Genomic DNA, 46,594 nt, shown 5'->3' with positions numbered 1-46,594 from the left:
TACCCAGCGCCCCCACGACAACCAAAGAACTCAACCCATAAAAAAATGTGTAGATACCTATGCTGCGATAGCATCACCCAGGTCTGCCTGATAGACCGAGGTACCTGCATCGCAAGCCAGCCAGCTCCGACATTTGATTTGGGTTGCCTTGAATTACTTCTTCTGCTTCGGAACCCGCACCAACTGCGTATCCGAATAAATGTCATGCCAACTGCGTTTCTGCTTATCAAACAACGACCAGATAAACCCCAACCCCACGCACAGCCACGACGCAATCGACACCACAAAGCGTAACAGCGCCTGCCACAGACTGATCCGCGAGCCGTCGGCGTTCTGTACGCGCACGCCCCACACCTGCATGCCCAGCGTCTGCCCGGAATGGGTCCAGAACTTCGCGAAAAAACCAAACAACACAAAAAACAAAATCGTCGACAGCAACGGGTCACCGTCCAGCGCGCCGGATTCGGTGAGCGTGCGCATCTTGGCTTCGCCGATAAACGCCATCCACACCAGCTTGTAGACAAACGCGGTGACGATCAGCAAGGCGGTGCACAACAGAAAGTCATAAAACATCGCTGCCAGACGACGGCCCAGGCCAACGGCGGGGAATTCGCCTTGGGGGCTCAGCAGGGGTTTGGACATGGCAGTCTCTCTAGAGAAAAAAGCCATTTTACGAGCAAACGCACATAAAAAAGCCCCTGATGTCACCATCAGGGGCTTTTTGTCGCAGTAAGGATCAACCGTCTGCTTGTACTTCGTCAGCCTGCATACCTTTTTGGCCTTGCACGGCGATGAAGCTCACTTTTTGGCCTTCTTTCAGGCTCTTGAAGCCGTTGCCCTGAATAGCGCGGAAATGGACGAACAGATCCGGACCGCTTTCTGGAGTGATAAAACCAAACCCTTTCTCGTCGTTAAACCACTTGACGGTACCGCTCTGACGTTCAGCCATTTTCTTATTTCCTTGACGCTAAAAATTAATGACAGCCCCTTTCGCATGAAAGAGTACTGGGCTGGGTTGCAGGAAAGTAAGAGACGTCGAACGGGTTGTAGCGCAACTACTTCAGCTACTGCCCAGGTCCAGGTTCCAAGCGACCCATGCAAACACAGTGAAGAAACTCTACGCCAACTAATAGAGAAAAAACAAGCCCCGTCAAAAGCCCAGGTTTTGCTTGGCTTCATGGCTGTTTGATCAACAATGTGGATCCCATTTATTCGATAGAGTTGATCACTTGTTATAGGTTAAGTATTAGTGCATTGACTATCGTCAATGCACTGTTTTATGGCGGTTGCGTTACAGTTTAGTGCGCGTTAACGCAACCGCGTTACTTATAGAAACAGTCAATCAGCCACGGTAGTAACGTTGTGGCACGAATGGCATTTTACTTACACGCAGTGGTACCTTTTTCCCACGTACCAACGCAGACACTTCGGTATCCAAGGCGATGAATGCGCTGTCCAAGTAACCCATGGCCAGTGGGCCGCCCAAGGTCGGGCCAAAGCCGCCGCTGCACACGCTGCCGATCACGGTGCCGTGCTCATCGACGATTTCTGCGCCTTCGCGCACCGGGGTACGTTCCTGTGGCAGCAGGCCGACACGCTTACGGCTTACACCGGCTTGTTGCTGGGTGAAGATCCGGTCGGCGCCGGGGAAGCCACCAGCACGTGCGCCGTCGGCACGCCGGGCCTTGGAGATCGCCCACAGCAGGCCGGCTTCAATCGGTGTGGTGTCGGTGTTCATGTCATGGCCGTACAGGCACAGGCCGGCTTCCAGGCGCAGCGAGTCACGCGCGCCCAGGCCGATGGCCTGCACTTCGGTCTCGGCCAGCAGGCTACGCGCCATCGCTTCTGCGTTGCTGGAAGGTACGGAGATTTCAAAACCGTCTTCACCCGTGTAGCCGGAGCGGCTGACGTAGCAGTCCACGCCCAGCAGGCGCAGGGTGGCGAACTGCATAAAGGTCATCTTGGTCACTTCCGGTGCCAGGCGCGCAAGTACCTTCACCGCCGCCGGGCCTTGCAGGGCCAGCAGGGCGCGTTCTTCGAACAGCGGTTCGATGCTGCACTGCTCGCCAATGTGTTTGCGCAGGTGCGCCAGGTCCTGGTCCTTACAGGCGGCGTTGACCACCAGGAACAGCTCGTCGTTACCCAGGTTGGCCACCATCAGGTCGTCAAGAATGCCACCTTGGTCATTGGTGAACATTGCGTAGCGCTGCATGCCGACCGGCAGGTCGATAATGTCGACGGGCACCAGGGTTTCCAGGGCTTTGGCGGCATTCGGGCCGGTCAGGCGGATCTGGCCCATGTGCGACACGTCGAACAACCCGGCGTGTTCACGGGTGTGCAGGTGCTCCTTCATCACGCCCAGCGGGTATTGCACCGGCATGTCGTAGCCGGCGAAGGGCACCATGCGCGCGCCCAGCTCAAGGTGCAGCGCATGCAGTGGGGTTTTCAACAGGGTTTCGGTGGACATATTCAGCTCCTGAAAAACGTGCGGACGCGTGTGTAAGCGTCAGCACTCGATAATGTTGACCGCCAAACCGCCACGGGCGGTTTCCTTGTATTTGCTTTTCATGTCGGCGCCGGTCTGGCGCATGGTGCGGATGACCTTGTCGAGGGAGACAAAGTGCTGCCCATCGCCGCGCAAGGCCATGCGCACTGCATTGATCGCCTTGACCGAGCCCATCGCATTGCGCTCGATGCACGGCACTTGTACCAAGCCGCCAATCGGGTCGCAGGTCAGGCCGAGGTTGTGTTCCATACCGATCTCGGCGGCGTTTTCCACTTGGGACACGCTGCCACCCAACACTTCACACAGTGCACCTGCGGCCATCGAACAGGCCACGCCGACCTCGCCCTGGCAGCCGACTTCGGCACCGGAGATCGAGGCGTTTTCCTTGTACAAAATCCCGATGGCGGCGGCGGTGAGCAGAAAGCGCACCACGCCGTCTTCGTTCGCGCCCGGAATAAAGCGCATGTAGTAATGCAACACCGCCGGCACAATCCCGGCCGCGCCGTTGGTGGGCGCCGTGACCACACGCCCGCCGTTGGCGTTTTCTTCGTTGACCGCCAGCGCATACAGGTTGACCCAATCGAGCACCGACAACGGGTCGCGTAGCGCCGATTCGGGGTTCTTGCACAGCTGGCGATGCAGCGCGGCGGCGCGGCGCTTGACCTTCAAACCACCGGGCAGAATCCCTTCGTTGCGGCAGCCGGCGTCTACGCAGTCTTGCATCACCTGCCAGATTTTCAGCAAACCGGCACGGGTTTCCGCTTCCGGGCGCCAGGCGCCTTCATTGGTCAGCATCACCTGGCTGATCGACAGCCCATAGGTGGCGCAATGGCCAAGCAAGTCCTTGGCGTGCTTGAAGGGAAAGGTCAGGGGCGTGGTGTCTTCGACAATCCGGTCAGCGCCGGCGGCGTCTTCATCCACCACAAAACCGCCGCCGACCGAGTAGTACTCGCGGCTGCGAACCTGGATGCCGGCGGCGTCAAACGCACGAAAGATCATGCCGTTAGGATGGTAGGCGAGGGGTTTGCGAATCATCGCCAGGTGTTCTTTCTCGTTGAACGCAATGCTGTGTTCACCGAGCAGGTTCAAGCGACCGTCGCTGCGCATCTGCGCCAGGCGTGCGGCGACAGTTTCGGTATTCACGGTGTCCGGGTGCTCACCTTCCAGGCCCAGCAGCACGGCCTTGTCGCTGCCGTGGCCTTTGCCAGTGGCGCCAAGCGAGCCATAGAGTTCCACCTTGATGCCGGAGGTGGTGCTTAGCAGGTTGTCGCGCTTAAGGCCCTCGACAAATCGGGCGGCGGCGCGCATCGGGCCAACGGTGTGGGAGCTGGAGGGGCCGATGCCAATCTTGAACAGGTCGAACACGCTAAGGGACATGGTTGTTCTCCGGTTTCTTATTATTTTTCAGGCGTACTCGGTCAAATGGTGGAGGAGGACTGTGTGGGCGCCGGGCTTGCCCGCGATGCAGGCACCTCGGTCTATCAGGTAGACCGAGGTGATGCTATCGCAGGCAAGCCAGCTCCCACACAAGCCAGCTTCTGCATTAAATCGGGTACAACCTCAGGTTACGCGTAGCTCTCGATCGACGGGCACGCACACACCAAATTGCGATCGCCAAACACGTTGTCGACCCGGCCAACCGGCGGCCAGTACTTGCCTTCGATCAACGACGCAACCGGGTACACCGCTTGTTCACGGCTGTACGGGTGGCTCCATTCACCGACGATTTCAGCAGCCGTGTGCGGCGCGTTTTTCAGTGGGTTGTCGTCCTTGTCCAACGTGCCGTTTTCCACCGCGCGGATCTCTTCGCGGATGGCAATCATCGCGTCACAGAAGCGGTCCAGTTCTTCCTTGGATTCGCTTTCGGTCGGCTCGATCATCAAGGTGCCCGCCACCGGGAACGACATGGTCGGCGCGTGGAAGCCGAAGTCGATCAGGCGCTTGGCCACGTCGTCGACGCTGATGCCGCTGCTGTCTTTCAAGGGACGCAGGTCGAGGATGCATTCGTGCGCCACCAGGCCATTGCTGCCGGTGTAGAGCACTGGGTAATGCTCTTCGAGGCGACGGGAAATGTAGTTGGCATTCAGGATCGCCAGTTGGGACGCGCGCTTGAGGCCCGCGCCGCCCATCATGCTGATGTACATCCAGGTGATCGGCAGGATGCTCGCGCTGCCGAATGGCGCCGCGCACACCGCGCCTTCCTTGCGTTCCATGGCCGCGTGGCCGGGCAGGAACGGCGTGAGGTGGGATTTGACGCCAATTGGGCCAACGCCCGGGCCGCCACCGCCGTGCGGGATGCAGAAGGTCTTGTGCAGGTTCAGGTGGGACACGTCGCCACCGAACTTGCCCGGTGCGCACAGGCCGACCATCGCGTTCATGTTGGCGCCGTCGATGTACACCTGGCCGCCGTTGTCGTGAATGATGCCGCAGATTTCGCGGATGCCTTCTTCGAACACGCCGTGGGTGGACGGGTAGGTGATCATCAGCGCGGCGAGGTGTTCGCGGTGCTCGATGGCCTTGGCGCGCAGGTCTTCGATGTCGACGTTGCCACGTGCATCGCAGGCGGTGACCACCACGCGCATACCGGCCATGTTGGCGGTAGCAGGGTTAGTACCGTGGGCCGACGATGGGATCAGGCAGATGTCGCGACGCTCTTCGCCACGGCTCTGGTGATAGGCGCGGATGGCGAGCAGGCCTGCGTATTCACCCTGGGAACCGGCGTTAGGTTGCAGCGAGATGGCGTCATAGCCGGTGGCCGCGCAGAGCATGGCTTCCAACTCGGAAGTCAGCTGCAGGTAGCCGGCGCTTTGTGCGGCCGGGGCGAACGGGTGCAGGGCACCGAACTCGGCCCAGGTCACCGGGATCATTTCGCTGGCGGCGTTGAGCTTCATGGTGCACGAGCCCAGCGGGATCATGGTGCGGTCCAGCGCCAGGTCCTTGTCGGCCAGCTTGCGCAGGTAGCGCATCAGCTCGGTTTCGGAGTGGTAACGGTTGAACACCGGGTGGCTGAGGATCGGCGACTGGCGCAGCAGCGCGGCGGGCAGGGTGCTTTCGGTGTTGGTGAAAGCGGGCAGTGCCTTGCCGTCGGCGAAGATCGACCACAGGGCTTCGATGTCGGCTTGGCTGGTGGTTTCGTCGACCGACAGGCCCAGACGCTCAGCATCGACCACACGCAGGTTGATGCGCTGTGCGTGCGCCTTGTCGTGCAGGGCAGCGGTGTTGGCGCCCGTGTTGAGGGTCAGGGTGTCGAAGAAGTGTGCCTGCTCGACCTTCAAGCCCAAGGCGGTCAAGCCCTTGGCCAGGATCGCGGTCAGCTGGTGAATGCGTTGGGCAATCTGGGTCAGGCCTTTGGGGCCGTGATACACGGCGTACATGCTGGCGATGTTGGCCAGCAGCACTTGGGCGGTGCAGATGTTACTGGTGGCCTTCTCGCGACGGATATGTTGCTCGCGGGTTTGCATGGCCAGGCGCAGGGCCGGCTTGCCGAAACGGTCGACAGACACACCGACCAGACGGCCCGGCATGTCGCGCTTGAACGCATCCTTGGTAGAGAAGTACGCCGCGTGCGGGCCACCAAAGCCCAGCGGCACGCCAAAGCGTTGCGCGCTGCCGATGGCCACGTCGGCACCGAACTCACCCGGTGGGGTCAGCAGGGTCAGGGCCAGCAGGTCGGCGGCCACCGCGACCAAGGCGTTGGCGGCGTGGAAGCGCTCGGTCAGTGCGCGGTAATCAAACACGTCACCGTTGCTGGCCGGGTATTGCAGCAGGGCGCCGAAGAACGCGCTGACGTCGGTCAGTTCACGCTCGTCGCCCACGACCACGTCGATACCCAGCGGCTCGGCACGGGTGCGCAGCACGTCGAGGGTTTGCGGGTGGCTGTGGATCGAGGCGAAGAAGGCGTTGCTGCTCTTGTTCTTGCTCAGGCGCTTACAGAAGGTCATGGCTTCGGCAGCGGCGGTGGCTTCGTCGAGCAGCGAGGCGTTGGCGATCGGCAGGCCGGTGAGGTCGCTGATCAGGGTCTGGAAATTCAGCAGTGCTTCCAGGCGGCCTTGGGAAATCTCTGGCTGATACGGCGTGTAAGCGGTGTACCAGGCCGGGTTTTCCAGCAGGTTGCGCAGGATCGGCGACGGCGTGTGGCAGTTGTAGTAACCCTGGCCGATGTAGGTCTTGAACAGTTGGTTCTTGCCGGCGATGGCCTTGATCTTGGCCAGGGCCTCGGCTTCGCTCAGGCCGTCTTCCAGGCCGAGCACGCTGGTGCCCTTGATGCTTTCCGGGATCACGCTGGCGCTCAAGGCTTCCAGGGAGTCAAAGCCCAGGCTGGTGAGCATTTTTTGCTCATCTTCCTGGCGCGGGCCGATATGACGGGCGATGAATTCGTTAGCGGTGCTGAGATTGATAGTCATGGCGCGCTCCTCAGGCTTCGGCGTTGGCTTTGATCAGGCGGTCGTACGCATCCTGATCCAACAGCTTAGCCACTGCATCGGCATCGGCGGGTTTAAAGCGGAAGAACCAACCTTCGCCCATCGGGTCTTCGTTGACCAGTTCCGGGCTGCCATCGAGTTTGTCGTTGACTTCGAGGACTTCGCCGTCCAGCGGCATGTACACGCCGCTCGCGGCCTTGACCGATTCCACGGTGGAGGCTTCGGCGCCCTTGTCGTAGGCCTGCAACTCCGGCAGTTGCACGAAAACCACATCACCCAGCGCGTTCTGCGCGAAAGCGGTGATACCCACGGTGACGCTGCCATCGGCTTCGGCGCGCAGCCATTCGTGATCTTCAGTGAAACGCAACTCGCTCATGGAAACTCCTCAGGGCCAGATTCGTCTGGTGGACGGGATTGGAATAATGAGGAGTTACTTAGCAATATCGCGGCCAATGTCATTAAGTTGTTGTAAATCAACAAGTTAATAAAATTGGTTATGGCGTTAGACGTTTTGGCTGTAGCGATTTCGCTACAGTCGGGCTTGTGAAAAAAAGCCTATGTGGATCAAAGCCTTGCATGGCGCGCAAAAAACAGGGTTGTAGCGATATCGTTACGCTGTAGCGCTTTCAGTACAGTCGATGTCGTTCTCAGACCCAATTTTGTGTGGAATGCGATCACTGTGGGAGCAGGCGAGCCAGCTCTCACATTTGGACTGCGTTTATTCAGTCAGGGTTTGCTGGGGATGCCGTACTTGCGCAGGCGATGGGCGATGGCTGTGTGCGAGGTCTGCAAGCGGCTGGCCAGTTGGCGGGTCGAGGGGTAACTGGCGTAGAGCTTCTCCAGCAGGCTGCGCTCGAAATCTTCCACCGCCTGTTCCAGGCTGTCGACTTCGCCGTCGCTCTGGCGCGCCACCGAGGTGCCGGCGATGTCCAGGTCGCCGATGTCCACCAAACTGCTTTCGCAAATGGCGGCGGCGCGGAAGATCACGTTTTGCAGTTGCCGAACGTTGCCCGGCCAGCGGTTGCCCAGCAGCGCCGGGTAAGTGCCGGGCGCCAGGCGGCACACCGGGCGCTGGATCTGCGCGCAGGCCTGCTGCATGAAGTAGCGGGCGAGCAGCAGGATGTCTTGGCCGCGCTCACGCAGCGGCGGTACTTCGACGTTGAGCACGTTGAGGCGGTAGAACAGGTCTTCGCGAAACGTGCCCTCGCTGACCATCTTTTCCAGGTCGCGGTGGGTGGCGCTGAGGATGCGCACATTGACCTTCACTTCACGGTCGCCGCCCACCCTGCGGAAGCTGCCATCGTTGAGAAAACGCAGCAGCTTGGCCTGCAAATACGGTGACATCTCGCCGATTTCATCAAGAAAAACGGTGCCCTGGTTGGCCAACTCCATCAGCCCCGGCTTACCGCCGCGCTGCGCACCGGTAAAGGCGCCGGGGGCGTAACCGAACAGTTCACTCTCGGCGAGGTTTTCCGGCAACGCTGCGCAGTTCAAGGCCAAAAACGGCGCACTGTGGCGCGCGCTGATGGCGTGGCAGGCACGCGCCACCAGCTCTTTGCCGGTGCCGGTTTCGCCCTGGATCAATAACGGTGCATCCAGTGCGGCGACGCGCTGCGCACGGGCCTTGAGGGTGCGAATCGCTGGGGACTCGCCCAACAACGCATCAAACCCTTCGGCATGGTCATGGTGCAGTGCCGACAGCTGTTCGCCGATGCGGTTGGGCGGGTACAGGGTCAGCAGGGCGCCGGCGTCGGTGATTGGTGTGGCGTCCAGCAACAGGGTCTGGCCGTTCACACTGATTTCGCGCAGGGGCAGGCGAAAGCCGTGTTCCAGCAAGGTGCCCAGCAGCGCGGGGTCGTTGAACAGTTCGCTGATGCTTTCCCCGGCCGGCTCGCGGCCGTACAGGGCGATCAGCGCCGGGTTGGCCAGCAGGATCTTGCCGGCGCTGTCCAGGGCCAGCACCGGGTCGGTCATGGCCGCCAGCAAGGCGTCGAGCTGCAAGTGGCGGCGCTGGCCAGGGAGGATGTCGACCACGGTGACCGCCTGTACGCCGTGCACGCTGAACAGCGCGTCGCGCAGCTCTTCGAGCACCTCGGCGCTCAGTGTCGGGGCGTCGATGTAGACGTTGGGCGGCACCATCTCCACCGCATCCAGGTTGAGATTGCGCCCACCGAGCAAGGCCAGGACTTCCTGGGTAATGCCGACGCGGTCGATAAAGCTGACGTGGATACGCATGGGGCGGCTGACAATTCTGGGGAGCTTGAGGCGGCAAGTATGCCTGACAGGTGATAGAGATCAAAAATGTGGGGGCTGGCTTGCCTGCGATGGCGAACGATCAGTCAATATTTGCGGCGACTGATCCACCGCTATCGCAGGCAAGCCAGCCCCCACAGTTGATCTGTTTTGGCTGTGGGAGCGGGGTTATTCCAGGTGTTCGGGCTTGACCGGATCTCCCGACTTCACATCCAACTGATGCCGTACATCCTCAAACATCAGGTCGTACTGCTTGTGCATCTGCCCGTTAAGCGTCGCAATCTTCGGCATCCCATACTTCTGCGCGCGGTTCATCGCGTGCCGGGCGAAATCAAATGCCTGGTCCTTGGGCAGGAAGAACTCTTCCTTAAGGTCCTTGCCTTGCACCGATCCGTGCAGTTTGAAGAGCATTCCCTTGCCTTCCTTTGGATCCTGGATGACCTCGTAGTCGATGCACAGGTTGTAGCTGTAGTCATCCTTGTTGAGCGCGTGACGTTCGACGTGCAAGTGACCGGGTTCAAAGGTGGCCATAGGCGTTTCTCCTCTACTTCACAGGTAGGTGATGCCAGGTTTTGCCGTGCTGATGCGCGTGCCGGCGCTGCCCTGGACGATGGCTTCGATGTCCGAGAGTGAACCGATGACGGCAGTTTTGCCAGTCTGGCGGGCGAACTCGCAGGCGGCTTGCACCTTCGGGCCCATGGAGCCGGCGGCGAAGCCGAGTTTTTCCATTTCGTCGGGGTGGGCCTGGCCGATGGCCTTTTGGGTCGGCTTGCCGAAGTCGATAAACGCAGCGTTGACGTCGGTGGCGATCACCAGCAAATCGGCGTCCAGTTGCGCGGCCAGCAGCGATGAACACAGGTCCTTGTCGATCACCGCTTCAATGCCGCGCAGCTTGCCGTCTTCGCCATACAGGGTTGGAATCCCGCCGCCACCGGCGCAGATAACAATGGCGCTTTTTTCCAGCAACCACTTGATCGGGCGAATTTCAAAGATGCGTTTCGGGCGTGGGCTGGCAACCACGCGGCGATATTTATCGCCGTCCGGGGCGATGGCCCAGCCTTTTTCGGCGGCGAGTTTTTCGGCTTCGGCTTTGGAATACACCGGGCCGATGGGCTTGGTCGGGTTCTGGAAGGCCGGGTCCTTGGGGTCCACTTCTACCTGGGTCAGCAAGGTCGCGAACGGCACTTCGAAGTCCAGCAGGTTGCCCAGTTCCTGTTCGATGATGTAGCCGATCATGCCTTCGGTTTCGGCGCCCAGCACGTCAAGCGGGTAGGGCGACACGCTGGTGTAGGCCGCCGCCTGCAACGACAGCAGGCCGACTTGCGGGCCATTGCCGTGGGCGATCACCAGCTCGTTGCCGGGGTGGATCTTGGCGATCTGTTCGGTGGCGATTCGGATGTTGGTGCGTTGGTTGTCCGCAGTCATGGGTTCACCACGGCGGAGCAGGGCGTTACCGCCCAGTGCAACGACGATACGCATAATGCAATCCTTCTAGAATTTAGCTTTGTGACCACAGGACAAAATGTGGGAGCGGGCTTGTGTGGGAGCCGGGCTTGCCCGCGATGGCATCACCTCGGTACATCTGAACTACCTAGGCGTCTGCATCGCAGGCAAGCCAGCTCCCACATTGACCGTGTTCCAACAGTGGGAGCGGTGTTGAGTTAGATATCCGCGAGCGCCGACACCAGAATCGCCTTGATGGTATGCATGCGGTTTTCCGCCTGCTCAAACGCGATGTTGGCCGGCGACTCGAACACGTCTTCGGTCACTTCCACGCCATTGGCCAGGTTCGGATAACGCGCGGCGATGTCCTTGCCGACCTTGGTTTCGCTGTTATGAAACGCCGGCAGGCAGTGCATGAATTTCACTCGAGGGTTGCCCGAGGCTTTCATCATCTTGGCGTTGACCTGGTACGGCAGCAGTTGCTCGATTCGTTCGTCCCACGCTTCCACCGGCTCGCCCATCGACACCCAGATGTCGGTGTGGATGAAGTCCACGCCTTTCACCGCTTCTTTCGGGTCTTCGGTGATGGTGATGCGCGCGCCGCTTTCGATGGCAAACGCCTGGCACTGCTTGATGAAATCTTCATGCGGCCACAGCGCTTTTGGCGCGCCGATGCGCACGTCCATGCCCAGCTTGGCGCCGATCATCAACAGCGAGTTGCCCATGTTGTAGCGCGCGTCGCCCAGGTAGGCGTAGCTGATGTCGTGCAGCGGCTTGTCGCTGTGCTCGCGCATGGTCAGGGTGTCGGCGATCATTTGGGTTGGGTGGAATTCGGCGGTGAGGCCGTTGAACACCGGCACACCGGCGAACTTGGCCAGCTCTTCGACGATTTCCTGCTCAAAGCCACGGTATTCAATCGCATCGAACATGCGGCCGAGTACGCGGGCGGTGTCTTTCATGCTTTCTTTGTGGCCGATCTGCGACGACACCGGGTCGATGTAGGTGACGTGGGCGCCTTGGTCATGGGCCGCCACTTCGAACGCGCAACGGGTGCGGGTCGAGGTTTTTTCGAAGATCAGCGCGATGTTTTTGCCCTGCAGGTGCGGACGCTCGGTGCCGGTGTATTTGGCGCGCTTGAGGTCGCGGGACAGGTCCAGCAGGTAGTTCAGCTCGCGCGTGGTGTGGTGCATCAGCGAGAGCAGGCTGCGGTTGCGCATGTTAAAAGCCATGGTGGATCTCCTTCTGTTTAGGTTATCCCCTTGGCCGGCGCCTTGTGAGCGGCGGCCAAGGCCTGAAAGTTAGTAGTCGATTGGGTCGCGGATGATCGGGCAGGTCATGCAGTGGCCGCCGCCACGGCCGCGGCCGAGTTCACCGGCGCTGATGGTGATGACTTCCACACCGGCCTTGCGTAGCAAGGTGTTGGTGTAGGTGTTGCGGTCGTAGCCGATCACCACGCCTGGCTCCAGGGCGACCACGTTGTTGCCGTCGTCCCACTGCTCGCGTTCGGCGGCGAAGCTGTTGCCGCCGGTTTCGACGACACGCAGGGCCTTGAGGTTGAGTGCGGCGGCCACGGTTTCGAGGAAGTTGGTTTTCTCCCGTTGAATATCGATGCCGTGTGGCTTGCTTTCATCAGGGCGCAGAGTGAAGGGCACGATCTGGTTGACCACTTCGGGGAAGATGGTGACCAGGTCGCGGTCGCAGAAGCTGAACACGGTGTCCAGGTGCATCGCCGCGCGGGATTTCGGCAGGCCGGCAACGATCACGCGTTCCACGGCTTTGTTTTTGAACAGGTTACGCGCCAGTTGGCCAATGGCCTGGTGGGACGAGCGTTCACCCATGCCGATCAACACGACGCCATTGCCGATAGGCATCACGTCGCCGCCTTCCAGCGTGGCGGCACCGTGTTCCTGGTCGGGGTCGCCGTACCAGATCTGGAAGTCCGCGTTGGTGAACTCGGGGTGGAATTTGTAGATGGCCGAGGCCAGCAGGGTTTCCTGACGTCGCGCCGGCCAGTACATCGGGTTGAGCGTCACGCCGCCATAGATCCAGCAGGTGGTGTCGCGGGTGAACTGGGTGTTGGGCAGCGGCGGCAGAATGAAACTTGAGTGGCCGAGGAAGTCGCGGAACATCTCGATGGTTTTGCCACCGAAGCTGCTCGGCAGGTCATCGGCCGACACGCCACCAATCAGGTACTCGCTGATTTTGCGCGGTTCCAGGCTGCGCAACCAGGAGCCGACTTCATCGACCAGGCCCAGGCCCACCGTATTCGCGGTGATCTTGCGTTCCAGGATCCAGTCCAGGGCTTCGGGGATGGCGACGATATCGGTCAGCAGGTTGTGCATTTCCAGCACATCAATGTCCCGCTCGCGCATCTTGGTGACGAAGTCGAAATGGTCGCGCTTGGCCTGGGCCACCCACAGCACGTCATCGAACAGCAGTTCATCGCAGTTGTTGGGGGTCAGCCGCTGGTGGGCCAAACCTGGGGAGCACACCATGACTTTGCGCAGTTTGCCGGCTTCGGAATGTACGCCGTACTTCACTTTTTCCGTGGTCATTACAGATCCTCCAGTGAACAAAGCTTTCTTTAGATAAGAGCTACAGAGTCAAGAAGCCGTCGTAGAGGCCATAAGCAGCCACCAGGGCGCCAATGACGACGGCGGCGAAAATCAGCTTCTCGACGTTGGTGAAAATCGGTTTGCCCAGTTCATGCTTGGCCTTGGCGAACAGGATCACGCCGGGGGCGTAGAGCAGGGCGGAGAGCAGCAGGTATTTGGTGCCGCCGGCGTAGAGCAGCCAGACCGCATAGATCAACGCGATGGCGCCGATGAACAGGTCTTTCTTGCGTTCGCGCAGGGCGTTTTCGTAGGTCTCACCGCGCACCGCCAGCAGCAGGGCGTAAGCCGCCGACCAGAGGTAAGGCACCAGGATCATCGAGGTGGCGAGGTAGATCAGCGACAGGTAAGTGCTGGCGGAGAACAGCGTAATCACCAGGAAAATCTGCACCATGGCGTTGGTCAGCCACAGGGCGTTGGCCGGCACATGGTTGGCGTTCTCGCGGCGCAAAAACTCCGGCATGGTGTGGTCTTTGGCAGCGGCGAACATGATCTCCGCACACAGCAACACCCACGACAGCAGTGCGCCGAGCAGCGAGATGATCAAGCCGACGCTGATCAATACCGCGCCCCAGTGGCCGACCACATGCTCAAGCACGGCCGCCATCGACGGGTTCTGCAGCTTGGCCAGTTCCGGCTGGGTCATGATCCCCAGGGACAATACGTTCACCAGCATCAGGAACAGCAGCACGGTGATAAAGCCGATCACGGTGGCCTTGCCCACGTCACTGCGTTTTTCTGCACGGGAGGAGAAGATGCTCGCGCCTTCGATGCCGATGAACACCCACACGGTGACCAGCATCATGTTGCGCACCTGGTTCATCACACTGCCCAGGTCCGGGTTTTTCACGCCCCAGATGTCAGCGGTGAAGATATCCAGCTTGAACGCGAACAGCGCGATCAACACGAACAGCACCAGCGGCACGATCTTGGCGACGGTGGTCACCAGGTTGATGAACGCGGCTTCCTTGATCCCGCGCAGCACCAGAAAATGCACGGCCCACAGCAACACCGAGGCGCCAATCACTGCCGCCGGGGTATTGCCTTCGCCAAAGATCGGAAAGAAGTAACCGAGGGTGCTGAACAGCAACACGAAGTAACCGACGTTGCCCAACCAGGCGCTGATCCAGTAGCCCCAGGCGGACGAGAAACCCATGTAGTCGCCGAAGCCGGCCTTGGCGTAGGCGTACACGCCGCCGTCGAGGTCAGGTTTGCGGTTGGCCAGGGTCTGGAACACGAAGGCGAGGGTCAGCATGCCGATGGCGGTAATCACCCAACCGATCAACACCGCACCCACGTCGGCGCTGGCGGCCATGTTTTGCGGCAGTGAGAAGATTCCGCCACCAATCATTGAGCCCACGACCAGTGCAACCAGTGCGCCTAATCGAAGTTTTCCGGGAGATTCAGACATTGCATGACTCCAATGCAGGAGAAGAGAGACCACAGAATAATTCCGTGCGCTGTTCGAACAGCTGACTTAGATCAGGTCATTGGCACATTCCATTGTGAATTAATGACTTAGGAGTAAAATCCTGGGGCGATACTTTTCCTCGCAAAAGCGCGTTCCAGAGCGCTTCTGCGTTGCAGTGATCATGTCGTCAAGAGAGTGGACTGTTGAAACTAGCCCTTTCTGCTGAATGTGCAATCTATTTCGGGACGGGTTACCAAATAGTCAGAGGCTGGCAAAGTGCCTGCCTTATTTAAAATCTAAATAAACCTAAACTTCATAAACAGTCATACCAATGCGTTATGAGCTGACGGTTTTATCGCTGTCTTTAATAAACGCTACACTCGCTGAATTAATTAGTTGAGTGCACGCTTGTTAGCTCAATTGTTATTTATTCAGGAGTTTGCATGTCTCAACCGGCCCCAAAGCTCAAACTCAGCGCGCTGATCGCGCTGGTGGTGGGTTCGATGATCGGCGGGGGGATTTTCTCTTTGCCGCAGAACATGGCCGCGCGCGCCGAGGTGGGCGCCGTGTTGATCGGCTGGGTGATCACCGCCGTGGGCATGCTGACCCTGGCGTTCGTGTTCCAGACCCTGGCCAACCGTAAACCCGAGTTGGATTCCGGGGTGTATGCCTACGCCAAGGCCGGGTTTGGCGATTACATGGGGTTCTCGTCGGCCTGGGGTTATTGGATCAGCGCGTGGATGGGCAATGTCGGTTACTTAGTGTTGCTGTTCAGCACCCTCGGCTACTTTTTCCCAGTGTTCGGCCAGGGCAATACGCCGGTTGCCATCGGCTGCGCGTCGCTGTTGCTGTGGGCTGTGCATTTTCTGGTGATGCGCGGGATCAAGGAGGCGGCGTTCATCAACCAGATCACTACCGTGGCGAAGATTGTGCCGTTGGTGATGTTTGTGGTCATCGCCGCCGTGGCGTTCAAAGCCGATATCTTCACTCGCGATATCTGGGGCCTGGGCAACCCGCAATTCGGCAGCGTGGTTGATCAAGTGCGCAACATGATGCTGGTCACCGTATTTGTATTTATTGGTATCGAGGGCGCCAGCGTGTATTCGGCGCGGGCCGAGAAACGTTCGGACGTCGGCCGGGCCACGGTTATAGGGTTTCTTGGGGTGCTGGCGCTGCTGGTGCTGGTGAATGTGTTGTCCCTGGGGATCATGAGCCAGCCGGAGTTGGCGCAATTGCAAAACCCGTCCCTGGCGGGTGTGCTGGAACATATCGTCGGGCCGTGGGGCGCGATGGCGATCAGCATCGGCCTGGCGGTTTCGTTGCTCGGCGCCTTGCTGTCCTGGGCGCTGCTGTGTGCGGAAATCCTCTACGCCACCGCCCATGACAAGACCATGCCGGCCTTCCTGAAGAAGGAAAACGCCAACCAGGTGCCGGTCAACGCGCTGTGGCTGACCAATGTAATGATCCAGATCTTTCTGGTGATCACGCTGTTTTCCCACAGCACCTACACCACGCTGATTTACCTGGCCTCGTCGATGATTCTGGTGCCGTACCTGTGGTCGGCGGCGTATGCCGTGCTGCTCAGCGGGCGCGGCGAAACCTATGAAGGCGCCCGGCGCCAGCGCATGCAGGACTTGCTGGTGGGCCTGATCGCGCTGGTTTATGCGCTGTGGCTGCTCTACGCAGGGGGCCTGAAGTACCTGATGCTCTCGGCGCTGCTGTATGCGCCCGGTGTGATCCTGTTTGCCCTGGCCAAGCGCGAGCAGGGCCAGCCCTTGTTTACCCACGTGGAAAAAGGCATTTTCAGCTGCGTGGTCGCGGGCGCGGGGCTGGCGGCGTATGGGCTGTATAGCGGGGTGTTGTCGTTGTGAGACTGGCGTATCAGGCGCCCTATGACTGGGCGGCGATGGTGGGCTTTTTGTCGGCGCGGGCGATCACGGGGTTGGAGACTGTTGAGGCTGGCGTCTATCGGCGCAGTATCAGCGTGAATGGGCTGCTCGGCTGGATCAGCGTGGCGCCGGGCGCGGGCGACTGGCTGGAAGTGGATGTTGAGTTTCCTGACGCTGCGGCGCTGCCCGAGATCGAGCGGCGCCTGAGGGCTATGTTCGATCTGGATGCCCAGCCCGAGTTGATCAATGCGCAATTGGCTGTTGACCCGCTGATGGCGCAGTTGGTTGCGGCCCGCCCCGGCCTGCGCGTGCCAGGCACTTGGGACGGGTTGGAACTGGCAATTCGCGCAGTCCTGGGCCAGCAGATCACGGTGGTCGCGGCGATTCGCCTGGCGGGCAAGTTGGTGGCCCAGTATGGCCAGTCATTGCAAACCCCATACGCCGGTATCACGCACGTTTTCCCGACGGCTGAAGTTTTGGCGGCGGCGGATTTGGCCACGCTGGGAATGCCGAAAGCACGGGGGCGCACCTTGTCCGGGGTGGCCCAGGCGTTGTTGGATGATTCGCAGCTGTTTGAGCCCAAGGCCAGCCTCCAGGAAGGCGTGGCGCGGTTGGTGGCCTTGCCGGGGATTGGTGACTGGACGGCGCAGTACATCGCCATGCGCCAGTTGCGTGAGCCGGATGCGTTTGCGTCAGGGGATATTGGCTTGATCAATGCGTTGGCGGCGCTGGAAGGTGGGCCGGTCAGCGCGCGCGAGTTGCTGGCGCGGGCTGAGGCGTGGCGGCCGTTGAGGGCGTATGCGGCGCAGCATTTGTGGACGTCGTTGAGCCGGGTGGATTAGTGGCGCCTGGGAGGGCCTTATCGCGGGCAAGCCCGGCTCCCACCGTTGACCGAGTTGTCTGAACGGTACTCGGTCAACGGTGGGAGCTGGCTTGCCTGCGATAGCGGACTTCAAGTCACCACTGAGCCCGATGTGAACCCAATTCCCCCGCCGGTAAATCCCACTGCAACGGCGTACCACTGATGCTCACCGGCGCCAGCAACCGATGGGCCAGGCCCCACGCCGTCTGCTCCTCCACCACACCTTGATCACTCGGTTCTTCGGCCCGCAACGTCGGCTGCTCCGGCACTTGCCCGGCCTCCACCAGCAACTTCGCCGTACGCGCCAATGATAACCGCGCCGCGCCGCCACGCCCGGTGTTCAAGCGTTCGCTCAACGCCTGAATCGCACTGGCCGCCATCAAATACCCAGTGGCATGATCCAACGCCTGCAACGGCAGCGGCACCGGTTTGTCCGCGTGTTTCCAGGCCATGCCCGCGTCGGCAATCCCGCTGCTCATCTGTACCAGGCTGTCGAAGCCGCGCCGATTGCGCCACGGGCCGCTCCAGCCATAGGCGTTGAGGCTTACGTCGATCAGGCCGGGGGCGAGGGTTTGCAGTTTAGCGGCGGTGTAGCCCAGTTGCTCAAGGGCGTCGGCGCGGTAGCCGTGGAACAGAATGTCGGCGGACTTGAGCAAGCTTTCAAACACTTGTCGGCCTTCGGGGCTTTTCAGGTCGAGGCGTGCGCAGCGTTTGCCCAGGGTCATTTCCGGCACTACGCCGGGTTCGTTCCAGGTCGGTGAGTCGATGCGCAGCACATCGGCGCCCAGCCCCGCGAGGAAACGACTGGCCACGGGGCCGGCCAGCACGCGGGTCAAGTCCAGCACTTTAATGCCCGCCAGCGGGCGCGCTACCGAGCCGAGCCAGGGTTTGTCGGTGGTGGGGTCGAAGGTCTGGCGCTGCACCAGCGCTTCGGTATTCACCGCCAACCCTTGGGGATGGGTTTGCCAGGCCTGCCATGAACGCATCTGCGCCGCGCAGCCGCCGGCCTCGACAATCGCCTGTTCCAGTTCGGCGGCGTTCCATGTCGCAACGTTGCTGGCCATCTCGGCGCGGTCATTGACCTTGCCCAATACGCGCTCGGCGGCGGCTCGGTGGTGCGGCGCATTGGTGTGTAAACGAATCCAGCCATCGGCGCTGGCGTAGTCACCGGCTACCGGGTCCCATAACGGCGGCGTTTGCCAGCCCACGGGGCGAATCGAGGACGAGAACCAGAAGGAGGCGAGGCGCCGGTCCATACTGACGCTGGGCAAACGCCCGGTCTGTTGGCGGATCAATTCGGCGATGGCCTGGCCGGCAGCGCCGAGGCTGGCACTGGCCAGTTCGGTCACGGCAAAGGCCGAGGGCAAGGCGCCAGCCTCTGTGAAGGTCAATGGGGTGTGTGGTAGGTCGAGTGCGGCTTGGATGGGAGTCAGCAGGTCAGTCATCAAAGGCCCTCCGTAAGAGAAGGGCCACTATAGAAGATCCTCACACCGGTGTGACAACCCCCGGCGCCAACGGCAGGTCGATGCTGGCGATAAAACCACCGTCGGGGTGGTTGGCCAGGATCAGGCTGCCGCCATGGCGTTCCGCCGCACGCCTGGCAATCGCCAGCCCCAGGCCGTGGCCTTGGGCCGTTTGGCCGGGGGCGCGGTAAAACGGCTCGCCCAGTTGGTTCAGGTGTTCGGCGTCGACACCGGGGCCATGGTCACGCACGCTGATCAGAATTCGCTCGCCTTGGCACTGCGCGCGTAACTCGATCGGCAAGCCCTGCGGGTTGAAGCGCTGGGCGTTGCGCAGGAGGTTATCCACCGCGCGTTCGATCATGGTCGGCCAGCCCTTGAGTAGCAGTTCGTTGTCGGCGGTCAGTTGCACCGTCTGGTCGGGCGCGCTCAGCTGGGCGTCCTTTTGCAGGGTCTTGAGCAGCGTGTTGAGGTCCACGTCTTCGGCACTGGCGTTGTCGGCATCGACGCGGGCCAGCACCAGGATTTCGCTGATCAAGGCTTCCAGGCGATCACATTCACGGGTCAGGCGTGGCCAGAGTCTTTCGCGTTCTTCGGGGCTGGCGCGTTCGGCCAACGCCAGGGCGATGCGCAAACGGGCCAGGGGCGAGCGCAGTTCATGGGACACGTCGCGCAGCAACTGGCGCTGGCTGCCGATCAGGCTTTGCAGGCGTGCGCCCATGCGGTTGAAGTCGGTGGCCAAGACGCCGAACTCATCGCGCCGGTTGGCCAGGCGCGCCAGGCTGTTTTGCTGGTAGGTGGTCTGGCCCAAGTCATGCACCGCGCCGCGCAGGCGGCTGAGTGGGCGGGTGATGGACAGCGTCACCAGCAGGCTGAACAGGGTCAGTACCACCAGCGCAATCGCCAGCGCGCTCAGCGGCCAGAGCAGGCTGCTGCGGTGCCAGGCGTCCAGTTCCGGGTGTGGGATGCGGTAGATCAGCAGGTAGGTGTCGCCGGTTTTCTCGCTGGTGTACTCGGCGGTCAAGCGGCGCCAGGGCAGGTGGCCGTCCTGGCTGTCATTCTGGCGCGCCTCGAAGGCTGCGGCGCGCCGGGGGAAGGTGCCGCGCACCACCGGCTCGCCGCTTTCATTCAGCACTTGCACGTCGATGTGGTACTGGCGTTTGCGTTGTTGCAGCAAATCCTGGGCCGCGTCCTCGCCCTGGGCTTCGTAGAGTTGCGTCCACTCTTGCGCCAGGTTGTTGAGGCCGGGGTGGCGGCTGAGAATCCAGGCGTCCTGGTTGAGCATGTGCCCAAGCAGGATCGACAGCCCGGCAACCAGGGCGATGGCCAGCCAGAAACTGGCCAGGATGCGCCAGAACAATGAACGCACAGGAAACCCTCAAACAGGAAAAGCCCAGCGGCGTGAGCCACTGGGCTGGGGGAGTTAACGCTCGCGCATTATTGCGCTTTTTGCGGCTGCTGGGCTTTCCAGGCTTGGAATTCCTTCCACTCGGCGCGACGTTCGGCTTGTTTCTTGACGATCTCGTCGAATTTCTTCTGTTGATCGGGTTTCAGCACGGCGCGGATGTCGGCCTGGGTTTTTTGCTTGCCAGCGGCGATTTCGTCCTGCATGGCTTTCTGGTCTGCGGCTGGGAGTTTGTCCAGGTACTTTTTGACCAGGTCTTTGCGAGCGTGCCATTGGTCGCCCATCAGTTTGCCGATTTGCTGGCGTTGTTCGCGGCTCAGGTCGAGCTGGCTGAAGGGGCCGCCTTTGCCACGCGGACCGTGTTCGCCGCCGTGGCCTGGGCCACCCATCATGTGGCCTTCAGGGCCGCCCATCGGGCCTGGGCCTTCTGGCATGGCGGCCATGGCGATGGTTGGCAGGGCAGCGGCGAACATCAAAGCGATAAGGGTCTTGCGCATGGTGATTCTCCTGTCTCTATTCCGGTGAGTCCGGATGTGAGTAGGTTACGCAGATCAAGGTCAGCGGCGGTCAGGTGAGGGTAAAGCTTGGGTAAAGAGGGTTTTGGTGGGGGCTGACAAAACCATTGAGCCGCAGGCGATTAATTGTGGGAGCTGGCTTGCCTGCGATGCGGACACCTCGGTTTTTCAGTGGCACCCAGTTGATGCCATCGCAGGCAAGCCAGCTCCCACAGGGGAGCGGTGTTGCGTTCAGAGGCTGTAGTAGTACCCGCGACTACGCAACGCCACGATCCGTGGCCGGCCATCCGGGTGTGGGCCGATCTTCTTGCGCAGGTTGCTGACGTGCATGTCCAGGCTGCGATCGTAAAGGGTCAGCTTGCGGCCCAGGGCGATCTGCGCCAGTTCCTGCTTGTCCAGCGGCTCGCCGGGCTGGCGCAGCAAGGCTTCGAGCAGGCGGCTTTCGGAGACGGTGAGGGCGAATTCCTGTTCATCGATGGTGACCACACCGCGCACTGGGCTAAAGCACAGGTCGCCCAGTTCCAGCTGGGTCGACACGGCGGTCGGGTGGCTGCGGCGCAGCACGGCACGTAGGCGCGCAGTCAGTTCGCGCGGGTCGCAGGGCTTGGCCAGGTAATCATCGGCACCCAGTTCCAGGCCGAGGATGCGGTCCAGCGGCTCACCACGGGCCGAGAGCATCAGCACCGGCAAGTCCGGGTGGTCGTTGCGCAGCTGTTTAAGCAACTCCAGGCCACTGCCGTCTGGCAGCATCACGTCAAGCACCACCGCCGCCGGGACGCTGTCGGCCAAGGCTTTGCGCGCGCTCAAGCCGTCGTGGCAGGCGCGCACCTGGAAACCTTCCTGGCTCAGCCAACTGGTCAGCAGCTCACAGAGCTCCTGGTCATCATCTATCAGTAACAGCTCGCTCATGACTCACTCAATTTAGCCATTGTCGACGGCGACGGTGCCCACCGCTGGCGAAGATCCCGCACAGCAACGCGATCAGTGCGACGGCCCCACCGGTGACAAACCACTGCTGTTGCTCGGTCAGCCAGCGGGTCAAGGCGCCGCCCTGTGTTTCTTTGAGTTGCTGGGCCAGGCGTTGGTTCTCCTGGCGCAAGCGATTCAGTTGGGCGCTTTCGCGGGCAGCGTCTGCGGTTTGCAGTTGCTTGCTCAACGCTTCACGCAGGCGTTCGCTTTCTTTCAAACGTTGCTGCAATTCGGTGATCTGGCTGCCGGCACTCAAAGACAAGGGCGTGGAACTGCCGGTGTTCGAGGTTTCTTCAGCGTGGGTCGTAGCCCCGATCGTTAACACTGCCAACAGACACAACTGACGTAAGCGCATCGGAACTCCTGATTCCACACGAATATTCAGAACGTTGTCGGCAGGTTACCCAGAATAATGAGCAATTAGGAGCGCGCCGAACGCAATTGCTTCGGCGCGACTTTACTCAAGAAAGCTTGTTTAAGGCAGGACTTGCTTAAACGGCTTGATCACCACATCCGCGTAGACACCCGCCGCGATATACGGGTCGGCCTTGGCCCAGGCTTGAGCGTCGGCGAGGGAGGCGAACTCGGCGATGATCAAGCTACCGGTGAAACCCGCCGCGCCTGGGTCATTGCTGTCCACTGCCGGGTGCGGACCGGCCAGCACCAGGCGGCCTTCGGCTTGCAGTACTTTGAGGCGCTCCACGTGAGCCGGGCGCACGCTCAGGCGTTTTTCCAGCGAGTTGGCAACGTCGGTAGCAATGATGGCGTAGAGCATGTCAGTCCTCGGTTTTCGGCGTAGTAGGGTCGGTGTCATGCAGGTGGCGCGACAGGTAGATGCCCTGGCCGATTAGGAACAATACGGTCAGGCCCAGGCTGCCGAACACCTTGAAGTCAACCCAGTAGTCTTGGAAGGTAAAGGCCACGAACAGGTTGGCGGCGCCGCAGAACAGGAAAAACACGACCCAGGCCACGTTCAAACGTGTCCACACCGGCTCCGGCAGGGTCAACGCGTGGCCCATGATCCGCTTGATCAGCAGGCGATCACCGATGAAGTGGCTGCCGATAAACGCCAGGGCGAACAGCCAGTTCACCACCGGGGCTTTCCATTTAAGGAAGGTTTCGCTGTGGAAGGCCAGGGTCAGGCTGCCGAAGACCAGGCAGGCGACCAGGGTCAGCCATTGGCTTTTCTCGAGTTTGCGTTGGGAGATGAAGAGGGCGCCGTAGACCACCAAAGAGCTGATGATCAGCACCGCGGTGGCGCTGTAGATGCCTCCGACGTTCAGCTCATGGCCGGCGATATCGATGACCCTGGGGTCGAGTTTGTAAACGATGAAAAACAGCAACAGCGGGATGAAGTCGATGAATTGTTTCACAGTAAGAGCCAGAAGCTGGATGTGGCGGCATAATAACAAACATCCTTGGTAGCGAAAGCGCCAGCTGACTTGAGGTTACACACTTCCGTGAATGTTGATTTGCACTGCCACAGCACGGCCTCCGACGGCGCCCTGGCGCCCGCGGTACTGGTTGCGCGTGCGTTTGAAAAAGGCGTGCGAGTTCTGTCGTTGACCGACCACGACACCCTCGAAGGCCTCGATGAGGCCCGTACGGCGGCGCATGCGTTGGGCATGCAGCTGGTCAACGGCGTGGAATTGTCCTGCACCTGGGGCGGCGCCACTATTCATGTGCTCGGTTACGGCTTTGATCAAAACGCTCCAGCGTTAGTCGCAGCCATCGCCCAATTGCACGATGGCCGCTGGCTGCGGTCCGAAGAAATAAGCCGCAAGCTCGGCCTTAAAGGCATGCCCAATGCCCTCGATGGCGCCCGCGCCATCCAGCAGGAACTGGGCGACAGCGGCAATGCCCCGGCCCGGCCGCACTTTGCCGACTGGATGGTGCGTGAAGGTTTTGTTAAGGACCGCGCCGAAGCCTTTCGCAAATGGCTGGGCGCCGGCAAGTTGGGTGACGTCAAGCAACACTGGCCGACCCTGGAAGACACCGTCGGCACCCTGCGGGCCGCCGGGGCATGGGTTAGCCTGGCGCATCCTTGGCATTACGATTTCACCCGCAGCAAGCGCCGCAAGCTGATTGCCGACTATATTGGAGCGGGTGGCCACGCAATCGAAGTGGTCAACGGGCACCAACCCGCCGAACAGGTGGGCAGCCTGGCGATTCTTGCGCGCGAATTTGGTCTGCTGGTCAGCGCCGGCAGTGATTTTCATGGCCCAGGCGGCTGGTCCGAGATTGGCGAGTATCGCCAGGTCCCGGAAGACCTGCCGCTGTTGTGGGGGCGATTCAAGCATGACCCCATTATTGCCACCGTCTGAACAGGTAGAGCAAGTGAGTCAATTCTTCCAGATTCATCCGGAAAACCCGCAAGCGCGCCTGATTAAACAGGCCGTGGAGATCATTCGCGCCGGCGGCGTGGTGATCTACCCAACCGACTCGTCCTACGCGATTGGTTGCCAGATCGGCGACAAGAACGCGGTTGAACGGGTCAGACGCCTGCGTAACCTGGACAAGAACCACAACTTTGCGCTGATCTGCAGCGATTTGTCCCAGTTGGGCCTGTTCGCCAAGGTCGACACCGGCACCTTCCGCCTGCTCAAAGCCCATACGCCGGGGCCTTACACCTTTATTCTGAATGCCACCCGCGAAGTGCCGCGGCTGTTGCTGCACCCTAAGAAGCGCACCATCGGCCTGCGCGTGCCGGAACATCCGATTGCCCTGGCGTTGCTGGCTGAGCTGGGTGAGCCGTTGATGAGCGTGTCGTTGATCCTGCCCGGCGAAGAAGAGCCGTTGTACGACCCTTACGAAATGCGCCGCCTGCTGGAGAAACACGTCGACCTGATCATCGACGGCGGCTACGGCGGCAATAAAGCCTCCACCGTGATCAACCTGGCCGATGGCGAGCCGGAAGTCGTGCGGGTGGGCTGCGGCGACCCGACGCCCTTTATGGTCGAGGCCTGAATGTCGGTGGTGGAAACTGTCGACAGCCAGGCCGGCGCCCAGCAGGAACTGCCCTTTGCCATGGTCTATGGCCAGGCAGTCCTGGAAATGCCGCTGGATTTGTACATCCCGCCGGACGCCCTGGAGGTGTTCCTTGAAGCCTTCGAAGGCCCGCTGGACTTGCTGCTGTACCTGATCCGCAAACAGAACATCAACATCCTCGACATCCCCGTGGCGGAAATTACCCGCCAGTACATGGGCTATGTCGAGTTGATGCAGACGGTGCGCCTGGAGCTGGCCGCCGAGTACCTGGTGATGGCCGCCATGCTCGCCGAGATCAAGTCGCGCATGCTGTTGCCGCGCTCGGAGACCATCGAGGCCGAAGAAGACGACCCGCGCGCCGAACTGATCCGCCGCCTGCAAGAGTACGAGCGCTTCAAGGCGGCTGCCGAAGGCATCGACGGCTTGAGCCGCGTTGGCCGTGATGTGGTGGTGCCCAAGCTCGACGCCCCGGAAGCCCGGGCGCGCAAGCTATTGCCGGACGTGAGCCTGGAAGAATTGCTGATGTCCATGGCCGAAGTACTGCGCCGTGGCGACATGTTTGAAAGCCATCAGGTCAGCCGCGAGGCCTTGTCGACCCGCGAGCGCATGAGCGATGTGCTTGAACGCCTCAAGGGTGGCGGGTTTGTACCCTTTGTCGAGCTGTTCACCAAAGAAGAAGGGCGTCTGGGGGTGGTGGTGACCTTTATGGCGGTGCTTGAACTGGTCAAGGAATCCTTGGTCGAGCTGGTCCAGAATGAGCCTTTTGCGGCTATCCACGTGCGGGCGCGAGCCGAATAAAGAGCTGAATCGATGAATTTGACTGAACCCCGCGAACTGGCGCCGCTGCTGGAAGCCTTTCTCCTGGCCTCGGGTAAACCGCAATCCCTGGAGCGCCTGTTCGAACTCTTTGAAGAGGCCGAGCGCCCTGAGCCGCCTGTGTTCAAGAAGGCCCTGGAAATCCTGCGCAAGTCCTGCGACGGCCGTGCGTTTGAGTTGCGCGAAGTGGCGTCGGGTTATCGCCTGCAGATTCGTGAGAAGTTTTCCCCGTGGGTCGGTCGCTTGTGGGAAGAGCGCCCGCAGCGTTATTCACGGGCAATGCTGGAGACCATGGCGTTGATCGCCTATCGCCAGCCGATCACTCGGGGCGAGATCGAGGACGTGCGCGGCGTGGCGGTCAACAGCCATATCGTCAAGACACTGCTGGAGCGCGAGTGGATCCGCATCGTTGGCTACCGTGACGTGCCCGGCAAGCCGGCGATGTTCGCCACCACCAAGGTGTTCCTCGACCACTTCAACCTGAAAAACCTCGACGACCTGCCGCCGTTGGCCGAACTGCGCGAGATGGAAACTGAGCCGGTGCTGGACTTCGACGACGCGCCGGTCCCGGCCAGCTTGCAGGAACTGGCAGACGCCACGGCAGAGCCGGAAGAACCAAAGGATGAAACCAGCTTCCACACCTTGTTGCTGGAACTGGACGACATGGAGCAGGGGATCAAGACCGACTTCGACGACTTGCTGCGTGACGGTGCGGTTGAGCCTGAAACTCAGGTGAACGTTGAAAACGAGCCTGAGGTCGATAGTGAAGCTGAGGCCGAACCCGAACCCGAACCCGAACCCGAAATCGAGCCTGAGGAAGACATTCTCGGTGTGGCCGAAGCTCGCGAGAAGCTCCTGGCCGCTGTCGCCGCCTTGGGGCAACCCGAATTGAGTGACGAAGAGGCTGAAGCACAAGCGTTGGCCGAAGCCATCGAAAACGAGCGCCGCTCGTTTGAGCCCTGACTCACCCGCAGGGCCGAGCCGTCAGCCAGCTGCGTGGCAGGCGTGTTACCTGTTAGTTCTGACAGTTGTTTGGTTGTGACGCGCGGCGTTTACTCGCTAAGCGCCATTACGGCTGTGCCGTTTCATTCGTGGTGGTCGTAATCCCGTTCTTTTGACTTGGATGACCCTTCATGAAAATTACTCGTCAACGCATCACTGCCTCGCTGGGCGTGATGGCTTTAATCGGTTCGGCTGTTTTTACCTGCGCTTATGCGGTGGCAGCGACGTACAACCCATTCAGTGGCGACGTCAGCGTCAACATTGTCGCGGGTGCCGCGCCCACTGGCGCTATTGGTCTGAGCGCCGGGCCTACGGGTGTAGAACGCGCCGTTTACTATCGCCCTGGTTCCTCTGACGCGCTGTGGATCGGTGCGTCCAACACGTTGCCTCAGGGATGCAAACCCACTGAATTCAAGGATGATGACGGCACTGCGATTCCGGTCTGGGTCAAGTTGAAATGCAATGCAGAAGACTGGCAAGGCAAACTGTCCAAGACGGGTAAGGTATTCAGCGTCAAGCGCCTCTGATACAGGCCGCTGTGTTTTGATCGTTCCCACGCTCTGCGTGGGAACGCCGCCTGGACGCTCTGTGTCCGTTTGTGACGCGTAGCGTGGGAACGAGAGTTATAGCGATGATTTCCACCAAAGACCCTTGCATCAGCATCTGCAAATTCAGCGACGACATCTGCGTCGGCTGTGGCCGCAGCAAGGGCGAAATCCGCGCCTGGAAGAAACTCGACAAAGTCGACAAACGCACGGTACTGGCCGAAGCCGAGCTGCGGCTGCTGGCGCTGGGCGCCACCGGTCGGCGGAAAAGCAAATGACTTGGGCGTTATCGACTAGTCTCTGATGCGTAACGCGCGCTATGCGCGTATGATTCTCGACCCTTTGGCGACGTATTCGGCCAAAGCCCCGCTTTCAACACTCTTCAGGCCACGCCTGAATCGACCCACCGGGAGGTGCTTAAGATGAACGACCAAGACCAGAACGACAGCCAGGAAATCGGCCCAGCAGGCGAAAAACTGCAAAAGGTGCTGGCGCGTATCGGCGTGGGCTCGCGCCGCGACGTCGAAGCCTGGATCACCCAGAAGCGCATCAAGGTCAACAGCGTAGAAGCCACCCTTGGCCAGCGCGTCGACCTGCACGATGCAATCACCATTGATGGCAAGGTCATCAAGCGTGAAGAGGCCGCCGAATCGGTGCGCCGCGTGATCATGTACAACAAGCCTGATGGCGAAATCTGCACCCGTGACGACCCGGAAGGCCGTCCGACCGTGTTCGACAAGATGCCTAAGCCTAAAGAAGGCCGCTGGATCAACATCGGCCGTCTGGACATCAACACCACCGGCTTGCTGATGTTCACCACCGACGGTGAACTGGCCAACCGCCTGATGCACCCGTCCTACGAGATGGACCGCGAGTACGCGGTGCGTGTACGTGGCGAAGTCGATGACGAGATGATCGAGCGCTTGAAAGCCGGCGTGGTCCTTGAAGACGGCCCGGCCAAGTTCACCGACATCAAGCAGGCGCCCGGCGGCGAAGGTTTCAACCACTGGTACCACTGCGTGGTGATGGAAGGCCGTAACCGTGAAGTACGTCGCCTGTGGGAATCCCAGGGCCTGGTGGTTAGCCGCCTGAAGCGCGTGCGTTTCGGCCCGGTGTTCTTGAACTCCGACCTGCCGATGGGCCGCTGGCGCGAAATGAGCCAGTACGAAGTCGACATCCTCAGCGCCGAAGTCGGCCTGACGCCGGTTGCTATGCCGCAGATGAACGCCAAGAGCAAAGACAAGCTTGAGCGTATGCAGCGTAAATCGTCGCGCCCTGTGGCGCGCACCGAACGTGTTGCCCGCACCCTGCGCCCCGCGCTGAATGCACCGGCCACCGGCGGTCGTATCTCCCGTGAGCCGCACATCGAAGGTGAGCGTCGCCCAACGGCGCCGTCCCGTCAGGAAGGCGAGCGTGCACCGCGCACCCCGCGCCCTGCGCGTGGTGGTGAAGCCCCAAGTGGCGGTCGCGGTAACCGTGGTGAAGGCCGTGGTGCTCCGGCATCCGACCGCCCAGCCGACAGCGCCAACACCAAGCGCCCAGCCAAGCCCGCGCCGAAAAAGCGTCCAGGCTTGAAACTGGTCGCCGACGAGCCATCGGGCAAGCGCCGTGGCGCCCCGGCGGGTTCCGGTCAGCGTCCTGGTTTTGGTCGCAAGAAGCCGCAGTGATGTAACGGCTGCACAAAAACGCCAACCTTAGGGTTGGCGTTTTTTTTGGTCTCAATTTGGTAATCCATTCAAGTGTGGGAGCTGGCTTGCCTGCGATGGCATCACCGCAGTCTGTCTGATAGACCGAGGTGCCTATATCGCAGGCAAGCCAGCTCCCACATTGATCCTCAGTGTCTCTGGTATTTGGGTTCTAAAACGCAAACGTCCCATCAAACACCGGCTTGTCATCCAGCGCCAACACCCCGCTGGCAAAGATCAAATCCAAATGATGGCTGCCTTTCTGCCCGCCACCCAAGCCCAGGTGCAAACCGCAGTGGCGCTCTTCAAACCCGGCGTTGCGCGCATACAAATCCTTGACCCCTTCATTGGTGCCAATCCCCAGCTCTTCCACGCGGCGGTTGGACGGGTTGGCATTCAGGTATTTGTTGAAGTCATCCGCCAGCCCCGGCACGTCGCTGGCCACGCTGCAAATCGTCGAGTTCTCGATCCACAGCTCCAGCGGTGATTGCAGCACGCCGTATTTGCGCGCAAACGGGATGGTGCTCAGAAAGGTGCCGACAAACCGCACCTGGCCGTTGATGGCCTCGCTGTGGGTGGCGATCTCGCCTGGCGCCAGGTCGTGGTTGCCGACGCCGTTGATATTGGTCCACTTCTTGATGCTGCTCATCGGCGCTTCCAGGCGTGAGCCGTGCTTGTCGGTAAAGCTCAGCACGTTGGCCTGGGACATGCGCCGGATCAGCGTGGCGTTGAGGTCGGCAATGCGCTGTGGCTCGACGCTGAAGGTGTCGTAGAAGTAGTCGCCATAATCCTTGAACAGCAGGGATTTCTTCCAGTGCTCAGCCATCACGCCGTGCAGGGCGCGGATGAAGTCCGGGCCTTCGGCGCGTGGGTTGGGCAGGGTCGAGGAGTCGTAGAGAAACAGGTACAGGTCGCAGGCTTCGATGGCTTGGGCCAGGGTCTCGCTGGCGGCCAGGTCCAGGCGCTGCACCTGGAAATTGAAGCGGGCGGCGCTGCCATGGGTGATCGTTTGGGCGATGGCGTCGTAGCGCTCGGTATGGCCCAGCAGCACGGTAGGGCGGCTCAGGCCGTTGAGGGCCGGGTGGTGTGCGAGGTAGTAGAGAAAGTGTTCGACGGCGCGGGCCTTGTCCATGACGTGTGTCCTTGTGTGCCTTGGGTAAGGGGGCAGATGCCGTGCACTGCATCTGCCGGATGCCTGCCGGGTGTTAGAAAGGCCACATCGCCGTGCCAAATGGCACAACGGCATCGGCTTGCATCATTTCAACGGCGGCCTCATGGGTCGGCGCTTCAAACCAATCGTCGAGTTGCAGTTCGGTTTCCAGGTCGTTTTCCAGTGCTTGCATGGTGTATCTCCTAGAGGACGTTGTTTGAGAACGGCTTGCCAGCGGGCTTCGCTGGGCAAGTGGAAGAACCTAGGCGAGAGTGTTTCGGAATGCAAAAAATTTATTGACACGGTCTCATTTGGATTTTTTCTTCTGTTTTTTCATCGCTTATGTTTTTCCAGAAAAAACAGCGAGCTGGCTGAACCGATTGATCAGAAATTGCCCGCCGACAATTTTCTGGAGGATGACGGACTCAGCTGGCTGTAACGCTGGGTTTACGCGATGTAACGTAAAAATTACGCAATGGGCCAGTCATTTATGGACGGTGTCTTGCTGTAAGGAATCTCTGACAGATTGTCGCAAGCGCTCTGCAGGGGCGCCCAGAAGCTGTCGAGCGATGTACAATGCGCCGCGTTTTACTGTGACCCTCCTTGCGTTCCCACGCAAAAGGCCAAGACCCAGGGTTTACCCACCCTGATCACTCCGCCCTGCCACGAGCCGGACGGGTTCGATTTCGTCACAGATAAAAACAAACAGGTGACGCATGACCGTTAGAAAGACGCTGTACTCCTGGTGCCTGCGCTGGGGTTTGAGCGGCGCTGCTTGAGTCGAGATTCAAGGCAGCAACGTGCATTCAACATCATCAAACCTTGCGTGAGACCCTTTTCATGAGTGGACCCCATTCCCCTTCAGGCGAGCTGAAACGCGGCCTGAAAAATCGGCATATCCAGTTGATCGCCCTCGGCGGCGCCATCGGCACCGGCCTGTTCCTGGGCTCGGCTGGGGTGCTCAAATCCGCCGGCCCTTCGATGATCCTCGGCTATGCCATCTGCGGCTTTATCGCCTTCATGATCATGCGCCAGCTCGGCGAAATGATCGTCGAAGAGCCGGTCGCCGGTTCCTTCAGCCACTTTGCCCACAAGTACTGGGGCGGTTTCGCCGGCTTCCTGTCGGGCTGGAACTGCTGGATCCTGTACATCCTGGTCGGCATGTCGGAGCTGACGGCTGTCGGCAAATATGTGCACTACTGGTGGCCTGAGATCCCGACCTGGGTCTCGGCAGCAGCGTTTTTCGTGCTGATCAACCTGATTAACTTGGCTAACGTCAAAGTCTTTGGTGAAGCCGAATTCTGGTTCGCCATCATCAAGGTGGTGGCCATCGTCGGCATGATCGCCCTGGGCAGCTACTTGCTGGCCAGCGGCAGCGGCGGCCCGCAAGCTTCGGTCAGCAACCTGTGGGAGCACGGTGGGTTCTTCCCACACGGCGTGGGCGGATTGGTGATGGCCATGGCGATCATCATGTTCTCCTTCGGCGGCCTGGAAATGCTCGGTTTTACCGCAGCCGAAGCTGACCAGCCACGCACCGTGATCCCCAAGGCGATCAACCAGGTGATCTACCGCATCCTGATCTTCTACATAGGCGCACTGGTAGTGCTGTTGTCGCTGACGCCATGGGACAGCCTGCTGGCGTCCCTCAACGCGTCCGGCGATGCCTATAGCGGCAGCCCGTTCGTGCAGGTGTTCTCGATGCTGGGCAGCAACACTGCCGCGCATATCCTCAACTTCGTGGTGCTCACTGCGGCGCTGTCGGTGTACAACAGCGGCACCTACTGCAACAGCCGCATGCTGCTGGGCATGGCCGAGCAGGGCGATGCGCCCAAGGCCTTGGCGAAAATCGACAAGCGCGGCGTACCGGTGCGTTCGATTCTGGCCTCAGCGGCGATCACCCTGGTGGCGGTGCTGATGAACTACCTGATCCCGCAACACGCGCTGGAACTGCTGATGTCGTTGGTAGTGGCCACGCTGGTGATCAACTGGGCGATGATCAGCTTCTCGCACTTCAAGTTCCGCCAGCACATGAACCGCACCGGCCAAGTGCCGTTGTTCAAGGCGCTGTGGTACCCGTACGGCAACATCCTCTGCGTGGCCTTCGTGGTGTTTATTCTGGGGACCATGTTGATGATCCCGGGCATTGACCGTTCGGTGTACGCAATCCCGGTGTGGGTGGCGTTCATGGGGCTGTGCTACTGGATCAAGAACAAGCGCAGCGCCGAAGCGGCACTGACCGCGACGAGTGCGGCGTTGAAGTAAGCCGTATCGCATCAACAGAAAACCCGGCGCCTTGCCGGGTTTTTTGTGGGCGTCGACAGGTTAAACTCCCGACCTTGTTTTTATCGACCCTTGCCTAGGAGGCCCCATGCAGCACACCGACATCGACGGCGGCAGCTTGCAGCGCGATGCGCTGGAAGACTTGATCGACCAGCACAGCGGGCCGTTGCGCCTGATTGGCGTGGACCTGAGCGGGGCGGATCTGTCGCGCATGGTGCTGGACCACTGGGTGTTCGAGCGTTGCATTCTGGTGCAGACGTCCTTCCTGGGTTCGCGCCTTGAAGGCACCCAATGGACCAGTTGCCGCGCAGCCCACGCCATATTCGAGGCGGCGAACCTGTTGGAGGCGCAGTTCAACAGCTGTGACCTGAACAACACCCGCTGGCAGCGCAGCAAACTGTCCCAGGCCAGTTTTGCCCACTGCAAGCTGACCGGCGCCAACTTCACCCACTGCGCGTCCCTGGGCTTGAGCTTCAGCGAAACCCGCCTTAACAGCGCGTTTTTGTCCGGCCTGTCGTTTGCCCGAACGGTGCTGAATAACTTGGACTTTTCCGACAGCGACTTGTCGGATGCTGACTTTCGCAAGGCCGAATTGATCGACTGCAGCCTCGCCCATGCGCGTATCAACGGCGCCAATTTTGCCGGTGCCGACCTGCGCGGTGCGGATTTGAGCGGTTTTCGCCTCAATGATGCCAAACTGTTCAAAGGCGCCGTGATTTCCAAAGCCCAGGCGTCGATGTTGTTGTCCGAGTTGGGCTTGTCCGTTGCCTAAGGTTTTTGAGTGATGCTGGTTATTTCCAACAACGTGCACCTGCCCGATGCCGAGATCGAGCTGACCGCCATTCGCGCCCAAGGCGCCGGTGGGCAGAACGTCAACAAGGTCTCGAGCGCGGTGCACTTGCGGTTTGATATTCCGGCGTCGTCGTTGCCGGACTTTTACAAGGAACGGCTGCTGGCGCTGCGCGACAGCCGTATCACCAGTGAAGGCGTGTTGGTGCTCAAGGCCCAGCAATACCGGACCCAGGAACAGAATCGCGCGGATGCGCTGGAACGCTTGGTGGAGTTGATCCTCAGCGCCACTAAAGTCGAGAAGAAGCGCCGCCCGACCAAACCGACGTTGGGCTCAAAGAAGCGTCGCCTGGAGTCCAAGACCAAGCGCGGCAGTATCAAGGCCGGGCGCGGTAAGGTCGACTTCTAGGCGTCGCGCATCTCGCGGGCCTTGGGCGCTTTACGGTACAGGTACACGCTCAGCAGCAAGCCACCGGCGGCGGCGAGGGCGGCGAAGAGGAAGATCGAGGCAAAGCCGAAGCCTGCCGCCACTGCGCCCGCCAGTGGGCCGGTGATGCCCAGCGACAAGTCGATAAACAGCGAATAAGCCCCCACCGCCGAACCACGGCTGGAGGCTGGCACCAGGTTGACCGCCTCCACCCCCAGCGCCGGAAACACCAGGGAAAAGCCAAACCCGCTCAACGCCGCGCCAGCCAAGGCCAGGTGAGCATCCGGTGCCAGCCACAGCAACAACAGGCCGAGGATCTCCACCGACAGGCAGGCAATCGCTACGCGAAACCCACCGATACGGTTGATCAAGTTGCCGAACAGCAGGCGTGCGCCGATAAAACTGGCGCCGAACAGGCTCAGTGCCCACACCGCGTTGTCCCAGTGTTGGGTGGTGTAATACAGCGTGATAAACGTGGCGATGGTGCCAAAGCCGATCGAGCCCAAGGCCAAGGCGCAGCCGTGAGGCAGCACGCGGCCCAGCACGTTCATGAACGGCAGGCGCACACCGGCCACAATCGGTGCCGCGACCTTGTTCCAGGCCAAGAGCACGCCCAGCACTGCCAGCACAATGATGCTGACGCCCATACTCCATAAGCCGAAATGACTGACCAGCAGCACCCCAAGCGGCGCGCCGACGGCCAGCGCGCCGTAACTGGCGATACCGTTCCACGAGATGACCTTGGCCGTGTTGGCTGCGCCGACCCGGCCAATGCCCCAGCCGATGGCGCCTGAACCCACCAGGCTTTCTGCGCTGCCCAGCACCAGTCGCCCGATCAGCAGGCTAATCAGGCTGACGGTCGGCAGGCTGGAAAACCACGCCGCCAGCAACATGAACACGCCGCTCAGGCCGCAGCCCGCCAAGCCGATCAACACCGCGCGCTTGCTGCCCAGGTTGTCGATGATTTTTCCCGCGTACGGGCGGCTTAGCAGCGTGGCCAGGTATTGCACGCTGATCACCAAGCCGGCGATAACGGCGCCGTAGCCCAGTTCACTGTGCACATAGCCCGGCAACACGGCCAGGGGAATGCCGATATTCAGGTAACCGATAAAGGTGAACAGCACGATGGAAACGACTTGCAGCGTGACCGCCATCGGGCGCTGGGTATCTGGCATGGGAGAGGTCCACTGTCGCAGCAGGTAAAGATAGGCTGCTAATGATACCGGCGCGGGGGCCGGGCGGGGCGGCAAAACAGCAAAAACTTCAGATTACCCAATGATCAGGGTTTGGCGGGCGTCAGCATTTGCGTGGTCACCAGGGCGGCCAGGGCGTTTTCCTGGGTGCCAAAGCGCTTGAGCAGCAAGGCTTGTTTGTCGGCGCTGAGGCGGTTCCAGACGTCGACCATCTGCAGGGCGGCGTCGAGTACAGCGGCGTCCGGGGTATCGGGGGACGTGTTGAGGTCGTTATCGGTCATGGCGGGTATCTCGTGATTCAGGCTGTGTGGAAAGCGCTCAATGGTGCGCTTTCCACACGGTCTGGTACGGCGTCAGTCCTGGCGTTTGCTGTCGACTGGTTTTGCTTCTTTGGCCTCAGGCTGTTTGTTGCTGGCCTGATGCGGTGTTGGCTGCTCAGTTGGGTGCAGGCTTGGGAAGGGGAGATTAGGTATCTCGTGCATCGTCGTCGCTCCTCGCAAGGTCTGCTTTATCAATCGCAGTGTGATTGCGCGCTCTCAAAAAGCCTTGGCAGGATACAGCACTGAAAATGACAAAAAGAATTTTATGTCGATGGATGTACTAATTTTAATTTTTAAAGCAAGTGACAAGAGGTCACAGGTAAAAGCGCGCACTAGAACGGCACCTTGCCCAAAATCATGTCGCGGTACATCACAAAATCGCCCAACAGGCTGTAGAACGGGTGTTGAAACGTCGCCGGGCGGTTCTTTTCGAAGAAGAAGTGGCCGATCCAGGCAAAGCTGTAGCCGGCGATCGGCAACGCCAGCAGCAGGCCTAACGAACCTCTGCCAATCGCATACGCCAGAATGCCGATCACCAATGTGGTGCCGATAAAATGCAGGCGCCGGCAGGTGCTGTTGCCGTGTTCGCTCAGGTAGTAAGGGTAGAACTCGGCGAAGCTATTGAATTGTTTGATGTTTTGCACAATGTCCGGCCCTGGGGTGGTTGTGCCGCCCAACAGATGTTCGGCGGGGAGCTTATTTGAGTCTAGAGTGATTAGTGGTAACAGCCAGTGACAATAGATGCCACTTTAGTATCCTTGGCTTCCTGGCTGCCGGTTGAGCCTGCTTTTTTCAAGAAGACGCCATGAGCGAACGAACAACTTCTGCAAGCTGGGCGATGGGAATAGTCAAGGCGTTGGAAATGGACGGCCTGGATTGTCGTGTCTTGTTCAAGCAGCTGGGCCTGGACTACGCCGCCCTCAGTGACCCGGACGCGCGTTTTCCGCAAGACTCCATGACCCGACTGTGGCAACGGGCGGTGGAGCTGTCGGGCAACCCGGCGATTGGCCTGAACATGGGCAAGGTGGTGCGCCCGGCGTCGTTTCATGTGGCCGGTTATGCGCTGATGTCCAGCAACACCCTGGCCGAAGGCTTTATGCGCCTGGTGCGCTACCAGCGCATCATCGCCGAAAGTGCTGACCTGAGTTTCCGCCTGTTACCCGAAGGCTATGCGCTGATTCTGACGGTACACGGCGATCATCTCCCACCCACCCGACAAAGCGCCGAAGCCTCGCTGGCCAGTGCCTTGGCATTGTGCGGCTGGTTGACCGGCCGCAGCCTGCAACCGCGCAAAGTGGTGTTGCAAGGCGATCAACCGGCCGACCTGGCGCCTTACAAACAAGCCTTCCATGCGCCCCTGGAATTCAATGCGCCTTATGACGCGCTGATTTTCGAGCAGGCCGACATGGATGCGCCGCTGCCCACGGCCAATGAGGCCATGGCGCTGCTGCATGATCGGTTTGCCGGTGAATACCTGGCGCGGTTTTCCGAGAGCCGCGTGACCCACAAGGCCCGCCAGGTGCTGTGCCGTCTGCTGCCCCAGGGCGAGCCCAAGCGCGAAGTGGTCGCCCAGACCTTGCACCTGTCCCAGCGCACCTTGCAACGGCGCTTGCAGGAGGAGGGCACCAGTTTCCAGACCTTGCTCGACGACACCCGTCGCGAACTCGCCGAGCAATACCTGGCGCAGCCGAGCATGACCCTGCTGGAAATTGCCTACCTGTTGGGCTTTGCCGACCCGAGCAATTTCTTCCGCGCGTTCCGCCGTTGGTTCGATGCCACGCCCGGCGAATACCGGGCGCGGTTGCTGGAAGCGTCGACGTTCAGTGCCGCCAAAATGCCGGAATGCACAGAACAAAGACTGTAATGATCTCCAGCCTTCCGAGCAGCATGCCCAGCGACAAGATCCACTTGGCCGCATCCGGCAGGCTGGCGAAGTTGCCGGCCGGGCCGATGGTTTCGCCCAGGCCCGGGCCAACGCCCGACACAGTGCTGGCGGCGCCGGTCAACGCGGTCATCCAGTCCAGCCCCAGCAGCGACAGAGCCAGGGCAATGGCGCAGATGGTGATGGCGAAGAAAAACGAGAACGTCAGGATCGAACGCACGATCTCTTCATCGAGGCGGTGGCCGTTGTACTTCTGCTTGATCACCGCACGCGGGTGAATCAGCTGGTTCAAGTTGGCCTTGAGCAGGATATAGGCGACCTGGAAGCGGAAGATCTTGATCCCGCCCGCCGTGGAGCCCGAGCAACCGCCGATGAACCCCAGGTAGAAGAACAGCATCAGTGAGAAGTTGCCCCAGATGCTGTAGTCCCCGAGTGCAAAACCGGTAGTCGTCACCACTGACGTCACGTTCACCGCTACATGGCGCAGCGCCTCCAGCCAATGCAAATCGGTGGTCCACCAGTACCAGGTACCGAGCACCAGCCAGGTCACCAGCAGCAAACCGAGCATGCCTTGCACTTGCTGATCTTTGATCAGTGCCCTTCGGTTGCCGCGCAACGTGGCCACGTACAGGGTGAACGGCAAGCTGCCGAGGATCATCACCACCACGGCGACCCAGTGCACGGCAGGCTGTTTCCAGTGGGCGAGGGATTCATCGGAGGTGGAAAAGCCCCCGGTGGAAATCGCCGACATCGCGTGGTTGATCGCATCAAACAAGCCCATCCCAGCCCACCAGAACGCCAGGCTGCCGAATATGGTGATGCCCACATACGCCGCCACAATCAGCCGCGCCACCATGTGCGAGCGCGGCATGACTTTTTCTGAGCGGTCGGAGGATTCGGTCTGGAACAGGCGCATGCCACCAATGCGCAGCAGCGGCAGGATCGCCACCGCCATGCCGATAAAGCCGATGCCACCCAGCCAGTGCAGCATCGAGCGCCACATCAGGATGCCGGGGGACATGCTGTCCAGCCCGCTCAATACCGTGGACCCGGTAGCGGTGATGCCGGACATGCTTTCGAAGAATGAGTCGGTGTAGCTGATGTGCTGGGTCAGCAAGAACGGTAGCGCGGCGAACACGCACACCACCACCCAACTGCTGACCGTGAGCAGGTACATGTCTCGGGGGCGCAGGTGCACGTGCTCGGGGCGGCCGGGGATGACCAGGGCCAGGCCGGCGAGAAAGGTGATCAGGCTGGCCCACAGGAACGAGGGCAGGTCGCTGGTGCGCTCGAAGATCACCAGGGTGGCCATCGGGATAACCATGGCGATCGCGAGGGTGATCAGGAAGATGCCGATGATGAAACCGATGATGCGTAGGGTCGGCAACGCCATGAAGTTCGCTCGGGTGCTGGAGGACAGGCGCCATTCTACCTGGGGTGCAGGGCATGTAAACCTGAAGCCTGAGATCAATGAAGATCAACAGTGGGAGCTGGCTTGCCTGCGATGGCGGTGTGCCATTCGATAACTCAGCTGCCTGACACACCGCTATTGCAGGCAAACCAGTTTCCACAGAGGTCACGGGGTATTCGAGAGGGCGCATAAAAAAGGCGGCCCGAAGGCCGCCTCATTCAACTCACGCCTGATCAGAACTCGTGATCAGCGCTGTCCGGGTTCAAGTCGCTGATACCCAGCTTGCCGGCAGCTGTTTCGATCGAACCGGTCTGCTTGACCAGCGCGGCAATCGCATCACGCACGATCTGGTTGCCGGCATCGTTACCCGCAGCAATCAGCTGGTCGTAGTGCTCACCCTGGTTGGCGTGGTCAACCATGACCTGGATCTTCGCTTCGGTCGACGCCAGGTCGGCCTTCAGTGCGGTGTCGGCAGCCGGGTCGGCCTTGGCCACCAGCGACGACAAGCTCGCGCCGGTCATCTTGGTACCGTCGACGCGGGTGTACTCGCCCAGGTAAACGTTACGAATACCCTTGGCATCGTAGAAGTGCGAGTTGTGCGTGTTGTCGCTGAAGCAATCCTGCTCGTCTTCCGGCGAGTTGGCTTCCAGCGAAACCTTCATGCGCTCACCGGCCAGCTCGCCGAGGGAGAGGCTGCCCATGCCGAACAACATTTTGCGCAGGCCGTCGGTGGCAGGTTCGGCTTCCAGGGTGGCGCGGTAGTTGTCTTCGACGTTGGGTTTCCAGTTGCCGACCATTTCTTCCAGGTCGCTGACCAGCAACTGAGTCACCGCGCGCAGGTAAGTGCGACGGCGCTCGTTGTGGCCGCCAGTGGCGCCATCACCGGTCATGTAGTCGGAGGCGGGACGGTTGCCCGCGCCAGGGCCGGTGCCGTTGAGGTCTTGGCCCCACAGCAGGAACTCGATGGCGTGGTAGCCGGTGGCGACGTTGGCTTCGGAGCCGCCCAGCTCATTGAGGCTGGCGAGTTTGTCCGGGGTGATTTCCTTGACGTCGATCTTGTCTTCGCCGACTTGGATCTGGGTGTTGGCGATGATGTTGGCGGTGGCGCCTGGGTTACCCAGGGCGTGCTCGTAGGATTTGTCGGTGTAGTCGATCAGGCCTTCGTCCAAGGGCCAGGCGTTCACCTGGCCTTCCCAGTCGTCGATGATGGTGTTGCCGAAGCGGAACACTTCGCTCTGCAGGTACGGTACGCGCGAGGCGATCCAGGCGGTACGGGCTGCTTTCAGGGTTTGGTCGTTCGGGTTGGCGAGGAACGTGTCGATTGCGGTTTGCAGGGTTTTCGCAGTGGATTCGGCATCGCTGTACACCGCGAACACCATGTCAGCGTAATGCGCGACCACGGCCTTGGCGGCCGCTTCGTCGACCTTGCCGGCAGGTGCGGCAGCCGCTGGAGCGGTAGTGCTGGCAGCCGGCGTCGGCGCTTGAGGCGCGGCGGCCTTGTCTTTACCTTCGCCGCAACCGGCGAGAGAAATGGCAATGGCCAGCAGACTGGCGGTGGCCAGGGGCATACGAATCATGGCGAACATCCTGCTTCGGTTGTTGATAGGACGCGCGGGGGCGCGCAAAAGCTGCGACATAATGCGAAAGATTTGCATTTTGTGTAAAGGGTTATACGCGGGAAATATTTAGTATTGCTTTGACCGTTCAGAGAATCGCTGCGTTATTGCGCTCGGACTGTTTCAAGTAAGCGGCCAACTCTCGGGCCGGCAATGGTTTGCTGTAGTGGTAACCCTGACCTTCGTGGCAGCCCTCGGAAATGATGTAGGCCTCTTGCTCGGCGGTTTCCACGCCTTCAGCGATCACCTGCATGCCGAGGCTTTTGCCCAGTTGAATGATGGCGCGCACGATGGTTGCATCGTCGTCGTCATCCAGCAGGTCCTGAACGAAGCTCTTGTCGATCTTGATCTTGTCCAGGGGCAAGCTTTTGAGGTAACTCAAGGACGAATAGCCGGTGCCGAAGTCATCAATCGCGATCAGCGCCCCGGAACGTCGCAGGCTCAGCAAGTGCTGGGCGGCGGTGCTGATGTCTTCCATCAGGCCGGTCTCGGTCACTTCCAACTCAAGGCTGCGTGGCGGCAGGCGGTAGATCTGCATCAGGTTGTTGACCACCCGTGGCAGCTCGGTGTGGTGCAACTGCACGGTGGACAGGTTGACCGCCATGCGCAGGGTGGTGAAGCCCAGGTCATGCCACTCGCGCAATTGCCGGCAGGCTTGGTCCAGCACCCATTCGCCAATCGGAATAATGGTGCCGTTCTGTTCCGCCAGTGGGATGAACAAGTCGGGGGGCACCAGGCCGTGCTCCGGGTGCTGCCAGCGGATCAGCGCTTCGACGCCGACCACGCGGTGGTCGCGGTAGCTGATTTGCGGCTGGTACACCAAGTGAAACTGGTCACGGCTGAGGGCATCGCGCAGGTCTTTTTCCAGCTCGCGGCGCCGGCGCATTTCACTGTCGACGCTGGCGATATAGAACTGATAGCGGTTGCGCGAGCGGCTCTTGGCCAGGGTCATGGTCTGCTCGGCTTTTTGCAGCAGCTTCTCGGTGCTGTCGCCGTCTTCGGGGAACAGGGTGATGCCGATAGTGGCGCGCAGGCGAATCTGCTCATGATCGAGGGCGAATTCGGCTTCCAGGTCGTCCAGGATGCTTTGCGCCAGTTCGGCGGCTTCGTAAGGTTGGTCGATATCGGCCTGCACCAGCGCAAACTGGTCGCCGCCCAGCCGGGCCAAGGCGCCGAGGCGGCCGCTGTGGGCACGCAGACGGTCGGCCAGGGCCAGCAGCAATTTGTCGCCGGCCTGGTAGGTGAACTGTTCGTTGACGCTTTTGAAGTCATCCAGCCCTACGCACAACACCGCAACGCGACGTTGGCGGCGGCCGGCGTCGATCAGAATTTTGTCCAGTTGCTCCTGCAACTTCTGGCGGTTGGGCAGGCCGGTGAGAAAGTCGTACTGGGCCATGCGCAGCAGGCTGGACTCGGCCTCGTGGCGCAAGTGGGTGTTGCGCTCGATGGATTCAAGCAACTGGTTGGCGGTGTTGATCCACAGCCCCAGTTCGTTACGTTCGTGGCCTTTGAGCTGGGGAATCTTGTGTTCGCTGGGCCGGTCCGGGTTGATCGAGGTCAGGTGCTCGATAATCCGCGATAACGGCTTGGTCAGCAGCCAGTGATAAACCAGGTACAACACCAAGCCCATGGCCAGGGCACGCAATACACCGGAAATAAAGATGATCACCGAGCTGACCAGAAAGCCTTTGCCATAGGTGGCCGTGTCGAGGGTGATGCTCAGGTCGCCGTAATACTCGCTGTAGGGGCCTTTGCCGACCAATGACGTGGTGAAGGTGCGTTCCTGGCCAAGAATCAGGTCGGTCAGCCAGCGGGTGGGCGATTGCTGCAACGCGCGGGTTTTTTCCGCGAGCATGGTTTCGTTGGGGTGGCCGATGGAGGCCATGCGCACGGCTTCGTCCTGAAACAGGCCTTCGATCACCTGCATACCCATCTCGCGGTCCAGGCTGTAGACGGCCTGGGTCGAGGGGTCGCGAAACATGTCGAGGATGCGCTGGGCATCACCGGCCACGGCCTGGCGCGTCTTGTAGGCATCGAACACGATCTGCGCCGCGCTCAGCGCCACGCCCACGATCAATGCCGACAGCAGCACAACCCGTAGCAACTTCACCGACAAGCTGTTTTTGAGTTCCAGCTTCAAAGGGGCATTCCTTGTTCCATGCGGGTGGCCTCAATATGCCATGAGTATTGGCAATCTCGTGATGGCAGTCAAAGGAACATTAGGGCATCGGCGGGTTTGGTGACTAACTTGAAGGGAGGGTGACAGCGAAGGGGGAAGGCGGGGGGCAGGCGGATGGGGAATCCGCCTGCCTGAGACAGCTCCCTAAGAGCACAGGGCGCTTGGGGAGCGAATGCGCTCATGTCTCTATCAGCTGTGCTGATTGATATTGATATTCATCGATTGCGGGGCGTCGTACTGCATTTTGCCGTTGTGTTTGTGCGTATCCTCGTTCGCGATCTTGTGTTGATTCGCGCCGTCTTTATTCTCTCCGCCTTGTTGCTTGGCCAATGCTTTAACTACTTCGCCAGCGACTTTGGCGATTTCTGTGCCCATTTTTGCCACTTCGCCCATGCCGCCCATTGCCTGGCCAGCCATAGGCATGACTGCTGCTATTACGCCACCGATCATAGTAATTTCTCCGACAAGTAATAGAGGTGAATTCCTCACCCTCACTACGTGGCACGATTTGCGCACTGAGTTCCAACGACCGGAGCACAATTCACCACAAAAAAAGCCCGGCAAAAATAGCCGGGCTTTTTCCTACTGCAAGCGCTGCTCAGTCATTGAAGGGGTTGCAGGCCTGAGCCCGCGCCGACGGACATCAGTTCTGCAGGCGTTAGCGCAGCCGAGGAAAGCGCCAGGGCTTGTTCCATAAACTCTTCCAACTACCATTCGGCAACCAAGTCCCGTTACCGATGAGCGAATTAAAACCGTCAGTATTCTTCGAGTCGTCCAAAACGCCGGTATTCGTCAAGACTCCCGTAACAGCGAAAGCGATGGTGTTGAGGTCATCAAACGGTTCGAATTTTGCGATCGCTGGGATCACAGCGTTGGAGTTGAAAGGATACGGCTCTATCGCTGCAGCCCAACGCAGAGGGTTCATATTTTCTCGCGTCTCGCCGATGATGGATAGCACCGTTTTTTGGCTCTGTGAAATGACTGCCGCGCGCTGAAAGATGTTCTTGCCGACAGCACGTGCTGAGTTCCCCAGATAGCGGGCAAACATCACTGCCCGTTTGGCAAGCTTCATGCCTAGCTTGGCTGCTGAGCTGAATACGCCAAAGACCAGGGAAGCCCAGGCCAACCCTTCAGACCAGTCTGAACTGATGTCGGCAATCAGGACCGACACGACGGCCGTGGCTGCTGAAATAGCGGCAAAGACGACCATACCCGCCGATAAAAGCAGCGTCGCGCCTCCCGTCATAACAGCCGATAGCACCCCTATAGCGGTAAAAATTATAGTGCTAATCAATTGTGAGTCTTTGCCCAGGCTGAGGGGGCCAGGAAGACTGTCGCCCCAAATACCCCTCAATCGATTGCTTACTGAGAAGTGGCCGGTGGGGTCTTGAAAATTGATGGGGTCGTTATCGGTACAGTAACCGTAAGCGTGTGGGCCACCTATGCCAAAGGGGCTGCTCGTGTCCGGGGCATTGAACTGTCGCGTCTCTGGGTTGAGAAAGCGGTAACCACAGCCCAACGGGTATTGGCCGATGGTGCTGTCGTAGAGCTCGCCATTGTCACCCAGTAACGATTGGGTATCTTCAAAGAAGTGTTCGCCGTAGGGGCTATAAGCATGAAATTTTGTGGTGTTGGCCTGCGCGTCGTAGGTAACCCACACCGTGCCGTTGACGTCGCGCCATTCGTATAGGGTTCTGTCTACTCCGGAAATCCGGGTTCGTTGAGCGGTGCAGCCGGTACTGCCGGGTTCCATATGCCGGTAGGCATCGTTATCCCCAAGCGAGTACTCGCCATTGACCTGGAGTTCGTTATAGATGACTTGACGTTGCTGCGAGCCCTCGCCTTGGGTCATGAGGCGATCGCTGGGGTCGTAGCTATACCGGGTGCTCCCTGCCTTTATCAGCCGGCCTAACCAGTCATAGGTGTATTTTTTACCGTTTTGGTCTTGAGTGACCCGGCCGGCAATGTCGTACGTCAAGGTCGCAGACTTTGTGTAGTCCGCATGGCTGTTCGCGATCTTTTCCAGGCGAACGCCCGTGGAGCTGTCGTAGGTGTAGGTCGCTGTGTTGCTTGCGCCGGCGAAAGTGCTGACACAGCGGGTGACATTGCCCAGGCCATCATAGGTGAACTCTTGCTTGTCTATGAGTTTGCCCTTCGGGTTTTTAGGCCTCCAAACCCCTGTAGTCGTGCATGCCTTAAGCCGCCCGCCCGCACTGTAGGTGAAACTGCGCGAGCCTTTGACGGCGCTGCCTTGTTTCAACTGGACCTGTTTGAACTTACCGTCGCCATAGTAAACGGTGGTTATTTCCAAGGCAGAGGCGGCATTTGCAGCGGGTACGAAACGGCGGCTGGTTTCACGCTGCTCAGCGTCATAACTGTAAGTGACCTTGATGCTTGTCGATGCGCTGCCCAGAGTCTTTACAACCTCTTCTTTCAATAGCCCTTGGTCGGTGTAAGTGCACGAAGTGTCGTGTGTGTTGACGCTACGTGTACGCTGGCCCTTCGGATTGTACTCAAACTGCGTTGAGTGCTCGAAGACGTCGGTATCACTGAGCACACGCCCCGCGGGTGAATAGAGGCAGGAGACTTCTTTGGCTTCACCGGGCTGAGTTTGCACGCGTTGCTGGGTGGTGCGTAAGTTGAGGTCATGGTCGTATTGTAAAAAATGTTCTCCCTCGCTGGCTGTGGAGAGGCTTTGTGTGGCGTGGGCATAGGTGAAGTTTTTTTGCTGGTTGGCACCTTTGCCACTGACTTTGCCGAGTTTATTGCCCAGTTCCTTGATGTACTCGTATTGGAGGTCGATACCGTCTGCGGTTGTTTTTGACGTCGGCAATGGGTCCCCGCCATTGTAGAGGTAGGTCTCTACGCTGTTGCCTCGGCTCAGGCTGGTGACACGGTCCCACCCATCGAATGTTCGGCTACCCAATAAACGCGTCGAGGCGCCCAGGGGGCCAAAACTGATCCTTATGGTTGCCGGTTCATCAGTGCGCAACAACGGGGGATAGGTGTAGTGGTAGCTGTAGACGAGATCCAGCGGGAGCAAGCCTTTATCGTTTTCGACATGGGACTCGGTCAGCACGCGTCCGAAGACGTCATAGGTATAGCGGATGGTGGTGACACCGAACTCGCCAACGGTTTCCAACTGTGCGAGTCGCTTCTCAAATGTGTAGGTGGCGGTTTGAGTTTGAAATGCGACGCCGTTCTGGCCGTGCCACACAACTTTCTGGATCGTCTCGTCCGCGTTGTAGGTTGTCACCTTGCGGTGTTTGTCGTTGGCATTACCGGTCCATTCGCTCCGTGTCATTGCAATGGGGTCGTACAGGTTGAAATCTTGCCGACCGTCGCTGTAGCGTCGCCCGCTGACTTCACCCCAATCGTCGTAATCTATTTCGCTCCAGTCGCTGACTTGGGTGCCGTCTTCCGTGTAATCGTACTGCGTGCTGCGCAATTCGCGCCCCATGAGGTCGTAGCTGACTTCCCTGAGCAGGCGCTGGGTGTTTGCTTCGACGTATTCGTACTCCCTTACCAGCCGGTCTTGACCATCGTATTGGCTCAAGCGAACCTGCCCGTTAGGCTCGGTGACCTTCACTTGGCCAGGGGCCGGATAGGCATAGCGAGTGGTTTGCTTATAGGTTGGGCTCTGCGCGCACACTGTGAGCGTCGCTAACCTTCCAAACGCGTCATAGGTGTACTCCGTCCGATTACCGTCTGTGTCCACCTGACGAATGAGGCGCCCGCTGAGAACGCTCTGAGTGGATGAAGACGTACGCGAGGTTCCAGTAGGTTCAGTGTCGACGGTCTTTGTGGTCAGCTCTGTGTTGTTTGCCCCCCCGAGGGTGTACGTAAAGGCACGTTTGGGTACACGAAATATGTCATCTTCGTAGGCGACTTCCATTAGTTTTCCTTTACGAAAGTCATTGTCCGTGTAATAGCTGAAGTTCTGGAAAGTGATGCTGGGGTTAATGATATTTAAGGGGTCGAAGGTTTCTATCAGGACGGCGAGCTTTGGCTCGCTCATGCCGGGTATATCGGTATAAAGATACGTTTTAGTGTTTATGGCAATGTTTAAATACTCGCCGAGCAGTATGGTTTCCTTGTACGGTCGGTCCGAGAGAAATTTTTCGCCGTCATCGTATTCGTAGGTGGTGGATGTGTTAAGTTTTTTGTTTTCAATCAGGGCAGCATCTTTGTTGAAACGATTATGAATATCTATTTTTCGAGGTTTAGAAGGTGATTGGCCGTATGTAGTGGAACGTTCATTTTTTATGGCGTTCGGTTCTGCAGAAATTGTGTAGTCTGTGTTGGTATAGGTCGTAATGTCGTCCGTGGTGCTACTGGTCAATTCCGATAAGATTTCGTTAGTCTTGTGATCGTACGTATAGATCGTCTTTTGTCCAGCGCCGGTTTTAGTTGTTATGTAGGCTTTAAGGTTGGTATATCGACTGTACTCATAATGATGAAAGACCGGTTCCCCGCCGCCGTTGGGCTGCAAGTGATGGCCGAGAACACAGGGCAGTGCCGATAATGTGGGGTTGTCCGGGAAGGTCAGCCCATTGTCGTCGTAC

At 59.9% G+C, this 46,594-nt stretch carries 42 protein-coding genes (1 of these 42 cut by a window edge); 13 read left to right on the top strand and 29 right to left on the bottom strand.

What is annotated here, in order from left to right; translation table 11 throughout:
- Window positions 1-153 precede the first annotated feature (153 nt).
- The 12 genes from ACI77I_RS14695 to arcD (ACI77I_RS14640) form a co-directional block, all read right to left on the bottom strand.
- A complete protein-coding gene (locus tag ACI77I_RS14695; RefSeq protein ID WP_094950800.1) occupies window positions 154-642 on the bottom strand; it encodes an RDD family protein in 489 nt (162 codons plus the stop codon).
- A gap of 94 nt (window positions 643-736) precedes the next feature.
- Window positions 737-949, bottom strand: coding sequence for a cold-shock protein (locus tag ACI77I_RS14690; RefSeq protein ID WP_406997829.1), 213 nt, complete (start codon window positions 947-949; stop codon window positions 737-739).
- A gap of 393 nt (window positions 950-1,342) precedes the next feature.
- Window positions 1,343-2,467: a glycine cleavage system aminomethyltransferase GcvT gene (gcvT, locus tag ACI77I_RS14685; RefSeq protein WP_406997828.1), complete on the bottom strand. Its 1,125-nt coding sequence runs from the start codon at window positions 2,465-2,467 to the stop codon at window positions 1,343-1,345.
- A 39-nt stretch (window positions 2,468-2,506) separates the two neighbouring features.
- Window positions 2,507-3,883: an L-serine ammonia-lyase gene (locus tag ACI77I_RS14680; protein WP_406997827.1), complete on the bottom strand. Its 1,377-nt coding sequence runs from the start codon at window positions 3,881-3,883 to the stop codon at window positions 2,507-2,509.
- A gap of 188 nt (window positions 3,884-4,071) precedes the next feature.
- Entirely contained in the window at window positions 4,072-6,909 is a 2,838-nt protein-coding gene (gene gcvP / locus ACI77I_RS14675; protein WP_242152253.1) for an aminomethyl-transferring glycine dehydrogenase, read from the bottom strand.
- A 10-nt stretch (window positions 6,910-6,919) separates the two neighbouring features.
- Complete coding sequence (gene gcvH / locus ACI77I_RS14670; protein ID WP_005790845.1) at window positions 6,920-7,303, bottom strand: glycine cleavage system protein GcvH; 384 nt, start codon at window positions 7,301-7,303, stop codon at window positions 6,920-6,922.
- A 350-nt stretch (window positions 7,304-7,653) separates the two neighbouring features.
- Entirely contained in the window at window positions 7,654-9,162 is a 1,509-nt protein-coding gene (locus ACI77I_RS14665; RefSeq protein ID WP_094950805.1) for a sigma-54-dependent transcriptional regulator, read from the bottom strand.
- 186 nt (window positions 9,163-9,348) lie between these two features.
- Window positions 9,349-9,711 carry a DUF5064 family protein gene (locus ACI77I_RS14660; protein ID WP_094950806.1) on the bottom strand — a complete coding sequence of 121 codons (363 nt, stop codon included), beginning with the start codon at window positions 9,709-9,711 and terminating at the stop codon, window positions 9,349-9,351.
- Window positions 9,712-9,729: 18 nt separating this feature from the next.
- On the bottom strand, window positions 9,730-10,659 hold the full coding sequence (gene arcC / locus ACI77I_RS14655) for a carbamate kinase (protein ID WP_094950807.1): 930 nt from the start codon (window positions 10,657-10,659) through the stop codon (window positions 9,730-9,732).
- A gap of 182 nt (window positions 10,660-10,841) precedes the next feature.
- The gene (locus ACI77I_RS14650; RefSeq protein WP_094950808.1) at window positions 10,842-11,852 is read right to left on the bottom strand and encodes an ornithine carbamoyltransferase; all 1,011 of its coding nucleotides are present in this window, start codon (window positions 11,850-11,852) and stop codon (window positions 10,842-10,844) included.
- Window positions 11,853-11,921: 69 nt separating this feature from the next.
- Window positions 11,922-13,178: an arginine deiminase gene (gene arcA / locus ACI77I_RS14645; RefSeq protein ID WP_094950809.1), complete on the bottom strand. Its 1,257-nt coding sequence runs from the start codon at window positions 13,176-13,178 to the stop codon at window positions 11,922-11,924.
- A gap of 40 nt (window positions 13,179-13,218) precedes the next feature.
- Entirely contained in the window at window positions 13,219-14,646 is a 1,428-nt protein-coding gene (arcD, locus tag ACI77I_RS14640; RefSeq protein WP_094950810.1) for an arginine-ornithine antiporter, read from the bottom strand.
- A 443-nt stretch (window positions 14,647-15,089) separates the two neighbouring features.
- Between arcD (ACI77I_RS14640) and arcD (ACI77I_RS14635) the strand changes: the two genes are divergently transcribed.
- On the top strand, window positions 15,090-16,517 hold the full coding sequence (gene arcD / locus ACI77I_RS14635; RefSeq protein ID WP_406997826.1) for an arginine-ornithine antiporter: 1,428 nt from the start codon (window positions 15,090-15,092) through the stop codon (window positions 16,515-16,517).
- Window positions 16,514-17,377 (top strand): DNA-3-methyladenine glycosylase family protein, encoded by an 864-nt coding sequence (locus tag ACI77I_RS14630; protein WP_406997825.1) that lies wholly within the window; start codon window positions 16,514-16,516, stop codon window positions 17,375-17,377. Before arcD (ACI77I_RS14635) ends, ACI77I_RS14630 begins: the two co-directional genes overlap by 4 nt.
- 115 nt (window positions 17,378-17,492) lie before the next feature.
- Here ACI77I_RS14630 and ACI77I_RS14625 read toward each other — a convergent pair whose 3' ends face one another.
- From ACI77I_RS14625 to ACI77I_RS14595, 7 genes are all read right to left on the bottom strand, one after another.
- Window positions 17,493-18,842, bottom strand: a complete 1,350-nt coding sequence (locus tag ACI77I_RS14625; RefSeq protein ID WP_406997824.1) for a CoA transferase — start codon at window positions 18,840-18,842, stop codon at window positions 17,493-17,495.
- A 40-nt stretch (window positions 18,843-18,882) separates the two neighbouring features.
- Complete coding sequence (locus ACI77I_RS14620; RefSeq protein ID WP_094950814.1) at window positions 18,883-20,226, bottom strand: HAMP domain-containing sensor histidine kinase; 1,344 nt, start codon at window positions 20,224-20,226, stop codon at window positions 18,883-18,885.
- A 68-nt stretch (window positions 20,227-20,294) separates the two neighbouring features.
- Entirely contained in the window at window positions 20,295-20,759 is a 465-nt protein-coding gene (locus tag ACI77I_RS14615; protein WP_094950815.1) for an LTXXQ domain protein, read from the bottom strand.
- Window positions 20,760-21,008: 249 nt separating this feature from the next.
- Window positions 21,009-21,686, bottom strand: a complete 678-nt coding sequence (locus ACI77I_RS14610) for a response regulator transcription factor (protein WP_406997823.1) — start codon at window positions 21,684-21,686, stop codon at window positions 21,009-21,011.
- A 7-nt stretch (window positions 21,687-21,693) separates the two neighbouring features.
- Window positions 21,694-22,101, bottom strand: coding sequence for a translation initiation factor 2 (locus ACI77I_RS14605; RefSeq protein ID WP_406997822.1), 408 nt, complete (start codon window positions 22,099-22,101; stop codon window positions 21,694-21,696).
- A 120-nt stretch (window positions 22,102-22,221) separates the two neighbouring features.
- The gene (locus tag ACI77I_RS14600; protein ID WP_094950818.1) at window positions 22,222-22,521 is read right to left on the bottom strand and encodes a YciI family protein; all 300 of its coding nucleotides are present in this window, start codon (window positions 22,519-22,521) and stop codon (window positions 22,222-22,224) included.
- 1 nt (window position 22,522) lies between these two features.
- The gene (locus tag ACI77I_RS14595) at window positions 22,523-23,119 is read right to left on the bottom strand and encodes a septation protein A (protein ID WP_094950819.1); all 597 of its coding nucleotides are present in this window, start codon (window positions 23,117-23,119) and stop codon (window positions 22,523-22,525) included.
- An 87-nt stretch (window positions 23,120-23,206) separates the two neighbouring features.
- Here ACI77I_RS14595 and ACI77I_RS14590 point away from each other — a divergent pair, with 87 nt between their 5' ends.
- From ACI77I_RS14590 to rluB, 7 genes are all read left to right on the top strand, one after another.
- Entirely contained in the window at window positions 23,207-24,070 is an 864-nt protein-coding gene (locus ACI77I_RS14590; protein ID WP_263273893.1) for a PHP domain-containing protein, read from the top strand.
- A 13-nt stretch (window positions 24,071-24,083) separates the two neighbouring features.
- Window positions 24,084-24,713 (top strand): L-threonylcarbamoyladenylate synthase, encoded by a 630-nt coding sequence (locus tag ACI77I_RS14585; RefSeq protein WP_242156119.1) that lies wholly within the window; start codon window positions 24,084-24,086, stop codon window positions 24,711-24,713.
- 120 nt (window positions 24,714-24,833) lie between these two features.
- Window positions 24,834-25,532 (top strand): ScpA family protein, encoded by a 699-nt coding sequence (locus tag ACI77I_RS14580; RefSeq protein ID WP_173667140.1) that lies wholly within the window; start codon window positions 24,834-24,836, stop codon window positions 25,530-25,532.
- Window positions 25,533-25,544: 12 nt separating this feature from the next.
- Window positions 25,545-26,513: an SMC-Scp complex subunit ScpB gene (gene scpB, locus ACI77I_RS14575; RefSeq protein WP_406997821.1), complete on the top strand. Its 969-nt coding sequence runs from the start codon at window positions 25,545-25,547 to the stop codon at window positions 26,511-26,513.
- A gap of 170 nt (window positions 26,514-26,683) precedes the next feature.
- On the top strand, window positions 26,684-27,079 hold the full coding sequence (locus ACI77I_RS14570) for a hypothetical protein (RefSeq protein ID WP_406997820.1): 396 nt from the start codon (window positions 26,684-26,686) through the stop codon (window positions 27,077-27,079).
- A gap of 104 nt (window positions 27,080-27,183) precedes the next feature.
- Window positions 27,184-27,375: a DUF1289 domain-containing protein gene (locus tag ACI77I_RS14565; protein ID WP_094950824.1), complete on the top strand. Its 192-nt coding sequence runs from the start codon at window positions 27,184-27,186 to the stop codon at window positions 27,373-27,375.
- 144 nt (window positions 27,376-27,519) lie between these two features.
- The gene (gene rluB / locus ACI77I_RS14560; protein WP_094950825.1) at window positions 27,520-28,764 is read left to right on the top strand and encodes a 23S rRNA pseudouridine(2605) synthase RluB; all 1,245 of its coding nucleotides are present in this window, start codon (window positions 27,520-27,522) and stop codon (window positions 28,762-28,764) included.
- Between the two features lie 190 nt (window positions 28,765-28,954).
- Here rluB and ACI77I_RS14555 read toward each other — a convergent pair whose 3' ends face one another.
- Together ACI77I_RS14555 and ACI77I_RS14550 are read right to left on the bottom strand one after the other, a co-directional pair.
- A complete protein-coding gene (locus ACI77I_RS14555; protein ID WP_094950826.1) occupies window positions 28,955-29,914 on the bottom strand; it encodes a leucyl aminopeptidase in 960 nt (319 codons plus the stop codon).
- A 73-nt stretch (window positions 29,915-29,987) separates the two neighbouring features.
- Window positions 29,988-30,125: a hypothetical protein gene (locus tag ACI77I_RS14550; RefSeq protein WP_003175756.1), complete on the bottom strand. Its 138-nt coding sequence runs from the start codon at window positions 30,123-30,125 to the stop codon at window positions 29,988-29,990.
- A 647-nt stretch (window positions 30,126-30,772) separates the two neighbouring features.
- On the opposite strand from ACI77I_RS14550, the gene ACI77I_RS14545 reads away from it, so the two are divergent.
- The 3 genes from ACI77I_RS14545 to arfB all read left to right on the top strand — a co-directional run bounded on the left by ACI77I_RS14545 (window position 30,773) and on the right by arfB (window position 33,410).
- Window positions 30,773-32,194: an amino acid permease gene (locus ACI77I_RS14545; protein ID WP_094950828.1), complete on the top strand. Its 1,422-nt coding sequence runs from the start codon at window positions 30,773-30,775 to the stop codon at window positions 32,192-32,194.
- 106 nt (window positions 32,195-32,300) lie between these two features.
- Window positions 32,301-32,984, top strand: coding sequence for a pentapeptide repeat-containing protein (locus tag ACI77I_RS14540; RefSeq protein WP_094950829.1), 684 nt, complete (start codon window positions 32,301-32,303; stop codon window positions 32,982-32,984).
- A 12-nt stretch (window positions 32,985-32,996) separates the two neighbouring features.
- Entirely contained in the window at window positions 32,997-33,410 is a 414-nt protein-coding gene (gene arfB / locus ACI77I_RS14535; protein WP_034109044.1) for an alternative ribosome rescue aminoacyl-tRNA hydrolase ArfB, read from the top strand.
- Here the strand turns inward: arfB and ACI77I_RS14530 are convergent.
- The 3 genes from ACI77I_RS14530 to ACI77I_RS14520 form a co-directional block, all read right to left on the bottom strand.
- On the bottom strand, window positions 33,407-34,603 hold the full coding sequence (locus tag ACI77I_RS14530) for an MFS transporter (protein WP_406997819.1): 1,197 nt from the start codon (window positions 34,601-34,603) through the stop codon (window positions 33,407-33,409). The genes arfB and ACI77I_RS14530 overlap by 4 nt on opposite strands.
- Before the next feature lie 104 nt (window positions 34,604-34,707).
- On the bottom strand, window positions 34,708-34,902 hold the full coding sequence (locus ACI77I_RS14525; protein ID WP_094950831.1) for a hypothetical protein: 195 nt from the start codon (window positions 34,900-34,902) through the stop codon (window positions 34,708-34,710).
- Between the two features lie 371 nt (window positions 34,903-35,273).
- Window positions 35,274-35,585, bottom strand: coding sequence for a DUF962 domain-containing protein (locus tag ACI77I_RS14520; protein WP_094950855.1), 312 nt, complete (start codon window positions 35,583-35,585; stop codon window positions 35,274-35,276).
- 161 nt (window positions 35,586-35,746) lie between these two features.
- Between ACI77I_RS14520 and ACI77I_RS14515 the strand changes: the two genes are divergently transcribed.
- Entirely contained in the window at window positions 35,747-36,805 is a 1,059-nt protein-coding gene (locus tag ACI77I_RS14515) for an AraC family transcriptional regulator (RefSeq protein ID WP_094950832.1), read from the top strand.
- Here ACI77I_RS14515 and ACI77I_RS14510 read toward each other — a convergent pair.
- The 5 genes from ACI77I_RS14510 to ACI77I_RS14490 form a co-directional block, all read right to left on the bottom strand.
- Window positions 36,762-38,216: a TrkH family potassium uptake protein gene (locus tag ACI77I_RS14510; RefSeq protein WP_094950833.1), complete on the bottom strand. Its 1,455-nt coding sequence runs from the start codon at window positions 38,214-38,216 to the stop codon at window positions 36,762-36,764. The genes ACI77I_RS14515 and ACI77I_RS14510 overlap by 44 nt on opposite strands.
- A 251-nt stretch (window positions 38,217-38,467) precedes the next feature.
- The gene (locus tag ACI77I_RS14505) at window positions 38,468-39,811 is read right to left on the bottom strand and encodes an imelysin family protein (protein ID WP_263273892.1); all 1,344 of its coding nucleotides are present in this window, start codon (window positions 39,809-39,811) and stop codon (window positions 38,468-38,470) included.
- 127 nt (window positions 39,812-39,938) lie between these two features.
- Window positions 39,939-41,990 carry a bifunctional diguanylate cyclase/phosphodiesterase gene (locus ACI77I_RS14500; protein ID WP_094950835.1) on the bottom strand — a complete coding sequence of 684 codons (2,052 nt, stop codon included), beginning with the start codon at window positions 41,988-41,990 and terminating at the stop codon, window positions 39,939-39,941.
- A gap of 228 nt (window positions 41,991-42,218) precedes the next feature.
- Window positions 42,219-42,479: a hypothetical protein gene (locus ACI77I_RS14495; RefSeq protein WP_141240541.1), complete on the bottom strand. Its 261-nt coding sequence runs from the start codon at window positions 42,477-42,479 to the stop codon at window positions 42,219-42,221.
- A gap of 208 nt (window positions 42,480-42,687) precedes the next feature.
- Window positions 42,688-46,594: the 3' portion of an RHS repeat domain-containing protein gene (locus tag ACI77I_RS14490; protein ID WP_406997818.1), read on the bottom strand. The gene runs 800 nt beyond the window's last position; only the last 3,907 of its 4,707 coding nucleotides appear in the window; its start codon lies beyond the right edge, outside the window — the gene reads right to left on this strand; its stop codon occupies window positions 42,688-42,690.

The organism is Pseudomonas sp. D47, from assembly GCF_045447305.1.
Taxonomy (GTDB): Bacteria; Pseudomonadota; Gammaproteobacteria; order Pseudomonadales; family Pseudomonadaceae; genus Aquipseudomonas.
This window is presented reverse-complemented; position numbering and strand designations above follow the sequence as displayed.

What these genes read in the sequence shown, in the direction of transcription:
- ACI77I_RS14695 (WP_094950800.1), bottom strand. Translation starts at nt 642, where the DNA reads ATGTCCAAACCCCTGCTGAGCCCCCAAGGCGAATTCCCCGCCGTTGGC.
- gcvT (WP_406997828.1), bottom strand. Translation starts at nt 2,467, where the DNA reads ATGTCCACCGAAACCCTGTTGAAAACCCCACTGCATGCGCTGCACCTT.
- arcD (WP_094950810.1), bottom strand. Translation starts at nt 14,646, where the DNA reads ATGTCTGAATCTCCCGGAAAACTTCGATTAGGCGCACTGGTTGCACTG.
- arcC (WP_094950807.1), bottom strand. Translation starts at nt 10,659, where the DNA reads ATGCGTATCGTCGTTGCACTGGGCGGTAACGCCCTGCTCCGCCGTGGT.
- ACI77I_RS14515 (WP_094950832.1), top strand. Translation starts at nt 35,747, where the DNA reads ATGAGCGAACGAACAACTTCTGCAAGCTGGGCGATGGGAATAGTCAAG.
- arcD (WP_406997826.1), top strand. Translation starts at nt 15,090, where the DNA reads ATGTCTCAACCGGCCCCAAAGCTCAAACTCAGCGCGCTGATCGCGCTG.
- gcvH (WP_005790845.1), bottom strand. Translation starts at nt 7,303, where the DNA reads ATGAGCGAGTTGCGTTTCACTGAAGATCACGAATGGCTGCGCGCCGAA.
- scpB (WP_406997821.1), top strand. Translation starts at nt 25,545, where the DNA reads ATGAATTTGACTGAACCCCGCGAACTGGCGCCGCTGCTGGAAGCCTTT.
- arcA (WP_094950809.1), bottom strand. Translation starts at nt 13,178, where the DNA reads ATGACCACGGAAAAAGTGAAGTACGGCGTACATTCCGAAGCCGGCAAA.
- ACI77I_RS14600 (WP_094950818.1), bottom strand. Translation starts at nt 22,521, where the DNA reads ATGCTCTACGCCATCATTGCTACCGACGTTGCCAACTCGCTGGAAAAA.
- ACI77I_RS14550 (WP_003175756.1), bottom strand. Translation starts at nt 30,125, where the DNA reads ATGCAAGCACTGGAAAACGACCTGGAAACCGAACTGCAACTCGACGAT.
- ACI77I_RS14505 (WP_263273892.1), bottom strand. Translation starts at nt 39,811, where the DNA reads ATGATTCGTATGCCCCTGGCCACCGCCAGTCTGCTGGCCATTGCCATT.
- ACI77I_RS14690 (WP_406997829.1), bottom strand. Translation starts at nt 949, where the DNA reads ATGGCTGAACGTCAGAGCGGTACCGTCAAGTGGTTTAACGACGAGAAA.
- ACI77I_RS14665 (WP_094950805.1), bottom strand. Translation starts at nt 9,162, where the DNA reads ATGCGTATCCACGTCAGCTTTATCGACCGCGTCGGCATTACCCAGGAA.
- ACI77I_RS14660 (WP_094950806.1), bottom strand. Translation starts at nt 9,711, where the DNA reads ATGGCCACCTTTGAACCCGGTCACTTGCACGTCGAACGTCACGCGCTC.
- ACI77I_RS14680 (WP_406997827.1), bottom strand. Translation starts at nt 3,883, where the DNA reads ATGTCCCTTAGCGTGTTCGACCTGTTCAAGATTGGCATCGGCCCCTCC.
- ACI77I_RS14570 (WP_406997820.1), top strand. Translation starts at nt 26,684, where the DNA reads ATGAAAATTACTCGTCAACGCATCACTGCCTCGCTGGGCGTGATGGCT.
- ACI77I_RS14625 (WP_406997824.1), bottom strand. Translation starts at nt 18,842, where the DNA reads ATGACTGACCTGCTGACTCCCATCCAAGCCGCACTCGACCTACCACAC.
- ACI77I_RS14565 (WP_094950824.1), top strand. Translation starts at nt 27,184, where the DNA reads ATGATTTCCACCAAAGACCCTTGCATCAGCATCTGCAAATTCAGCGAC.
- ACI77I_RS14605 (WP_406997822.1), bottom strand. Translation starts at nt 22,101, where the DNA reads ATGCGCTTACGTCAGTTGTGTCTGTTGGCAGTGTTAACGATCGGGGCT.
- ACI77I_RS14530 (WP_406997819.1), bottom strand. Translation starts at nt 34,603, where the DNA reads ATGCCAGATACCCAGCGCCCGATGGCGGTCACGCTGCAAGTCGTTTCC.
- gcvP (WP_242152253.1), bottom strand. Translation starts at nt 6,909, where the DNA reads ATGACTATCAATCTCAGCACCGCTAACGAATTCATCGCCCGTCATATC.
- rluB (WP_094950825.1), top strand. Translation starts at nt 27,520, where the DNA reads ATGAACGACCAAGACCAGAACGACAGCCAGGAAATCGGCCCAGCAGGC.
- arfB (WP_034109044.1), top strand. Translation starts at nt 32,997, where the DNA reads ATGCTGGTTATTTCCAACAACGTGCACCTGCCCGATGCCGAGATCGAG.
- ACI77I_RS14555 (WP_094950826.1), bottom strand. Translation starts at nt 29,914, where the DNA reads ATGGACAAGGCCCGCGCCGTCGAACACTTTCTCTACTACCTCGCACAC.
- ACI77I_RS14510 (WP_094950833.1), bottom strand. Translation starts at nt 38,216, where the DNA reads ATGGCGTTGCCGACCCTACGCATCATCGGTTTCATCATCGGCATCTTC.
- ACI77I_RS14495 (WP_141240541.1), bottom strand. Translation starts at nt 42,479, where the DNA reads ATGATCGGTGGCGTAATAGCAGCAGTCATGCCTATGGCTGGCCAGGCA.
- ACI77I_RS14610 (WP_406997823.1), bottom strand. Translation starts at nt 21,686, where the DNA reads ATGAGCGAGCTGTTACTGATAGATGATGACCAGGAGCTCTGTGAGCTG.
- ACI77I_RS14540 (WP_094950829.1), top strand. Translation starts at nt 32,301, where the DNA reads ATGCAGCACACCGACATCGACGGCGGCAGCTTGCAGCGCGATGCGCTG.
- ACI77I_RS14650 (WP_094950808.1), bottom strand. Translation starts at nt 11,852, where the DNA reads ATGGCTTTTAACATGCGCAACCGCAGCCTGCTCTCGCTGATGCACCAC.
- ACI77I_RS14615 (WP_094950815.1), bottom strand. Translation starts at nt 20,759, where the DNA reads ATGCGCAAGACCCTTATCGCTTTGATGTTCGCCGCTGCCCTGCCAACC.
- ACI77I_RS14525 (WP_094950831.1), bottom strand. Translation starts at nt 34,902, where the DNA reads ATGACCGATAACGACCTCAACACGTCCCCCGATACCCCGGACGCCGCT.
- ACI77I_RS14545 (WP_094950828.1), top strand. Translation starts at nt 30,773, where the DNA reads ATGAGTGGACCCCATTCCCCTTCAGGCGAGCTGAAACGCGGCCTGAAA.